Consider the following 57,671-nt stretch of genomic DNA (forward strand, 5'->3'; position numbering starts at 1 on the left):
GGACGCCCCCTGTACGAACGTCTGGGTTTCCGTGCGGTGGGACTGTGCACGTCGTACCAGGGCGAGGCCCAGAACGTGGTCAGGCAGGGAACCTCCGTCCCGGCGGAGGCGACCGACATGGCGCCCGTCCACGCGCTCGACACCGAGGTGTTCGGCGCCGACCGCGCACAACTGATCGAGGGCCTCCCCACCTTCTGCGAAACGTTCCGCGTCGTCCGGGACGGCCCTGAAATCAGGGGCTTCGGAGCCCATTGGCAGAATGACGCCCAAGCCGTCGTCGGCCCGCTCATCGCGCAGGACACCGAAACGGCCCTCACACTCCTGGCCGACATAATCCCGCAGGGCCCGGTCCGACTCGACATCGACCACAGACACCCAGAACTCATAACCTGGGCCGAGTCACACGGCCTACGCCCCGCATTCACCACCACGGTTATGGAACACGGCGCCCCCATAACCGGTGACCTATCCCGCCTCTACCTCCCCGTAGCCCAAGCCCTCGGCTAAGCCCACCCTCTGCACAGCACCTTCGAGACAGGACGACACAGCGAAAACCAACCGCTCAACCCTCGCTTGGCGGCAAACCTACGGTTTTGGAGTAGTACGCCATAACCGGTGACGCCCCGGTTCTGGTCTCCCTCCCGGCCCAGAGCCTTTCGGTCTGAGGCAACCTTCCGCACGGCGCTCTCCGGGCGCATGACGGCATGGCGGACGCCTTCAGGCTCCCGTCACATGCTCGGACACTGCACCTACGGACTGGGCACGGCTCATCGCCGATTGCGTCCAGTCTCCGTATGCCCGAGGCCTGGGGCCTTAGGGACTGAACCGACCTTCCGCCCGACGCCTTCCGAAGGCGGGACGGCCTAGCGGACGCTTCCAGGTGCGCGTCCCGTGCAGGACGCTACACCCACGAAAGTGGGCCACCGGTCGCCATTGCCGGTGATCCGTCCAGTCTCTATGTGCCTGTGGCCGAGCCTCGCGGCCGAGTCCACCTCCTGCGGGCCGCCTTCCGAGAGCAGAACGATGTCGCGGACCCTTTAGGTGAGGTACGGCACAATGGCGGGCGGTCCGTCCCGCCGCTATCTGCCCGTGGCCCAGGCCTTCGGCTGAGTCCGCTTCCTGCGTGGCGCCTTCCTGGGTGGGACGGAGTAGCGGATGATCTTCTTCCAGGTGCTCGTCACCTGCTGGGACAGCGACCCCGTGTGGTAGGGCAGGCCGTATTTCTCGCACAGCGCCCGGATGCGCGGCGCGACCTCGGAGTACCGGTTGCTCGGCATGTCCGGAAAGAGATGATGCTCGATCTGGTGGCTGAGGTTGCCCGTCATCAGGTGGAACAGTTTTCCGCCGGAGATGTTGCCCGAGCCGACGAGTTGCCGGGCGTACCATTCGCCCTTCGTCTCGCCCTCCAGCCGTTCCTCCTCGAACACCTCGATGTCGCCGGGGAAGTGCCCACAGAAGATGACCGTGTGCGCCCACACGTTGCGGATGACGTTGGCGGTGAAGTTCGCGGCCAGCGTCGACAGGAACTGCGGGCCGCTGAGCAGCGGGAACGCCACATAATCCTTACCCCACTGGCGAAGAATCTTTCGTCCGATCGCGCGCTTACCCGCCCTCCTCGCCTCCTCGCGCTCCTCACCCTCCAGTTCATCGTCGACCACCAGGTCATGCCACGCGACCCCGTACTCGAAGAACATCGCGAGCAACACGTTGTAGATCGGCTGTGCGAGGTGTGCGGGCCGCCATTCCTGCTCCGGCGTGACCCGCAGAATGCCGTAACCGACGTCCCTGTCCTTGCCGAGAATGTTGGTGAAGGTGTGGTGAAGGTAGTTGTGATTACGCTTCCACTGGTCGGCGGGCGAGACGTTGTCCCACTCCCAGGTCGTTGAATGGATCTTCGAGTCGCGCATCCAGTCCCACTGGCCGTGCATGACGTTGTGCCCGATCTCCATGTTCTCCAGGATCTTCGCGACGGCCAGCGTCACGGTCCCGGCGATCCATGCGGGCGGCAGTGAGGACGCCATGAGCAGCGCCCGACCGCCCACCTCCAGCCCTCGCTGCCACCGGATGACACGATGGATGTACGACGCGTCGCGCTCACCGAGATCGCTGAAGATCTCGTCGCGGAGCGCGTCCAGTTCCCGGGCGAGGGCATCGTAGTCGTCGACGGTGAGCTGACCGGCGGTCATCTTCTCGTGCTCCTTCAGAGTTCGATCTCCACGGACCCGGCGGCGGTCGACACGCAGGTCTGGACGACCTCGCCCTCCTCGCCGTGCACCTCACCGGTGCGCAGATCCCGGACCTGGCCGGAACGCAACCGGCCGACGCAGCTGTAGCAGATGCCCATCCGGCACCCGCTCGGCAGCAGTGCCCCCGCGTTCTCCCCGGCGACGAGCAGCGGCGTCGCCCCGTCCACGTCGACTTCGACGCCGCTCTTGGCGAACGTGACATGCCCGCCTTCGCCGTCACCACTGTTCAGGACGGTGCGGAAACGTTCGACGCGCAACCTCTTCTCGGCCCCGGCGGCATGCCAGTACCCCGCGAGATCGTCCAGCATCTCCCCGGGTCCGCAGGCCCACGCCTCCCGCTCCGCCCAGTCCGGACAGATACCGGGCAGGTCGGACGGGCTGAGTCTTCCGTCCGGCCCGGTGTGCCTCTCATGCAGCCGCAGCCCGGCCATCGCACGGAGTTCGGCGCCGAAGATGACGTCGCTCTCCGTCCGGTCCGAGTGCACGAGCACGATGTCGGGCGTGCCGCCGAGCTGCCGCAACATGGCCATGACCGGCGTGATTCCACTCCCCGCCGTCACGAACAGCAGCTTCCGGGGAACCCGCGGCGGCAGGACGAACTCACCGTCCGCGAGCCCAAGCCGAACAATCGTGCCGGGCCGCACCACCCTGGCCAGGTGCGCGGAGACGAACCCGTCCGGCGCCGCCTTGACGGTGATGGTGATGCGCCCGTCCCGCCGGGGCGGGGACGACAGCGAGAACGTCCGCCAGTACCGCACCCCATCGATGTCCACGCCGACCTTGACCCACTGGCCCGGCCGGTGCCTCCGCCAGGCCCGCCCCGGCCTGATCACCAGCGTGGCCGCGTCCGACGTCTCCCTCCGGACGGCCTCGACCCGCCCCCGAAGATCCGCGCTGGACCACAGCGGATTCACCAGCCCGAGATAGTCCTCCGGCAGAAGCGGTGTCGTCAGCTGACGTACCGCCGTCTCGATCCGCTTCCTCAAACGAGGCGCACCGTTCGCCGTGGCGCGCGCCGATGCGGTGACCAAGACGCCTCCCTGGTCGGAGAGAAACCTACGTTTGCGTAACTTACGGAGGCGTAAGGAGAGGTTCAACCCCTCCACCGGAAACGCGACAGGCATCACACCCGACACCCACCCGCGCATGACAATGCCCACGAAACCGCCGAAAACACGCCCGCGCTCCCACCCCCGAACACACCGAACGCGCCCTCAACCCGATCCCCCCGTCAGTGGGCCTGACCCCGCCCACGAACCATGACGACCGCGCCTCAGCCTGCTCCCCCGTCAATGGGCCGTGCCCACGTGGCGGGCCATGACGAAAGCGTCCTTGGACTGCTCCCCGTCGAGCGGGCTTGGCAGTGGGGCGCCGTGAACGCGACCTCAGACACCCCCTGGCGCGTAGGTGGGGGCAGCCGTGTGCCTGACGCGTCCAGAAGTCGCCCGGCATGGTGGCCCGTCCACAGGCCGGTCTCCCGTCGTCAATGGGGCGTGGCCGCGTGGCCGCGTGGTGGCGTGGTGGACGTGTCCTTGGGCTGTTCCTCGTCGAGCGGGTGTGGCTGCGGGTTTGGCAGTGGGGCGCCGTGTACGCGGCCTTTGACTCCCCCTGGCGCGTTGGTGGGGGTGGCCGTGTGCCTGGCGCGTCCGGGAGTGGCCCGGCATGGTGGCCCGTCCACGGGCCGATCTCCATCGTCAGTGGGGCGTGGCCGCAGAGCTGGACGCGTCCTGGCCTGATCTTCGTCGTCAGTGGGTGTCGACGCGGGCATGGGTGCGCGCATGGTGCACGCGTTCTTAAGTCTGATCCCGTCATCGTCAGGGCTCGCGGACTTGGTCCCGGCGTGACCAAGTCGCCTTCAGCCACGCGCCAGCGTCCAAACAAAAGGATGGGCGGATATGGGACAGCCCGTAAAGCGAAGTCCACCTCGCTGGCGACCTGGCCACGGTGTGAGTGTTCAGACGAGCGCTCTGACGGCACTTTGAGACGCACCCCAGTTGCTGGGCGTGGCGAATGCGTCCTCGCTCTGATCCTTCGCGTTAGTGGACGTGGATCTGGCCGGGAGCATCGCGCACGTGTCCTCAGGCTTACCCCTTTCCCGCGATCGAAGCCGTCCTGCGCGAACTGGTCCGCGGCCCGCCGTGTGCCCTCTGCGGGTGCCGCGCGAGGCCTGCCCACCGCAGAAGGTCCGTGGCGTGGGCGGGCGCGGTTTCAGGCCCGGTGCTCTCGGTAGAGGGTGTGGATGTGGGGCTGGTGGCGGGCGTGGTGAATGCGTCCTCTGGGCCGGTGTCGTCATGGTCAGAGAGCGTGGGCATGGGCCTCCTTCGATTTGCGAGGGATGGCGAGAATCGGGAGGAGGGAGATGAACAGAATCGCGGCGACCCACCAGAACGTCTCGGTGAAGGCGTTTGTCAGCGCGGGCATGTCGGACGCGTGCCGTCCGGCGGTTTCGCCGAGGTTGCCGGACGCACCGGGGACCTCGTCGCGGATGGCGATCTGCAGGATGACCGCCATGACCGCGGTCCCGAACGAGCTACCCACGCGAACCAAGATGTTCGCGCCGGTCGTCGCCGCGGGCACCGCTGTCCGTGGCAGGCCCTGGTAGGCCATCGACAGGAGGCAGGGAGCGATCAGGCCGTGGCCCAGCCCGACACCGAACATCGCGACCATGATCACCGCGCGGCCGGTGCCGGGACCGATGGTGGTGAGGACCAGTACGCCGACGAGTACGCAGAGGACGCCGCCGACGGCGAACCAGCGTCCGCCGTACCTGTCGCTCAACCGTCCCGACACCGACATGGTGATCATCGCGCCGGCGCCCATCGGGGCCAGTAACCAACCCGCGTCCAAAGCGGACTGTCCACGGACGATGCCGGCGAACAGCGGAACGAGAATCATCACGCCGAACATCGCGCCGCTGTAGAGGAAGAGCCCTCCGGTGGCGGTGGTGAACGCCCGTGTGCCCAGCCGACGCAGGTCGATGAGCGCGCCGTCCCCCATGCGCAACGCGTGCGCGACGAACGCGGCCACCAGGACGGCTCCGGCGCTGACGCTGGCGAGGAAGCGCGTGCCGGTGAGGCTCGTCCCGTTTCCGGCCTCCGACAGCCCGTACACCAGGATCGCCAGACCCGGGCACAGGAGCAGCATGCCGACCGTGTCCAGCCGGGCGTCGCCGCTGCGCTCGATGTCGCGTGGCAACACCCACAGCGCTGCGACCACCGCCAACGCGCAAATTGGGAGATTGACGAAGAACATCCAGCGCCAGTCCAGGCCTTCGAGGATGACGCCGCCGAGAATCGGGCCGAGCAGCGGCGCGAACATGGCCGGGACGGAGACGATGCTCATCACGTGGCCCATCCGTTCTGGCCCGGCTTCCCGGGCGAGCATCATCTGCCCGACAGGCAACAACATTCCGCCGCCGACGCCCTGGAGGACGCGGAACGCGATCAGCGAGGGGAGAGTCCAGGCGAGACCACATAACAGCGACCCGCCGACGAACGCACCGATCGAGACGAGCCACATGGTGCGGGCACCGAACCGTCGCACCGACCAGCCGGACAGAGGGACCGCCATGGACAGGGCGAGGGTGTAGCCGGTCACCACCCAGTGAACGGTCGACAGGGGCGCGCCGAAGTCCCTGCCCAGGGACGCGATCGCGACGTTGACGATCGTGGCGTCGAGAACCGTCATGATCGCGCCGAGCACCACGACGATCGCGAGGTTGCGCAGTTGCGGGTCGATGCCCTCCGCGCTGACATGCGACGCCTTCCGGAAGGTCATCCGGCCACCTCCGTTCCCGTACGCCGTATCGCCACCACCGTACACCGTATCAGCAGATCCGTACACCGTATCGATACGGTGTATCGCGTAAGATCGAGATGTGGCAGGTTCGGCAAGGTCAGGCGATGTTTGGACGCGTCCTCGCGGCGGACGCCGCCCGAAGTTGACGCGTGCGGCGATCGTCGAGGCCGCAATCAAGATCGCCGACGCCGAGGGCCTGAACGCGGTGTCGATTCGCCGTATCGCGAACGAGTTGGGCGTCCGTGCGATGAGCCTGTACACCCACATCGATGCCAAAGAGGACATCTTCGACCTCATGTACGACGAGGTCGCCAAGGAGGTGCTGGTCGAGGGAGAGTTGCCCGACGACTGGCGTGAGGCGATCCTTCAGATCGTCCACAAGGAGCGCGAGGTCGGCCTCAGGCACCCCTGGATGCTCGAACTCGCCCACCGTTCCCCTCGCGTGGGACCCAACGGGCTACGTCATGTCGAGCAGTCCCTGGCCGCGGCCGCACTGCTCACCACCGATCCCGAGGCGATGCTGGCCATCGTCACCACCATCGACCACTACATGCTGGGCTACACGGTGCGGGAGCAACACGTCCACGAGAACGGTCAGGAACGCGTCCACAGCAGCCTCCTGGAGCGGGAGTACGTCCGCTCGCTTCTGGAGAGTGGCGAGTTCCCTCACCTCAAGCCGCTCTTCGAGCAGGGCCTCTACGGTCGGGAGAACTTCACCCAGGGCCTGAACTGGCTACTGGACGGCATCGAACGCGACTACGCAGAGAAGTAGCCCTTACCCATCGTGACGTCGTAGCGTAGGCGCCAGTGTACGTACCGCAATCATGAGACGGGGTTCAGGTGCGGGCAGCGAAGTTCATCAGTGTCGCCGTGGTCTCGACACTCGCCGTGGCCACCGGATGCAACAACAACGACGATGGTGGCACCCAACGGTCAGTGCCGTCCGCGAACGCTCCGGCCGGCCTCGAAGCGTTCTACCAGCAGAAACCTTCCTGGAAGGACTGCCGGGACGGGTTCCAGTGCGCGACCGTCCAGGTACCCCTCGACTACACGGAACCCGCCGGTGCGAAGGTCGGCATCTCCGTCATCCGACTCCCCGCGCAGAACAAATCCGTCCGGATCGGTTCACTCCTCACCAATCCCGGCGGGCCCGGCGGTTCCGGCGTCAACTTCGTCCGTCAGGCGGCCCGCGCGTTCGGAAACGACCTGCGCGACCGCTTCGACATCGTCGGCTTCGACCCTCGAGGCGTCGCGGGCAGCGCCCCCGTCCGCTGCAACACGGGCCCACAACTCGACGACTTCTTCGCCACCGACGCGTCCCCGGACGACAAGAAGGAAACCGACGCGCTCGCCACCGAAGGCCAGGAGTTCGCCCAGAACTGCAAATCAGAGGCATCCGCCGCACTTCCGCACGTCGGGACCGTCAACGCCGCCCGTGACATGGACGTCCTACGCGCCGCCCTCGGCGACCCGAAGCTGACCTACTACGGCGCCTCCTACGGCACCTACCTGGGCGCCTTTTACGCCGAGCAGTTCCCCCGGAACATCCGTGCCTTCGTCCTGGACGGCGCCGTCGACCCCACACTCTCCTCGACCGACGTCCTGATCGAACAGGCCAAGGGCTTCGAAACCGCACTCCGCGCCTTCGCCGACGACTGCGTCCGAGCAGGCTCCTGCCGCTTCGGCAACTCCGTCGACGCGGTCCTCGCCACCATCTCGGCCTTCCTCGCCAAGACGGACAAGACACCCCTCACGAACAGCCGAGACTCGCGAAAGGTCACCGAGTCCCTGGCCGTCATGGGCCTGGCCAGGGCCCTCTACGTGAAGGAGTACTGGCCCGTCCTCCGTCAGGCCCTCACCCAGGCCATACAGAAGTCCGACGGCACGATGCTCCTGACCCTCGCGGACGAGATGGTCGAACGCAAACCAGACGGCTCCTACAGCAACCAGACCGACGCAAACATGGCCGTCAACTGCGTCGACAAGCCCAACCCCCCGGACGCCGCCACCTACGCCAAGGCGGCCGCCGAAGCCGAGAAGGCCGCTCCCCGCTTCGGCCCCTTCGTCGTCTGGGGCGGCATCCCCTGCGTCTACTGGCCCACCCAGACGAAGGACCAACCAAAGCCCATCACCGCCAAGGGAGCCGCCCCCATCCTCGTCATCGGCACCCTCCGCGACCCGGCCACACCGTACAAGTGGTCCCAGAGCCTCGCAGACCAACTCTCCAGCGGCGTCCTCCTCACCTTCGACGGCGACGGCCACACCGCCTACCTCCAGGGTGACCACTGCATCACCCAGGCGACCGACAACTACCTCATCTCCACCGACCCACCGAAGGACGGCACCACCTGCCGCTAGATAACCAGTGCACACTCACCCCCACGGACCCGGTAGACTGCATCGCGCCGTGCCCCACACGGCACGCCGCCTTAGCTCAGTCGGCAGAGCGATTCACTCGTAATGAATAGGTCGTCGGTTCGATTCCGACAGGCGGCTCCAGCGCAAAGCCCCCTTCCGATCTTGGAAGGGGGCTTCTTGCTAACAGCGGCGTCTAGGCCGCCTCGCTCATGACCCGTGCGAACATGTCCGCGGCAGCCACCTCGGCCGACCGGATCACATGCGCATAGACCCGGAGCGTGATCGCCGGATCGGCATGCCCGAGTCGAGCGGCCACCACATGGACGGGGACACCGGCCAGGAGCAGCGTGGTCGCGTGGATATGCCGCAGGTCGTGTACCCGAGCGTGGGGGAGCGGCTCAGCCGGACGCGGCCCCTCCTTCGGCCGGTTGTAGGCCCGGATGGTCTTGGTCATGAGCCAGCCGACCGAGTCCGGGAGAATCGGGTCACCCCATCCAGTCGCGAACACGTAGCCGTCTTCCGGACCACGCCACTTCTCCCCGACGAGGAACTTGTCAGCCGCCTGACTCTTGCTGTGCTCGCGGAGGCCATCGATGACGCTTGTGGACCGGCTGATCGTGATCTATTTTGCGTCGACGTCGATGTTCGACCACCGCAGATTCAGCAACTCCCCACGCCGCGCACCCGTGTAGGCGGCTAGGTGGTAGAAGGCGAATAGCCGATGCCAACGGACGGCTGCCAGGAACGTGTGAAGCTGCGTGGCCATCCGCACCGAGCCCGGTTCGTTCAGCGCCGCTTCTGGCCTGGCCCGCTCGACCTGGTTGGACGGTATGAGTTCGTCGACCAGGACGGCGTCACCGAACGACTTGCGGAGAATTGCGTGCGTCCGTGTGACGGTCGAGATGCCGAGCGGTTTGCCGTCCTCGCCACCGCCCTTCAAGAGGTCGCGGTAGAGCCTCGTGGTTCGGGCCGGGCGTACGGCCTGGAGTCGAAGCTCGCCGATGTGCGGCTTGATGTAGAGCCGGATCATGGTGCGGTAGCTGGCGAGCGTACGCGGTCGAATCTCTCAGAGCGGCGCGGTCGTTCGTGCTCTCTTGGTGGACGTTGCCGGAAGCCTTTCGGTGGATTCCCGTCGTCGTGTTGGTCGATGAGGTCGCCGAGTTGTTCCTGATGGCGGACAAGTCGGAGAAGGATGAGGTGGCCAGGACGGCTACGGCCCTGCTGCGGTTGGCGCAACTGGGGCGGGCGTTCGCGGTCTACCTCGTCGTCTGCGGGCAACGCATCGGCTCTGACCTGGGGCCCGGCGTCACCGCGCTTTCTCTACGTCTTCAAGGGCGCCCGCTCCGCGGCCGCCGGGGGGGCCGGGCGGGGACGACGGGCGTGCGGCCTCTCCGGGCCGGTCCCGCCGTCCCCGCCCGCCCCTACAGGCAGCGAACCCGACCCAAGAGAACACGAAAGCCCGCACCGCTCTGAGATGCTGGCGAGGTGCACGGCACCACCAAGATCAGTCTTGATCGTTTCAGCGACACACCGGGGTCTCACGCACGACCGGAGGTTCGCTGCAAATTCGCGCCCCGTTCGGCCGCCTATGCGGCAGCCAGCCAGCAGCTTTACCCTGGGGTCCTCATCGCCCCTACGAGGGGTCGCAACACCAAGCCGGTCACGATCGTGCTGCATGAGATCCAGTCCTCATCGCCCCTACGAGGGGTCGCAACCGGTTGCCTTCTCGCGCTCGCCGGAGGCCGCGGGCGTCCTCATCGCCCCTACGAGGGGTCGCAACTCCCAGTCCCGCAGCGGGTCCACGCCCAGTGCGTCGTCCTCATCGCCCCTACGAGGGGTCGCAACGTCCACGACGTGTCGCGCGGCTTGGCGCCGCGCGGGTCCTCATCGCCCCTACGAGGAGTCGCAACCCGTGCAGCCCCCGCAGGGCGCCGGCGGCCAGACCGGTCCTCATCGCCCCTACGAGGGGTCGCAACTCCAACGGCCCGGCCGGGTGCTCAACGATAGCCAGCGTCCTCATCGCCCCTACGAGGGGTCGCAACGAGAGGGTGTCCATGCTGATCGACAAGCCGAGCGGCGTCCTCATCGCCCCTACGAGGGGTCGCAACCCGGGGTCAGAGAGTCCGCAGCACATCTTGGCCATCTGGTCCTCATCGCCCCTACGAGGGTTTACGGAACCAGGTCAGGAGCCATCAAAGGTGGCTCCAGCTAAAGGCCCCCTTCCGATCTTGGAAGGGGGCTGTTCGCTAAGCCGCTGTGCCTGGCCACGGTCAAGGCCGCCGCTCGTGCCGAGCGCACCGTCTGCACCGCTTGGCCGCAGGGAAGACCGCATGGCCCCCTCGCAGCGGTCTACGACGCGCTGCCTGCACCGCGCCGTCCGCATGATGTGATTACCGTTCCCGGTCGAGGGGACGACGCCGCCTCCAGGCGCCGGACGCCCCGACCAGGGCCAAAGACGATGCGTTGACGGCGCGTCGCTGTTGTTGCTTCAGGGTGGAGGGAGCCGGCCGGGCTAGGGCAACAGCGACTAGGGCCCGTGATCCTATGGACGGCGGGGAAGGTGTGGGGCACGGACACGGTCAGCCCGCGAGCTTAGTCCTCGGTCTGGAGGCCTTGGGCGGTGAGGCCCGGGTGCTGGTCGCTTACATGTTCGAGCTCGTCGAGGGCGTCTGCAAGGTGGTCGAGTCGGGGAGAGAGTGTCCGGGGCCAGGTAGAGGAACGTGGCAATGTGGTGATTCGAGGTGAGTGTAAACGGCGGTTGCTGGGCGGGGATTGATGGGTCGATAAGGTTGACTGCGGTCGGGTTCGTCGGGATCCTCAAGATCGTGAGCGGTGGGGTGTGGCTTAGTCAAGACCACCAACTGGTGCCGGGCGCCCAGATCTTCCGTAGTGGGCATCGTTTCTTTCTTGAGGCTTACTCTGCTAGTTTCTGCAGACTGCTGCTTCGCAGCATCGAGGGTGATGATGGGCTCGGTAACCACCATACGACCACCATCGACCTGCTGTTCCACCGGACCGAGGCCATCAAGATCGAAACTGATCTGAACGGGCTGACTGTCCGGTGTGCTGGTCCCGGAGAAGCTGAGAAGATCAAGCGGGGTTTGCATGGCCCCTATCGTGACTTGGGAAGCCGGGTTTTCCTGCTGGATAGTCGAGGCGGCACCGGTTACGTTGTCAGCGGGGCGGTTGGTTGGCGGGAGGGTGTTCTCGGCCCCACCCGGCGTAGCTTTTTCAACGAGGTCAACACGCCCAGAGACTATGAGCCAAGATGGCCGGTCCAGCCATTGTTCGGCATCGAGCACGGTCTGAAAAAAGCCTCAGTCCAGGACCTCGTTCAAGCCGTCGTGCAACCGGGGCAGGTACGCCGGGAGCAGTACCGCATGGTCCATGTCCTGATGGCCCGAGTCGACGAGCATGAAGTTTCGGCGGTTGGTGTTTTCCTAACCGAGGAAGACGCTGACGACGCCCGCGAACAGCTATCTCCGACGGTGAGTGCCTGCTGGGTCGAACCTCTGCCCATAGCCCTCTGACCGCTCGGTTGCTGGGTCCCGTCAGCGTGCTGGTCGCCTGTAGCCCTGCATGCTTGCTTAGCGAGTTGATGGGAGGGAGGTTGGATGATCAACGGAGATGACCCGCGGCCTAGGTGGATTGTTCGGCTCATCGCGGAGTTGAGCGCGCTTCTGCAGGAAGAGATTGAGCTTGCTGAGCCTCTAGAGAATTGCTTGATGGGCGACGAGGCGTTCTCCTGCCTTATTCGTAGTTCACCTCCGCAAGGCAACGGCTTCCAATTGTGCTGGGAAGGTGTGCTGGGGATGCAACTCATCGACGGGGAGCCTGACACCAGTGTTTCGCTTTTTTTGTACAGCAGGAATCGGCGACTCGGGGTGATGGACGATAGGGATGGAAGCTTCTTGGAGGTCGTCTACGAGGGTTCGCTGGAACATGGCGGGCAGTGGGGAAATCCCGTATGGATGCGGGACGACCTTGGTGAGTATCGCGCATACGAATCGTACGGCGATCGGTGACAGACCATCACGTCACGGCCGCTGTATGTGGGAGCGTTCGGCCTTTTGGGACTTGGGTGAGCGGCCACATTGGAATGGAGTAGGCGCCTTCTCCGGCCGGTCGGGGTGGTGTTGCCATTCTGGCGGACGGCTGGGACTCGTCGTGTGCGGGCCGGTGCTCTCGTTGAGTGCTGGCCCCCTGTCGGGACGTGATGCCTAGCCGATGGGCTGGGGAGTGGGGGCCAGGTGCTCGGCGAGGATTTTCAGGTGGGTCTCGCGGGCTTCGGTATGACAGCGGCGGCCCGCGTCGGTGATTGCGACGACGACGCCGCGGCGGTCGAACTCGCAGAGGTCGCGTCGGACGTAGTTCTGTTTCTCCAGGCGGGCGACGGTGCGGGAGAGGGCGCTCTGGCTGAGGTACATGGCCGCGGCGATCTCCTGCATGCGGGGCTTGTCACACTGAGCGTCCACGAGGCGGTCGAGCGTTTCGTACTCGCTCATGGTGAGGCCGTGGGCGTCCTGTAGCGCGCGGTCGAGGGCGCACGCGAGCTTGTTGTAGCAGGTCGCGAGCTCACGCCACCGGTCGACGAGTGCAGCCTCCGCCTTCATGGCGCGGATCCTAGCATGCGCGCGCATCTGATGCATCCGAATTAAGTTCCGAGGAATCTAGTGCATGGACATTGAATGCATGTGCATGTAGTGTCCTCCGTCGTGACTATCACTGACACCTCAGCTGCCTCTACCGTCGGCGCGCCGACCAGCAAGAGCGCGCCAGCCGAACAGACCTGGACTCCTCGGCTCTGGGGGGTCCTCGCGGTCCTGTGCGCCGTGTTGTTCCTGGACGGACTCGACGTCTCGATGGTCGGCGTCGCGCTGCCGTCCATCGGCACCGAGTTGGGCCTGTCCACGACGTCGCTGCAGTGGATCGTGAACGGTTACGTCCTCGGTTACGGCGGTCTGCTACTGCTTGGTGGACGCACCGCAGACCTGTTCGGGCGCCGAAAGGTATTCATCATCGCGATCGCTGTGTTCGCCGTGGCGTCGCTGATCGGTGGGCTCGTCAACAACGGTGCCCTGTTGATCGCCACCCGCTTCATCAAGGGCCTTGCCGCCGCGTTCACCGCGCCGACAGCTCTGTCCATCTTGACCACCACGTTCCAGGAGGGACCGGCGCGTAACCGGGCGCTGTCGGTGTTCTCGGTCTTCGGGGCCAGCGGCTACTCGTCCGGTCTGATCCTCGGCGGTCTGCTGACGGGCATCGGATGGCGCTGGACGTTCCTGATGCCGGTGCCTCTCGCCCTCATTGCGCTCGTCGCGGGTCTCGTGTTGATCCCGAAGGACCGGCCTGCGGCTGGTGGCGGCCACGACATCGTCGGAGCCGTGACGCTCACCGGTGGCATGCTGCTCGCTGTCTACGCGGTTGTCTCCGCGCCTGAACGTGGGTGGCTCGACCCCATCACGCTGGGGTTGGTCGCGTCGGCGGTGGTACTGCTGGCCGCCTTCTTCGTGACTGAGAACAAGGTGCGGCACCCGCTGATCCGGCTCGGCATCCTGCGGATCGGGTCGATCGTGCGAGCGAACCTGAGCATCATCGCCCTGTTCGGGTCGTACCTGAGCTTCCAGTTCATGATGACGCTCTACCTGCAGGACGTTCTCCACTGGTCGCCGCTGAAGATGGCGCTGGCGTTGCTGCCGGCCGGGCTCGTCGTGGCCGTCGGGTCCCCGTTCGTCGGGCAGCTGATCAACCGGTTCGGCACGGCCAAACTGATCATCAGCGCTCTGACGTCCCTGAGCCTCGGATATGCGTGGTTCCTGTTGACGGCGGGGAACACACCGAATTACCTGGTTTCGATTCTGCCGACGATGGTGCTGCTGGGCGGCGGCTTCGCGTTCGGGTTCAGCGCGATCATGGCGCAGGCGACGGAAGGGATCGACGACTCGGAACAGGGTCTGGCGTCCGGTCTCGTCCACACGTCGGCCCAGGTCGGTGCCGCCCTGGTCTTGGCGGTGGTTACGGTTCTGGTCGCGGACGGAACCGCGCCCGGTAGCGAGAACTTCGCCGAGTTCCACCCGGGGGCCAACCTGGTCAGCGTTGTTGCCGTGGTCGGCTTGATCCTGAACCTGGTGCCGCTTCTGGGCCGCTACCGTCCAAAGCACGCATAACCGGACCGACTGGCCACACGGGGACGCGCTCACCGCGAGCGCGTCCCCGTCTCATGTTCGGTCTGCCGGTAACTCTGAGGATGTCGTCCGAATCTGCGCCGTCACGTGGGAGGCGGATCCAGGCCTACGGTGTGTCGATGCCGTCGAGCGGCGTCGACGCTCAGCACATTGAAGTGTGGCGGGTCGGCGAGTGGCTGCTCCCTTTCCCACCTTGCGCCAAGCCCGCCGCGCGTATGCGCTTTGCGCCAGGGCGTTGCCCTCGCAGACCAGTGGTGTCGCCCGGTGCCTCGGTCGCCGAGACCATCCCGCCGGGTAGGGCGCCCGCGCTTCACAGATCACGACCATCGTGCAGGACGTTCCATGAAGCTTGAGATATACCGGTGGGATTCAGGCGTCCGAACGCTGTGGTCCGAGACCGACTTCTCGGGCGACGGTGTAAGTGGGCGCGCCGGTCATGCGCGGCTCTGCCTTACCGGACGGGCCTGCCAATGCTTCGTTGCCCCGGCCGTCCAGCAGTGTGTCGTGCAGGCGTACGCCATGCCCTGCCCGCCATTGCGGGGCGAGCGGACGGAATCACGACAGTGTCAGGAGCAGGGCTTGAAACTCGGGGGCGCCTTCCCAGGAGGTCGGAGACGTCCGAGTTCGGTCCATCCCCATCGGGCGTAGCGCCCTCTTGCTTCGGTATTGCCCGGTTCGACGAGCAGGGTCGCCCGTTCCTCGTTGCGCCCGGTGAGCAGCTCGTCGTGGAGGCCGCGCCCGATGCCTCGCCCACGCCACGGGGCGCGCACCATGAGCTCGGACAGCGCGAGCGTTCGGCTCCCCGTTTCCCGTATCGTCTCCTCGGCCAGGGGGGTCAACAGGCCCTGCCACCAGTGTGTGTCGGGTTGAAGTGAAAAGCCGTAGGCGTAGCCCACGATCTCCTCGCCATCGTGGGCCGTCACCAACTCCCAGCCTGGGGGCCGTCATGGGCCCGCTGAGCTGACGCCGATAGCGCTCTTCGCTGTGGAACACCGAGGCCTCTTGAGTGGCGTAGACCTCGCGCTCGATCACAACGAGTGTTTCGACTAGGGGACGTGCCTGCGAGGCCGTGTGGTGCAGAAACTGATCACGGCTGGTGCCTGCTTCCAAAGACCTGGTCGTACCGAGCACTCACCGCTCTGCTTCCTCGGCATTCCCCCCGGACACCTGTCTCACGCGAGCCCACTAGGTACTTGTGCGTTCTGGCTGGATGGACGTCGGCGGTGACCAGAACCACTTCCTGTATTACCAGAAGAAGTTGGGACGGCTGCCGAAGGCAGTACGGGTTTGGGCACGGTGGTGGTAAGTGCGTGACGGAAGTCGCGGACGGTCAGGGGTGCCGCTGTGCATGGAGGACGGCGTTCGGAATTGTGCGGCCGACTTCGGTGATCATTTGGGTTCGAGAGGCGGCGGGAGTCGTCTGGTAGCGGGTTGCCGCAACGATGGGTGTTTGATCAGGGTAGGAGTGGCTTTGATGTATACCGCCCAGTTCACCGGAAAGCGAGGAACCTAGGACGTGCGAAGGCGTTATCTCGTAGCCTGAATGTGCGACGACCAGGAGAGGCACGGCCTACGTCCGAGGATGGTATGCCCGATGCCATTGGTGTCCGGGTGGCACGTGCACGAAAGCGGCGCGGTCTCACACGGCATGGCCTGGCGCAGCGTGCTCGCTACTCCCGGTCCCATATCGCGCAGGTGGAGGCGGGGGCACGGGTTGTGCCCCGCCCGTCTTCGTTGCCGCGCCCTCTTTTGGGGCTGGATGTCTAATTAGGTGGCCGGAGGGAGGGCGGGTTTGGGTGCGGTGGTGGTGAGTACGTGGCGGAATTTGCGGACGGCCGGGTGGTGCCGCTGCTCTTGGGGGGCGGCGTTCAAACCCGTGCGGCCGACGGCGATGATCATTTGGGTTTGGCAGGCGGCAGGAGGTGGTGAGCTGTGTCGACGGGTTTTTGGCCTGGGTGGGTGTCCTGGTGCATATCGCTGGGTTCGCCGGAAGGCGAGGAATCTAGGACGTGCGAAGGCGTTGTCTCGTAGCCTGAATGTGCGACGACCAGGAGAGGCGCGGCCTATGTCTGAGGATGGTGGCTCCGATGCCATTGGTGTTCGGGTGGCACGTGCACGAAAGCGGCGTGGTCTCACCCAGCACGGTCTGGCGCAGCGTGCTCGCTACTCCCGGTCCCATATCGCGCAGGTGGAGGCGGGGGCACGGGTTGTGCCCCGCCCGTATTCGTTGCCGCGCCCTCTTTTGGTGCTGGATGTCTATTAGGTGGCCGGAGGGAGGGCGGGTTTGGGTGCGGTGGTGGTGAGTACGTGGCGGAATTCGCGGACGGCCGGGCGGTGCCGCTGTTCATAAGGGACGGCGTTCAGGACAGTGCGACCGACCTCGGTGATCATTTGGGTTCGGAAGGCGGCGGGGATCGTGTCGAGGATGATCGCGGCCTGCCTTACGCCCCGATCGATTCCGCCCTGTACCACTGTGCACAAAGCCTCGTGCAAGCGGACATTGGCGGCGTATTGGCGGTCGCCGCTGCGGGCCAGCACGAGGTCCCGCGCCCGGTCGGCCGCGGCCTCGTCGCCAGCGCCCGCGTGCACCCAGCTTTGAGCGAAATGGGCTTGGTCGTCGGTCCACAGGGTGGGGAGGATGCTGGTGGGCGCATCGGGTTCGCCGTAACCGACATAGCTGTTGAGCGCTTGAACTGCTTGATCATGCTGGCCGAGCAGGGTGAAAGCCTTGGCCCGGGTCCCGGCAAGGTCTGCCTTCCAGAATGACGCGCCGTCCCCGGCGATACGCTCAGCGGAGTGCGTAAGGGTCAATACCGTCCCGACGTCGCGCTGCCCATACAGCCCGACCCCGGCCTCTTCACAGCGAACCATCAGCCGTAGGTCCAGGTCGCCGCTGGAATCGGAGGCGGCGCGGGCTGTCCGCCACCAGCGAATGGCGGCGCCGTGGTCACCGAGCCGGGACAGCAGGTGGGCGTGCAGCATCGCCAGAGCTCCCTTGACCCTTTGCAACTCGGTCACGTCCCCGGCGGGGGCGGCGTCGAGCTGACGATCGAGGGCGAGGAGATCGATGACCAGGTCTTTGCGGGCCTGTGTGGCTGCTCGGGTCCGGAGCGCGTGGAGATGATCCACGCATGCTAGGTGCCAGTCGTCCAAATCGCGGGGTTCGGCCGTGAGGGCAAGGTCCGCCAGATGGCGAAGCGGCTCGGCGCCGAGAGTCGCCGTGCTCACCCCGAGCGCGGCCAAGAGTTGGAGCGCTGCGCGGCGTTTCACGTCGTCGTCATCTCCTGCGTGCGGGGGTGCCGATGTCTCAACGCTAACGCCGCGAGCGGTGACTGAGCCTAAACGCACGCCCGTGTGGTCCGCCGTCCTAGCGAGGGCCACGAGGTCGCCGTCCGCGTCTAGAAGATCATCGAGCTTGCGGACCAAGCTCTCGGAGGCAACTCTCTTGCCGCTGGCAAGCCGGGAGAGGTAGCCGCTGTTACACGGCACCCGCCGGGCCAGCTCGCGCTGACTGATTCCTCGCTCGGCCATGAGCGCGCGTAGCCGCTCCCCGAATGCCGCCATCGCCTTATCCGTTTCGTCCGGGATGACCCGCTGCCTGGTGGTGCCAGCTCCGCATGGCACCAGGCACCCTCTTCAACGCTAACGCCGGATGCGGTCGAGTGGAGGCCGAACGGTGTCTCCGGACACGCAGAACGACCCCGGGCGGTGTGTCGGCACCGTGCCCGGGGTCTGACCGGAAGTGAGGTCCCGGCTGTGAGAAAGGTAGCGAATTCGGCGCTGCCCGGTGACGCGGAAGTGTCGGTGGCTCTGGCGCGGTTGGGTGCTGCGCACGGGGACTGGGTGTTTCAGCATCTGCCGGTGGTGGAGCTGTCGTGGGAGGCGTTCCGGAAGAGCGATCGGTTCTGTGTCGGTGGGGGTGTGGGGTGGTTGCGTGCCGAGTCGGCGGAGCGGCTCGGCAGGCAGATCAGGGCGGTCGAGCGGGCGGAGGCCGAACTCGACGCCGAGGATGGCCGGTCTGACAAGGCGGGCGCCATGGACCCGGGCGTGCTGGAGGAGTTGACGCGGCTGCGCGCCGCACACCCCGGCTGGCGGATCGAGTACGCCGAAGGCAAGGGTGTCTCGTGGGTCGCCTCGCGTGACCGTGGTGACGAGTGGCTGGGTGGGCACACGGCGGCGGAGGCGCAGGACTCGGCCGGGCTGGCATCCCTCATCACGCAGGCCGTCTCGGTGTCCATCGCGCCCGGCGTGCGTGGTGGGGGGTGCGGTCGGTGAGTGGGACGAGGTACGCGCACGGTCACTGGACCGTTGAACAGTATCGGGCTCAGGCTGCCGCCGAGGTGGCGCGGCGATTCGGCGCGCTGGCGTGGTTCGGGGTCTACACCGGGCTGTGGTGGGCGATGGTCGACGGCCGGTGCCTGGTGCAGGCCACGGATCCGGAGAAGCTCGGCGAGCAGATCATGTCCGCTCGCATGTCCGCCCGGGGGTGGCGGCCGTGATGTCCCGGCAGGAGAAGCTGGAACGGCTGCGCGCGCAGTTCCCGGATTGGGACTTTCGATGGCATGAGGTCGAGCCGTCCTGGCACGCGAAGCGCAAGGTGGCCGACTACGTCGACCGGTCTGCCGTGTGCACCGAGGTTCGTGGGACCGATCCGAGCGAAGTGGCCGTGTTCCTGCTGTACGTCGTGGCCATCGAACCGGTCGAGCAGCCATGGCGGAGGGGAGACCATGACACCTCCGCCATGGCTTCCGCATGAGTAGCAGCGCGAGCATGATCGGACCTGGCCCAGGCATTGGCCACGGTCAGGCGGTTGAGGGGGACGAGATTGTGCCGGAGTCGCGGTATTGGCTGTGTCACCGCCAAGGCCCCGGAGCGGGTCGCTCAGCTCAGCAACATCATCACGAAGGCCGTCGCCCGGCGTCGTGGCGTCTGCGACGGACGAGCGGATCCGAGTGAGCCGGGGGGCGCCGTCGATCCCCGCCTGTCGACCGCGTTGCCCCTTTCAAGGTCACACTCTGAGGTGGCTGGGTGCGTCGTCCGTGATGACAGCACTGAACTGTCGCAGGTGTGGATCACCTGTCGGGAGGCCGGTCGTTGACGGCTGATGGATCAGCACCGCCTATCGACGGCGGAGTGGAAGCGGGCCCCCAAGCCGCTGCGCCGCCTACAAGATCGTCCCGGACCTTTGAGTAGGGGGTTCCTACCGGCAGGTCTCTAAGACATCGTGTGGGTGATTTGGCTGGTCGTGAAGTATCCGCTGCTTTGAAATCGCGTGGGTGTACTTCTGGATGCTGCACTCCCTGCTGCTCTGTTACTCAGCCTCGGCGGTTTTCGGGACGGTTTCTCGGTGGAACGCTGGCCGTTGGTCTCCATGGGCCCCTAGCCCGGATTGGGGCCCATGGAGTTTGGGTCCGTCGTTTGGCGGTGTCCTTCTGGTCGTGTTGAGCGGCTGGTGGGTGCGGCTGGTTGTGGTCGTTGGTTGGTTGTTTGAGGGCGGTTCTGGTGGGCTGGGTCGGTTACTTGGGGCGTTTCCAGAAGGGGCGGCGGGGGGTGCTTTCGCCGGCTTGGGAGGCGAGGAGCTGGAGGGTGCGGGTCCATAGGTCGTTGGTGGTGGCTTGGTCTGAGGTGGGGGTCAGGCGGCGTAGGTCGTCGCGGAGGTCGGTGAGGGGCTTGGCGTTCTGGTGCTGGGCTTCCATGCGTTGGACGATTGATTCGAGGTTGGGGAGAAGTTCGTTTATGAGGTGGTGGATGCGGTGGTCGTGGGTGTTGGGAACCTGGCGTAGGCGGGTGAGGATGTTCTTCAGTTCCTGTTGGAAGGCGGCGATGGGCGTCTGGGGGGTGGCGGACGGCGGTTTCGGCTTTGCGGTTCGTCTGCCGCGGGGTGCGCCGGAGGGGCGGGCGGGGGGTGCGGCGCCGTAGGCCGGTGGTGGGCCGCCGGGGGATGGGGGTGGGGTGGCTGTGAGGGGTGCTGGGGCGGGGGAGAAGGCGGCGGGCATCGCCATGGGGGCGGCCGCTGCCGGGGCGGCCCAGCCTTGGGGCATTTCCACTGGCTGGATGACCTGGTGTGGGGTGTCGCCGGTGGTGACCACGCGGTCGTCTACGGCCACGAATGCGGTGAAGCGGCACAGGACGCCGAAGCGGAGTGAGGTGTCGATGATGCGTTGTTCGAGGGTGTCGGGGCCGCCTGCCGTGTAGCGATCTTCTAGGTCGCGGAGGTGGGCGCGGGCCCAGATGGATCGGGTGGCGGGGGCCTTGGTGACGGTGGGTGTGGCTTGTTGTTCCCAGGTGTGTCCAGTGGATGTGGTGCCTCGGATGGTGAGGGAGCCGGAGGGGGTGCCGCGGTAGCGGCCGGCGATCAGCAGTGGGACGCCGGGGAAGAGGGCGCCGAGCCTGGCGGGGGCCACTGAGTCGGGGATGATTTCCAGGTTTTCGGGGTGGAGGGTGAGGTGCGTGGCGAGGGGTGCGGTGATTCGGTGGTGGATCGACTCCATGGCCTCGTCCAGGCGGTCTTCGGACTCGACGAGTTCACAGCGGCCTTGGCCGATGGTCGCTAGTCGGTTCAGGAAGCCTGCGTTGACGGCTCGATCTATGCCGACCGTGTGGACGCGGACGCCACGGAGTTGAGGTTCCAGGTGGGCGAGGAGTTGGTCTTCGTTGCCGACCTGGCCGTCGGTGATCAGGACCAGTACGCGATCGCTTGTGGAGTCGGCCAGGAGGCGGCAGGCCTCGTCTAGCGGGGACAGCATTTCGGTACCGCCGCGTGCCTCCAGTGTCGCCAGGTGTTCGACCGCGCGGAAGCGGTTGCGGTCGGTGGCGTTCACCAGGCCGGGGGAGAGGTCGCGGGGGCGTTCGATGACAGTGTCGAAGGAGAGGACGGCGAAACGGTCGTCGGTGTGGAGGGTGTCGACGATGCGGGCGGCGGCGCGGCGGGCGGCGACCATCTTCCAGCCGTGCATGCTGCCGGATCGGTCGAGGACGAGCACGACGTCGCGTGGGCTCGGATGAGTCTCGCCGGAGGGGAGCACGGTGAGGTTGAACGTTCCTTCTTGGCCTGAGTCGTCTGGGACGAGGGTGAGGGCCGCGCTCTCCTGTGCGGCGAAGTCGAGGCGGAGGATGAAGTCGCGGTCGAGACGGTCGCCCGGCGCGAGTCGTACGGTCGTGGTTTCGTCGTCCTTGGTCTCGGTCACCACGTGCAGGGCTGAGCGGAGCTGGATCAGTGGGAGCCCGGCTGCGTTGATGTCGACGGTGATGGCCAGCGAGACCGGGTTGGGGAAGCCCGGGAGGAGGACGGGTGGGCTGATTCGGGAGGCGTCCGGGACGGCGTCGGTGTCGTCGGCTACTCCTGAGCCGGTGCGTTCACCCTCCAGGGGGGCTCCGGGGATATAGCGGGGGGCGACGACCAGGGGGAGGCGGAATGTGGCGCTGGTCGTCGACTCGTGGGGGAGGGGCTGGTCGAGATTCAGCCTGACTGTCACGCGTTCGCCCGGCAGGATGTTGCCGACCCGCATGGTGAAGACGTCGGGACGGTCTTCTTCGGCGATGGCGGCGCGCTGCCCGGAGGCGATCGCGGTGTCGTAGTCCTGTCTGGCCTGGGAGCGTTCCTTCAGGGTTCCTTCGATGACGCGGTCGGCGGCCTCCAGGCGTAGTGCGGTGACGGCGCCTCGGTCGGGCAGCGGGAAGACGTAGGTGGCTTCCAGTGGGATGTCGTGGGGGTTGTGGAAGCCCTGGATGATTTCCACTCCGGCGGCCAGGCCGGTGATCGTGGCGTGTATGTCGACGGAGTCGAGCGGCAGGTTGCCCTTTTCGGTGCTGAGCGCGCCCAGACCGTGGTCGGGGTCGGAGGGCTCGGTGTCGGGTAGCGGCAGGATGCGCACGGTCACTGGGACCTCCGGGTGGGACGGGCGGACTGGGACGTGGGGTTTTCCGAGGCACTGATGAGACCGCGCCGCCGCAGTTCTTGGAGAAGCGGGCGCGCGGCGTTCTCGATGGCGGCCAGGTCGTCGCCGTTCAGGACGGGAACGTCCAGAAGGAGGGTGAGGTCGGGGGCGAGCCTTACTCCCTGGACGACCGGTGGGGGCGGCTCGCCGTAGTCGTCGGACAGGGCTGCCTGGCGAAATGACACGTCAGGACGCGCGTTCCAGAAGTTGGGGCGGGAGGGCTTGTCCGTTCGGTCGGACGGTGGGGCTGAGGCGGCGGGTGGCGCTGGGGCGGCGGCGGGTGGGGTTGGGAGGGCGGCGATTCGTTGCAGGGTCTCGTCGGTGGCGGTGGCGAGCTCTACCTGGATCTCGGCTATGGAGCGGCCGGTGGCCTGGCGTCGCTTCACGGCGACCAGTTGCAGGAGGTGGCGACGGCCGTAGAGGGCGGTTCGGCCGCGGCGGCCCAGGGGCGGGTCGATGAGGCCGATGGTGGTGTACCAGCGGATCAGTCGTGCGTTGGGCAGGTCGCGTACCCGGCCGCTGACCTGCGTGGACCCGTCCGCAGAGAGCGCCGCGGCGGCGTGTTCCGCCAGCTCGCCGATCGTCCAGGTGCCGTCCATGAGGAGATGGTGACACTGTCATCGTGACAGTGTCAAGGTGGATTGGAGATCGACTTGGCGATCGGTGGGGTGGGCGGGCGTCGGGGGTGTGTGTCGGTGGCAATTGTGGGGGAATTGTCGGCTAGTGACGTATATAATTGATTGGTTGAGGAGATATTGTCCTGGTTGGTGGAGTGTGGCCGCCTTGTGGGTGGGGCTGTGGCGGTGGCCTTACGTGACATTCTAGGAAAAGGTGTGAGGAAGGGTAAGAATGGGGTTCGGTATCCTGGATCGGTCTCTTGAATTGGTCGGTGAAGAGCGCTCGAAGCCTTTATTTTCTGGGGTATGAGCGACCGTCTTCTGGTCGAGGCGTTGCGTGAGCGCGACCCCGATGCCCCCGCCGCCATGTATGACGCCCATGCCGAACGTCTGTACTCCTACTGCTGGTTTCAGTTGCGTTGCCGGGACGCGGCGCAGGTGGCGTTGCGTGACACGTTCATCGTGGCCGAGGCGCACATCGGCAGACTGCGTGACCCGGAACGGTTCGGCGCATGGCTCTACGCCCTGGCCCGGGTGGAGTGCGCGCGTCGGTTGCCGCCCGAGGGGCAGTCGCCGGACATGCCGGTCGCCAGTCATGACCAGGATGACGTCGATCAACGCGTTGTGGCATGGCAGGCGGTTCGCTCGCTGTCGGCAACCTCACGGGAAATTCTGGATCTGAGGGTCCGGCACAAGCTGTCCATAACTGATCTGGCCGCCGTGTTCGACGTGTCGTCGAAGGATGCTCAGGAAGCGCTCGACAAGGCGCACGCTGAGTTGGAAGAGGCGTTGACGGCGGAGATACTCGCGCACCAGGGTCCTTACGGCTGTGCTGAGCGTGCCCGGTTGCTTCGGGAGCGGAGGGAGGGCTTCGACCGCGAGCTGAACGGTCGGTTGATGCGGCATGCGGGTGAGTGTTCCGTCTGCGGAGCGTTCCGTCCCCGGACGGTTTCGGCCGCCAAGGTGTACGGGCTTCTACCGGAGGCCCGTCCGGCGGCGGAACTGCGGCTTCGGGTCATGAACTGCTTCTTCGACCCGGAACTCGTCGGGTACCAGGTCTTTGTCGCGACACGGCTCACCGCCTTCGCGGCTGATGGCTTCCCGGTCCAGTCCAGGCGACCGGTACGGCCGCTCAGGGCTTCGTGTCCTGTCTGGCTGCGTCTGGTGCGTACGGGAGCCCGGTTGGTGGGGACGTCCTTGGACGAGGACGTTCCCCGACCGACGGGTCTTGGAGCCCAGGCAGTACGGATCGTCGCGGTACTGGTGGTCATGGCCGTCGCCTCTGCGGCGGCGATCGCTTTCATGTTCGGGCTGTCCAGTACGGGTGGGCGCGACGCGGACACACTCGCTGGTCCGCGACCGACCGTGGTTCCCGGAATTTCGCAGCGGCCTGAGACTGCACGACCGTCTCCGGACCATCCGGAAGCAGTCGGGCACCTTGACCTCGCTCCGGTCTCCGCCACGTTCCCGTTGGGGGCGCGGGTGTCGTCCGCGCCGCCTACGGCACTCCAAGAGTCGCCACCACCTTCTGGAGTTGCGGTCGAGCCGTCTGGATCCGTCCAGAAGGGCACGCTGGGGGTTTCTCCGCTCTACGTTGACCTGGCGGGGGAGTCGAGTGGGTCCGTTCAACTGCGAGCTGTGGGTGGAACTGTGTCGTGGGCGGCGAAGAGCCGTGGGCCTCTTCGAGTGGATCCGGCGGCGGGACGACTCTCAGCTGGGAAGGGCGTGACCGTGCGGGTGCAGGTTTCGCGCCGGCCGGACTCTCGTGGGGAGGGAGTCATCACATTCTCCCCGGGCGGGGTCCATGTGCATGTTGCTTGGCGACCCAAGGCGGCGGGGCCGCGGCCGGAGCCGACGCCCTCGCCGACGCCCACGGATTCCGGTTCTGGTGGTTCGCCCACACCGTCCGCCACTCATCGGCCGGGTGAGGCGACGCCCTCCAGTACGGAGCCTCCGTCCTCTCCGGAGCCGCCGCCCGCCGAATCGCCGCTCGCGAGTGACGGACCCGCTCCGCCGCCTTCCAGTCCTTGAGAGGGCGGCGCGGTGTACTTGCCGTTGGTCGAGTCGACTACGTTCCGTAGGTGATCTTTTGCGCTAGGTGGTAGGGGCCGTGGGGAGGACGTGCTCATGGCATCTGGTGCGACAGAGACCGGCCGAGTGTTCTCGACCCTCTTTCGTGGTGCGGCGCTGCGGCGGTTCGCCTTCTCTGTGGGACTTGCCGTGGGTGTGGGCGTGGTGTCACCGGTCACGTGCTCCGGTGCCGCCCTCGCCGATCCGTCGCCCAGTTCTCGCGATGTCGAACGGAGCGAGAACCGCGTCAGGGAGCGGGCTGCCGAGGTCGGTCGGACGAAGGTCCTGCTCGCGCAGGCGGACGGTGAACTGGACCGGCTCACCGTTGCCGCCGAGGCCGCGATAGAGCGCTATCACGGTGAGCGGCTCAAGCTGCAACGTGCCCGAGAGGCATACGCGGAGAACCAGGTGCGGGTGGTGGGCGCCGACCGGAGGATGGAGGAGACGCGAGGGGAGCTTGCGTCCTTCGCGGCACAGGTTTATCAGGGCGGGATCGGCCCCGGGCGGATGCCGTCGGCGCTCGCCGGACACGGTGGCCCGCAGGGTTACATGGATCGTGCCGTGATGGTCGAGATGGTCGCCCGACGTCGGGCGGCTGTGGTGGAGCGTGTGCGGGCGTCCCGGATCGTCGCCGACGTGTTTCGCCGCCAAGCCCAGGTCGCGTTCGTCGAGCAGAGTGCCGCGACGAAGCGCGCGGACGAGGCCAAACGGGCCGCTCAGGACGCGGTGGACAGGCAGCGGGCGGCCGTGCAACGGATCGAGGCGGAGAAACGGCGGCTGGAGGGGCGGCTCGGGCGGGCGCAGGCTCATGCGGCCCGGGTCAAGCGTGCGCGGGAACGGGCGTTGGAGAAGGCGGTAGCTCGTAAGGTGCGTGCGGAGTTCGCTGGTTCAGAGCCGTCCTCCGCGGCGGTGCGCGGTGCGGTCGCGGTGCGGGCGGCACTGGAGTGGCTTGGAACTCCGTACTCGTGGGGTGGCGGAACGATCGACGGTCCGAGTCATGGAGTGGCACAGGGCGCGGGAACAGTGGGCTTCGACTGCTCTGGTCTGGTCATGTACGCGTGGCACAAGGCGGGTGTACGGCTCGACCACTGGACCGGTACTCAGTGGACGTCCGGGCCGCACGTTCCCGTCGACGACTTGCGCCGGGGCGACCTGGTCTTCTTCGCCAAGGACACGTCCGATCCCGGCACGATCCACCATGTGGGCCTCTACCTGGGTAGGGGCCGGATGGTCGAGGCGCCCTTCAGCGGTGGGCGCGTGCGCGTGTCCAGCATCTACCGAGGGGACCTGATCGGTGCGACCCGTCCGGCGGGCTGAAGCGCACCCCGAACATCGGGAAGGGTGCGTGCCCCCAGGACGACGAGAACCCTTCCGCAAGAACGTTCATGCGGAAGGGTTCTGCGTGAGCCCTGTCGCTGTAAGCCGTTTCGCTGCGAGTCGTGTCGCTTGGGCGCGGGAGCGGAGTCAGCGCCGTCCACGGGTCCCGGCTCGTCGCGTCTGTATCGGTCCAGCGGATCGGAGGCGGACCGTCGACCGGGCGCGGCGTCGCCTTGGGTGGGTCGCTTCGGTCACGGTCATCGGTCAGTGGCCGCCCAGGTCCGCCGCGCGCTTGAGGGAACGCTCGATCTCCTGCTCGGCCTCGACGCGTCCCACCCAGCTCGCGCCCTCCACGGACTTGCCCGGCTCCAGGTCCTTGTAGACCTCGAAGAAGTGCTGGATCTCCAGGCGGTCGAACTCGGCGACGTGGTGGATGTCGCGCATGTGCTCCATGCGGGGGTCGGTCGCGGGCACGCAGAGGACCTTGTCGTCACCACCGGCCTCGTCGGTCATCCGGAACATGCCGACCGCCCGGCAGCGGATGAGGCAGCCGGGGAACGTCGGCTCCTGCAGGAGGACCAGCGCGTCCAGGGGGTCGCCGTCCTCCCCGAGGGTGTGTTCGATGAACCCGTAGTCGGCGGGGTACTGCGTCGAGGTGAAGAGCATGCGGTCGAGACGGATGCGACCGGTCTCGTGGTCCACCTCGTACTTGTTCCGCTGGCCCTTCGGGATCTCAATGGTGACGTCGAAATCCAAGATGTCCTCCGCTCCCTGCACGCGGGCAGTGAATAGTCTTTCGGGAGCCCGTGGGCGAGGCCGTCCCCACAGGTGAGTGTTTCCCTTATATAAGGATGTCGCACGTTGGTGAGTGCTGAGTGGGAGAGGGGTGGTCACGTCCCCGGACGGGCCCGTGCCCTCGCGGTCATGTCGCTGTCCCTCCTTAACGTTTTCGCTGTTGCCGCCGGTTTGGCAGTGGTGAAACTCACACCGGATCGACGCCTGTCCCCGCAGCCGCCCGGCGTCGCCGCACGTGACCTCGTTCCGGCCCCGCGGGCGGCGGTGCTCTCGGCGACCGACCCGGCGTCCGGTTCGGCACCGAACGCGGCCACCCTGGGCGGGCGGCTCTCAGCCCTGATCGGTGGTCCGAGCGCGAAGCTCAACGCCGTGGTCATCGATGTGGCCGACCGCCGTCCCCTGTTCGAGTGGCGTGCGGACCGGCCGGCGACCCCCGCCTCGACGACGAAGCTCGTGACCGCGGCGGCGGCGCTGGCGTCGGTCGGCCCCGCCCACAGGATCACCACGCAGGTCGTGCGCGGTGCCGGTGGCGAGATCGTACTGGTCGGGGGCGGGGACCCGACATTGACGGCCCTTCCGACACGCCCCAACGCGGGGCATCCGCCCTACGCGTCGCTTCGGGAGTTGGCCAGGCAGACGGCCACCGCGCTGAAGGGGACGGGTGTGGGACGAGTGCGTGTTGACTTCGACACGTCCGCGTACCAGGGGCCCACCACGGCCGCGGGGTGGAAACCCAACTATCTGCCAGATGGCGAAGTCGCACCTGTCACGGCACTGATGGTCGACAAAGGACGCGCTGCCCCGTTCGACCCGTCCAAGAAGACGCGGGTGCCCGATCCGGCCCTAGTGGCGGCGAGACAGTTCGCGCGGTTGCTGGCCCAGTACGGGGTCGGCGCGAAGGTCGGACGGAGCACGGTCGCGCCGAAGGGAGCCGAGCGTGTCGGCGCCGTCCAGTCACCGCCGATGTCGGCGTTGGTGGAGCACCTGCTGACCGACAGTGACAACGATGTGGCGGAGGCGGTGGCCAGGCAGGTCGCCCTGAAGCAGGGGCGGCCGATGTCGTTCGTTGGTGCCACTCAGGCCGTCCAGCAGGTTCTTGCGCGGCTGGGCGTCACGGCAGGGATCGTCGTGAACGACGGCAGTGGCCTTTCGACGCGCAATCGGATCTCGCCGATCGCGCTGGCCCGTCTCGTGTCGATCGCCGCCGGTCAGGACCGTCCGGAGCTTCGTTCGGTCATCACGGGCATGCCGGTGGCGGGGTTCTCGGGAACGCTCGGACCGCCCCGCTACACCGGTGCGACGAGCCGCGCGGGAGCCGGGGTCGTGCGCGCCAAGACGGGCACCCTGGCGGGGGTCAGCACGCTCGCCGGGCTGGCGCATGACGCGAACGGACGGTTGCTGGCGTTCGCCTTCATGGCGGGAGACGGCAAGGGGCAGGTCGACCCCGGGAAGCTGGACCAGCTCGCGTCCGCACTGGCGACCTGTGGGTGCAACTGACTCAGATCGTTCGCTCGACGGCGTCCACAAGGTACTGGCGTGGAGTGTGGGCAGGCCCGTACGGGAGATAACCAGGACGGTTGTTCGTTGAACGACTGAGCAGGGGCGCTCCGGCGCCGTCTCCGAACGTACGGTGGAGTACATGAGCGCCTCAATGATCGACTGGAACGTGGCAGTTCAGGCCGGAACCCGGCTTGTCAGGCCCGGCCCGCAGGTCAGCCATGCCGAGGCCCGTGAGGTCGTGGCGGAGCTGCGTGAGCTGTCGAAGGTCGCGCACGGGCATGTCCGGGACTTCACCGGCCTGGCATCCGAGCTCGATCCCGCCCCGGCGACGATCGTGGACCGGCCCGGCTGGATCCGCGCGAACGTGGACGGTTTCCGTGTGGTGCTCGAACCGCTCATGGAGCAGATGTCCCAGCGGCGTGGGCCGGGTGCCTTCGGCGGGGCGGGCAACGTCGTCGTCCAGGCTGTGGGCTCGCGCGTCACCGGCATGCAAGTAGGGGCCATCCTCGCCTACATGGCCAGCCGTGTGCTGGGCCAGTACGAGTTGTTCCTGCCGCCGGACCCGTCAGGGCACGCGCCGACCGGACGGCTGACCCTGGTCGCGCCGAACATCGTCCATGTCGAGCAGGAACTCGGCGTGGAGGCGCACGACTTCCGGCTGTGGGTGTGCCTGCATGAGGAGACCCATCGCGCCCAGTTCACCGGTGTCCCCTGGTTGCGCGAGTACGTGCAGGAGCAGATGACCGAGTTCCTTCTCGCGTCCGACCTCGACCCGGGTGTGATGCTGGAGCGCATCCGGGACGCGGCCGAAGCGGTCGCGGACGCCGTACGTGGGGGCGACGCCAACCTCATCGACGCGATCCAGTCGCCGGAACAGCGCGCGATCCTCGATCGCCTCACGGCGGTGATGACCCTCGTCGAGGGGCACGGCGACTACGTCATGGACGCGGTCGGCCCGGAGGTCGTCCCGTCCGTTCAGCAGATTCGCTCACGTTTCCAGGGGCGGCGTGACGGCGGCTCCAAGCTGGACAAGACGATCCGGCGTCTGCTCGGCATCGACCTCAAGATGAAGCAGTACGCGGAAGGATCGCGGTTCGTCCGCAGGGTCGTCGCCGAAGTGGGGATGAGCGGCTTCAACCAGGTGTGGCAGTCCTCGGAGACGCTCCCCACCCATGACGAGATCAAGGAGCCGACCCTCTGGATCGAGCGGGTCGTCGGTCCGCGCGCCATCGATGCGCCCCCCAAGGCCAACGAGGCCTGAGCGGGGGAGCGGGGGAGCGGGAGCAGAATCAGGGCGCCGTGGTGATATGGATTTGCCATGGGGCCTGATCCGGCGGTGGCGGCGGTACGTCTCGCGGTGAGACGCTCTGTCGCCGATCTGCCGCCGGGTGCGGTGGTGGTCGCGGCCTGTAGTGGCGGTGCCGACTCGCTGGCCCTTGCCGGCGCGCTGGCCTTCGAGGCGCCCAGGGCGGGGCTGAGCGCAGCCGGTGTCACGATCGACCACGGGCTCCAGGACGGCTCGGCGGAACGCGCTGACGCGGTGGTGCGGACCCTGGCGGGTCTGGGGCTGGATCCATCCGGGTCGATCGCGGTCACCGTCGACGGGCCGGGTGGTCCGGAGAACGCGGCTCGTGAGGCTCGTTACAACGCGCTCGACGACGCCGCCCGCCGCTTGAGCGCGGTGGCCGTCCTGCTTGGGCACACGCTGAACGATCAGGCCGAAACCGTTCTCCTGGGGTTGGCGCGAGGTTCCGGGGCCCGATCCCTGGCCGGTATGCCGCCGGTGTTTCGCCGCCCGTCCGCCTCAGAGGGGGAGACGCAGGGGGTTCTCTACCAGAGGCCGCTGCTTGAACTCGACCGTGCCACAACGCGCAGAGCCTGTGAGGCGATGGGGCTTGAACCCTGGGACGATCCTCACAACGTTGACCCCGCTTACGCGCGCGTCCGGGTACGGCATGAGGCACTGCCCGCCCTGGAGAAGACCCTCGGCCCCGGAGTGACCGAGGCACTGGCACGGACGGCCAGGATGCTGCGGGACGACGCGGACGCCCTGGACGAACTCGCCGCGCACGCCTACGCAGACCTCGTCGAGGCCTCCGAAGAGGGCTACGGCACGGCCGTCAGCCTGGGAGGACTCGAGGACCTGCCCAGAGCCGTCCGCACACGGGTACTGCGGATGGCGGCGGTCAAGGCGGGAAGCCCACCGGGTACGCTCGCGGCGGTCCACGTCGATGCGGTGGATCGGCTGGTCACGGCCTGGCGGGGCCAGCGGCACGTGGATCTGCCCGGGGGGCTTCGGGCCGTCCGACGGTATGGGAAGCTGCTGTTCGGCCCGGTTTGACATCGCGCCGTGGACGAATCGTTACACGACCGTCTCGCGGCGCGCCCGCCGCGTGAGCCGCGAGAACGGCGCGTGGTGATGTCCGTCCCACCAGGACGGGCGAGGTCTGAGCGATGAGGGTGGGATTGTGGACGAGAAGGACCTGGGCACTGACCTGGCGAAGGTGCTCATATCGGAGGCCGATCTCCAGGCCAAGGTGCAGGAGCTCGCCGGGGAGATCGACGCCGACTACGCGGGTAGGGATCTGCTTCTCGTCGGTGTCCTCAAGGGCGCCGTCATGATCATGGCGGATCTGGCGAGGGCCCTGCATTCGCCCGCCTCGATGGACTGGATGGCGGTGTCGTCCTATGGGTCGGGGACGAAGTCGTCCGGTGTCGTGCGCATCCTGAAGGACCTCGATACGGACATCCTCGACCGGCACGTTCTGATCGTCGAGGACATCGTCGACTCCGGTCTGACCCTGTCGTGGCTGGTGAGCAACCTGCGCTCGCGGGGGCCCGCGTCGTTGGAGGTATGCGCGCTGCTGCGCAAACCGGAAGCGGTGAAGACCGACGTGGACGTCAGGTACATCGGGTTCGACATTCCTAACGAGTTCGTCATCGGCTACGGGCTCGACTATTCAGAGAAGTACCGGAACCTGCCGTTCGTCGGCACGCTCGCCCCACACGTGTACGGCGGCGGAGGCGCGAACGGAGCCTGACCGGGCCGGGGAACGGGCCTGGGAAACGGGCCCGTGGAACGAGGCCAGGGAACAAGCGCCCGTGACGAATCGTTGCAAAGGTCGTTGACGGGTATATGCGTGGGATGCAGGAGAACAGCGCAGGCTGCGTCGTCCGCATCCCGCGGTGTACCGTCGGTGTCCCAGACCCTCGGGTCGGGGAGCCACACGAGGGAAGCCGCCACGGCGGATCCGGCGCCCCGGGCGACGGGCCGACGGTGGGACGCATGGTCGGTCGCCTCGGCGTTCGTCCCCCGGGACGGGCGAGCATCGCACACAGACGTTGGTCAGGAGGGACGGGCCCCGGAGGGGTAACCGGATAAATGGACGTGAAGCGCTATTTTCGCGGGCCGCTGCTGTGGATCCTGCTGTTCGGCCTCTTGATCGCCCTTGTGATGTGGGGCGTCAACCCCGGCCGATCGTTCGAGAAGGTCGACACCTCCAAGGTCGTCCAGGAGATCAACGCGGGTCAGGTCAAGTCCGCGAAGATCATCGACAAGGACCAGCGGATCGAGCTGACGCTCAAGAACGGCAAGCAGCAGCAGGCCTCCTGGGTTGACGGTCAGGGCCTCCGACTTCAGGAGCAGCTCCAGAAGCAGGCCGACGCGGGCAAGATGCCCGGCGGCTACAACGTCGATGTGCCGAAGCAGAGCTTCTTCCTGAACCTGCTGTTCAGCCTGCTCCCCATCGTCGTCATCGTGCTGATCTTCCTGTTCATCATGAACCAGATGCAGGGCGGCGGCTCGCGGGTGATGAACTTCGGCAAGTCCAAGGCCAAGCTCATCACCAAGGACACCCCGAAGACCACCTTCGCCGACGTCGCCGGGGCCGACGAGGCCCTGGAGGAACTCGAAGAGATCAAGGACTTCCTGCAGAACCCGGCGAAGTTCCAGTCGATCGGCGCCAAGATTCCCAAGGGCGTGCTGCTGTACGGCCCGCCCGGTACCGGTAAGACCCTGCTGGCGCGTGCGGTGGCCGGTGAGGCGGGCGTGCCGTTCTACTCGATCTCCGGTTCCGACTTCGTCGAGATGTTCGTCGGTGTGGGCGCGTCCCGCGTACGTGACCTGTTCGAACAGGCCAAGACCAACGCGCCCTCGATCATCTTCATCGACGAGATCGACGCCGTCGGACGGCACCGCGGCGCGGGCCTCGGCGGCGGTCACGACGAGCGCGAGCAGACCCTGAACCAGCTGCTGGTCGAGATGGACGGCTTCGACGTCAAGGGCGGCGTGATCCTGATCGCCGCGACGAACCGTCCCGACATCCTCGACCCGGCGCTGCTGCGTCCCGGCCGGTTCGACCGGCAGGTCACCGTCGACCGTCCCGACCTGGAGGGCCGCAAGGGCATCCTGCGCGTGCACGGGCGCGGCAAGCCGTTCGCCCCGGACGTCGACCTGGACGTGATCGCGCGCCGTACCCCGGGCTTCACCGGCGCCGACCTGGCCAACGTCATCAACGAGGCCGCGCTGCTCACCGCGCGGTTCGACCGCAAGCTGATCGACATGGACACCCTCGAGGAGTCCATCGACCGCGTCATGGCCGGGCCGGAGCGCAAGACCCGCGTGATGTCGGAGAAGGAAAAGAAGATCATCGCCTACCACGAGGGCGGGCACGCTCTGGTGGCGCACGCGCTGCCGAACTCCGACCCCGTGCACAAGGTGACGATCCTGCCGCGCGGCCGGGCCTTGGGTTACACCATGACCCTGCCGATGGAGGACAAGTTCCTGACGACGCGTTCGGAGATGACCGACCAGCTGGCCATGCTGCTCGGTGGGCGCACCGCGGAGGAACTGGTCTTCCACGAGCCGACGACCGGTGCCGCCAACGACATCGAGAAGGCGAGCTCGATCGCCCGCAACATGGTGACCGAGTACGGCATGAGCGAGCGGCTCGGCGCGCGTAAGTTCGGCACCGGCCAGGGCGAGGTGTTCCTGGGACGCGACATGGGCCACGAGCGCGACTACTCGGAGGACATCGCGTCCGCGATCGACGACGAGGTCCGCCGCTACATCGAGGCCGCGCACGACACCGCGTGGGAGATCCTCGTCGAGTACCGGGACGTCCTGGACGAGCTGGTCGTCAACCTGATGGAGAAGGAGACCCTCTCCAAGGAGCAGGTCCTCCAGATCTTCGCGCCGATCCAGAAGCGGCCGCACCAGAACTCCTACACCGGGTACGGGAAGCGTCTGCCGTCCGACCGTCCGCCCATCATGACGCCGAAGGAGTTGGCGCTGCTCGGTCCGCAGGACGTCGCCGATCTGACCAAGAACAACGGTCAGGGCGGGGTCGCCTCGGAGGCCGCCGACCCGGCCCAGGGTGAAAGCTGACCGCGTTGGCCGATTCGCAGCACGAAGCAGACCGGTGGTCCGCGGAGGAGGCCGCCCTCGACGCGGGGCGTGCGTTCGTGGAGGGCGAGGAGCCGATCCTCCAGGAGCCGCCCGGGTTCGACCACGCTCGGATCGAGAAGGCGGTCCGCGAGATCCTGTTCGCGATCGGGGAGGATCCCGACCGTGACGGGCTCCGTGACACCCCGGCCAGGGTGGCCCGCGCGTACGCCGAACAGTTCGCCGGTCTGAGGCAGGCGCCGGAGGACGCGCTGACGACGGTGTTCGACGCCGACCATGAAGAGATGGTCCTGGTGAAGGACATCGAGGTGTACTCCGTCTGCGAGCACCATCTCGTCCCGTTCCACGGGGTGGCCCACGTGGGGTACACGCCGAACAAGAAGGGGCAGATCACCGGGTTGTCGAAGCTGGCCCGGCTGGTGGACGTGTACGCGCGCCGCCCGCAGGTCCAGGAACGGATGACCAGCCAGGTCGCCGACGCCCTGATGAAGGTGCTGGAGCCCCGCGGGGTGATCGTGGTGATCGAGGCGGAGCATCTGTGCATGACGATGCGGGGGGTGCGCAAGCCCGGCGCGAAGACCGTGACGTCCGCGGTGCGCGGCGACTTCCGTGATCATGCCGAGACGCGGGCCGAGGCGATGAGCTTGATTCTCGGGCGCTAGCGACCGTCCGCCCTACCCCAGGGGGCACCGGACGTCTCAACGGGCCTCAGCGTGCCGCTGAGGCCCGTTTCGCTGTCATTGAGCCGCGGGAGCCTCCGCTTCCGGTCGGCCGCGGAGATCCGCCCGCAGAACGGTGATCTTCGCCGGGCTCGGGATCGGCCACGGTGACGTGACCGGGCTGACCGTCCGGGCGACGGAACGCCGCCGCACCGTGTTCGTGGCTGGAGATTTCGGCTGCCCTGGCGGCCTCCTCGGACGCGGTCCGGGGATGCCGTCGCAGGTCGCGGGGCGTGGGCGATGAGGCGGTGAGGGCGTCTCTCCGGCCGGACATGTGCAAGGCATAGGCTTGGGTGTCATGACCATTGCCACCGTTCCGGGGCTGCCTGAGCCAGGGCGTTGCCTTGTCATGGGCGTGGTCAACGTGACCCCTGATTCGTTCTCGGACGGTGGGGCCTGGTTCGACCCTGAGAAGGCCGTCCGGCATGGGCTGGACCTCGTCGCGGAGGGCGCCGACATCGTGGACGTGGGCGGCGAGTCCACGCGCCCCGGTGCCCAGCGTGTGTCGAAGGACGAGGAGCTGCGCCGCGTCGTTCCGGTCATAGAGGCGCTCGTCGAACAGGGCGTCCCGGTCAGTGTCGACACCATGCGCGCGGAGGTGGCGGAGGCCGCCGTCGGTGTGGGCGCCCGGCTGGTGAACGACGTCAGTGGCGGCCTCGCCGATCCGGACATGCCGCGAGTGGTGGCCGCCGCGGGTGTCCCGTACGTCGTCATGCACTGGCGGGGTCACAGTCACGACATGCAGACCCGCGCCATCTACACGGACGTGGTGCGCGAGGTGCGCGACGAGCTTCTCCGCAGGGTCGACGCCGTGCTGGACGAAGGCGTCGACCCGTCGATGGTCGTGCTCGATCCCGGTCTGGGGTTCGCGAAGAACCCCGAGAAATCGCACAACTGGTCGCTGCTGGCGCACCTGGACGCCTTCACCGGCATTGGTTACCCCGTCATCGTCGGTGCGTCCCGTAAGGGGTTCCTCACAAGGCTGCTTGAGGAACCCGACGGGACCCGCCGACCGTTCCTCGAATGCGACGACGCCACCGTCGCCGTCACAGCGCTGGTCGCCGCGGCCGGTGCCTGGTGTGTGCGGGTCCACCGCGTCCGCCCGAACGCGGACGCGGTACGGGTGGCGGCCGCCGTCCGCGCGGCCCGTCCCGTTACCGAGGACGGCCCCGATACCGCCGTGACCCCCGACCACGCCGACCCCGGGAGTCGTCCACGATGAGCCGTGCCGTGAACCGCGCCGACGTGGACGAGGTCCACGCCGAGTTCTACGCGGCGTTCGAGGAAGGCGACCTGGACCGCATGTCCGACGTGTGGGCGGACGGTCCCTACGCCGACGGGGTCTCCTGCGTGCATCCCGGCTGGACGATGCTGCGCGGACGTCAGGAAGTGCTCCGTTCCTGGGCGCTCATCATGGCCAACACGACCTACATCCAGTTCGTGCTGACCGACGTCGAGACCGACGTTTACGGTGATCACGCGGTGGTGACCTGCAAGGAGAACGTCCTCACCGCCGACGAGGACACCGAGGCCGGGTTCCTCGCCGGAGGAAGCATCGTGGCCACCAACGTGTTCGTCCGGGCGGACGGAGAGTGGAGGCTCCTGCTCCATCACGGTTCCCCGGTCCTCAACGTCGCGGATGCGGAGGAAGAATGACGCTCGACCGCATCGAACTGCGCGGCCTGCGGGCCCGGGGGCGGCACGGGTTCCTGCCCGCGGAACGCGAACTGGGGCAGGAGTTCGTGGTGGACGCCGTACTGGGCCTCGACACCCGCCCTGCCGCAGCCGAGGACGACCTCTCGCGTACCGTCGACTACGGAACGCTCGCCGGTCGTCTGGTCGCCGTCATCGAGGGAGAGCCCGTCAACCTCCTCGAAACACTGGCCGACCGGCTGGCGAAGAAGTGTCTGGAGGACAGGGCGGTGTCCGAAGTCGAGATCACCGTCCACAAGCCGAACGCCCCTGTGCCGCACCCCTTCACGGACATCGCCGTGAAGATCAGGAGGAGTCGCCCATGACAGCGTCCGACCGCATGCCCGACCGCACCGCCACCGGTGGACACATGCTGGTCGAGCACCGTGTCGTCTTCTCGATCGGCAGCAACCTCGGAGACCGGCTGGACAACATCCAGGAAGCGGTGGACGCGCTGTTCGACGCTCCCGGGCTGAACTTCGTGGCGTTCTCCCCCGTCTACGAGACCGCGCCCTACGCCCCACCGGGGGAGACCATCCCCGAACAGGGCGACTTCCTCAACATCGTGCTCATCGCCGACACGCGACTGCCACCGGAGAACCTTCTCGAACGCGTCCTGAACATCGAGAACTCGTTGCGGCGGGAACGCCGTGTCCGTTGGGGGCCGCGCACCCTCGACATCGACATCGTCGCCTTCGGGGACATCTCGTCCGACGACCCCGATCTCACGCTTCCGCACCCCCGCGCGCACGAGCGCGCGTTCGTGCTCGTGCCGTGGGCCGACATCGAGCCCGACGTCCTGCTCGCCGGGCACGGCCGTGTCGGTGACCTCGCCCAGGCCAAACAGGCGGAGGGGGGACCGTCGGCCGTGCGTCGCCGGGAGGACCTCGCTCTCCAGCAGCCTGCATGAAACCGTCCCGCCCGCTCTTCCTCATCGCCCTCGTGGTCGTCATCGCGGTGATCACCTGGGCGGTGCTGCGTTCCGCCTACCTGTCACTGCCGCCGCTGCCGTGGACGGCGGTCCCGACGCTGCTGCTGCTGGCGCTCGGTGAGGGCTTCACGGGCCTGAACGTGCTGCGCCGCATCCGCCACAGGCCCGGCCCGGGACGCGCGCGTGACGTGAACCGCAAACCGGCGCCTAAGCCGCTGGATCCGATGGCGGTGGCGCGGCTCGCCGCCCTGGGCAAGGCCAGCGCGCACTCCGCCGCGGTCATCGCGGGCATCTTCGCCGGGTTCGCCGCCAGTCTCGTCTCGTCGCTCGACAAGCCGACGCCCCGCTACGACTTCTTCGTCAGCGGCGGGACGTTCCTGGCCGCCGCCGTCCTGGTCGCCGCCGCGCTGTTCCTGGAATACGCGTGCCGGGTGCCCAAGGGCCCGGACGAGGAGGAACGCGACCGCGGCGCGTCCCGCGCCTGACCCGCACGCGCGTCCCGCGCCTGACCCGCCGGCGTGCGAGCGTCACTTGTCGATGTCGCCGACCACGAAGAACATCGAACCGAGGATGGCGATCATGTCGGCGACCAGGTTGCCGGGGAGCAGTTCCTTCAGTACCTGGATGTTGTTGAAGGACGCGGACCGCAGCTTCATCCGCCACGGAGTCTTCTCACCGCGCGACACCAGGTAGTAGCCGTTGATGCCGAGAGGGTTCTCCGTCCAGGCGTAGGTGTGCCCCTCCGGAACCTTCAGCACCTTCGGGAGCCGCTGGTTGATAGGACCTGGCGGCAGCTCGACCAGACGGTCGAGGCACGCGTCCGCCAAGTCGAGGGACGCGTGCACCTGGTCGAGGAGGCATTCGAACCGGGCCAGACAGTCGCCCTCGGAGCGGGTGACCACACGGACGTCGAGTTCGCCGTAGGCGAGGTACGGCTCGTCACGGCGAAGGTCGAAATCCAGGCCGGACGCGCGTGCGATGGGCCCCGACACCCCGTACTGAAGGATCTGCTCCTGGGTGAGGACCCCGACGCCTCTGGTCCGGGCACGGAAGATCTCGTTGCCCATGATGAGGTCGTCGATGTCGCCCATACGGGCACGGACCTCGGACACGGCCTTGCGCGCACGTCCCGTCCAACCCGCGGGCAATTCCTCCTTCAGCCCACCGACCCGGTTGAACATGTAGTGCATGCGTCCACCGGAGACTTCCTCCATCACCCGCTGCAACGCCTCCCGCTCACGGAACGCGTAGAAGATGGGGGTGATGGCGCCGACCTCCAGCGGATACGAGCCGAGGAACATCAGATGGTTGAGGACGCGGTTGAGTTCGGCCAGTAGCGTCCTCGCCCATACGGCGCGGACCGGAACCTCCATGCCCAGCATCCGTTCGGCGGCGAGAACCACGCCGAGTTCGCTGGAGAACGCCGACAGCCAGTCGTGCCGGTTGGCCAGCACGATGATCTGACGGAAGTCCCGGACCTCGAAGAGCTTCTCCGCTCCTCGGTGCATGTAGCCGATGATGGGTTCCGCCGCCGAGATACGTTCGCCGTCCAACGTCAGCCGCAGTCGCAGCACCCCGTGCGTGGACGGGTGCTGGGGGCCGATGTTCAGGGTCATGTCCTCGGTGGCGAGCTCCTTGGCGCCCGCACCGATTCCGACGATCCGTTCGGTGGTCATGGTCGCGTCTCCACCCGCTCGGGTCAGTACTTCATGGTCCCATGGCGAGCGCCACTCGTTATCCGATTGACTGGTGGGGATGAACGTGAGCCAGGACGGACCGCCCTACGACCCCGCAGCGGGGCATCATGCCCATGGTCACGGGGGTCCACCGCCAGGGTTCTCCGCTCAGGGACCAGGACCGGCACCCTACCCGCCGGACCATCGGCAGCCGCCCGCGCGGCCCCTGTACCAGGCGGACCAGGCGTTCAGGGCCGGTGACGGCCTCGCTTGGTCGCCGATCTCGAAACGCCACACGTGGCACAGGCTGGTCACCGCCGTTCTGTGGGCGATCCCGGTCGGTGGTGTGGGTGCGTTCTTCGTCTGGGTGAACGGTGGCATGGTTCCGACCGTCATGTGGGTCGCCGCCGTGGTGTTGGGTGTCGTCCTCACCGGGTTGATGGCCGGACTCGACCGTCGGGCCTATGGCTACGCGGAGCGGGCGGACGACCTCATCGTCACTCACGGGGTTCTCGTGAAGCGGCTCATCGTCGTCCCCTACGGGCGGATGCAGTTCGTGGACGTGACGGCGGGGCTGCTGGAGCGATGGATGGGCATCGCCACCGTCCGGATGCACACCGCCGCCGCGGCCACGGACGCCACCATTCCCGGTCTACCGGCCGCCGAGGCGTCCCATCTACGCGACCGCCTCGCCCAGAAAGGCGAGGAACGGAGCATGGGACTGTGAGCGGCCCCTACGGCCCGCCAGGACCCCACGGCCCGCCACCCCACGGCCCGCCAGGACCCCACGGCCCGTACGGGCCCTACAGCAGACCCTACGGACCGCACGGACCCCAGGGACTACCGCAGCCACCGCCGTACGGTCAGCCGCCTGCGACGCCTTACCCGCCGCCTTACGGCTACGGGCCGCCAGCGATTCACCGTCCACCGGTCCGGTTCTCGGAGGGCACGCACAGACTTCACTGGGCGACGGCGCCGCTCCGCGCGTTCGTGTTCCTCATCATCTACTTCGTCCTGCTCGGTTTTCCCTTGTTGCTGACCAAGACGGACGACGGTTTCGCCCTGGCGCTCACACCCGAGGTGATAGCCAGGTTCCTTGTGGTCACCGTTCCTATGGGGCTGATCGCCGTGGGCACGGGCCTCTGGACGTGGCTTGCCGTCCGTTTCCGCGTCGACGGGGACGATCTCGTTGTCGAGTCCGGTCTGCTCCGTAAGAACAAGCGCCGTATTCCGCTGTCGCGCGTCCAGGCCATCGATCTCGTCCGTCCCCTGGTGACGCGCGTGTTCGCCCTCGCGGAAGTGCGCGTGGAACTGGCGGGCGGCGGGCAGAGCGAGATCGCGCTGCGCTATCTGGGACGGCGCTCCGCCCTACAACTGCGCGCCGAACTCCTCGCCCGCGCCGCCGGACTTCCGGGCCACACGCCCGAGGCTCCCGAACGGCACGTGTGGCGCGTCCCGTTCGGTGCCCTGCTCGCTTCCCTGATCGTGCGGCTCCCCGTTCTCGGGACGATCCTGCTCCTCATCGCGTCCTTGCTGTTCCTGGTGGTCTACGCGGAGGGCGGCATCCTGGCCGTCACCATTCCCGTCGTACTCGGCCTCATCCGGGCCGTCATAGCGCCGCTGGTGATGTACGCCAATTTCACGGTGGCGATGTCACCCGACGGAATCCGTCTCCGCTACGGGCTCCTGGAGACAAGGATGCAGACGCTTCCCCCAGGACGTGTCCAGGCCGTGAGCATCGTCGAACCGACGCTGTGGCGGTCTCTCGGTTGGGCGCGTGTGGAGGTCACCGTCGCGGGCTATGCGGGCGAGCGCCAGGCACTGTCGTCCACGCTTCTGCCGGTTGCACCCCGCCAAGTCGCGATGCACCTTGTCTCGCAGGTGTTCCCAGGTACGAACGTCGATGCCGTCGCTCTTGTGCCCGCGTCGTCCAAGGCGGTCGCGATCGACCGCGCGGACGGTGCAGGAACAGATGACGTCGTCTTCGTCACCCGGCACGGCTGGCCCTGCCGCCGCACCGATGTGATCGCCCATGCTCGGGCGCAGAGCGTCCGCCTCACCGTGAACCCGTTCCAGCGTCTGTTCGGCCTGGCCACCGTCCATGTCGACGCGCCTCCCGGTCCGGTGCGGGTCGCCGCGACCGACCGTGAACTGGGCGAGGCCCGCGCCATCGTCGAATCGACCGCCCGCCGTGCCCTGGCCGCCCGCCGTGCCGGGGGAGATCCGGCCCGCTGGGCCCGCTGACGATGCCGGTCACGGCATCTCCGAACCCGGTCTGTGAGAGTTGCGAATATCGTCGAAGCATGGCCTCCATGACTTATGACCCCTGGTCTCCCGAATTCGTCGCAGACCCCTACCCGGCGTTCGAGCGCCTCCGCGTGGACAGTCCCGTCTTCTTCCATGAACCCACCCGCCAGTGGGTGATCAGCCGATACGAAGACGTGAACGCGTTATTGCGAGATCGAAGGCTAGGACGGACCTACCTTCACCTCGCGAGCCATGAGGAGTTCGGCCAGGAGCCCGAGGCCGACTTCCTCAAACCGTTCTGGGACCTCATCCGTGCCGGGATGCTCGACATGGAGCCGCCCGTGCACACCCGGTTGCGGCGGCTGGTCTCGAAGGCGTTCACCGCCCCCATGGTGGAGGGGTTGCGCCCGACCATCCGGCGGCTCTCCGAGGAGCTGGCCGTGGGGCTGGCCGAGCGGGGAGGCGGCGATCTGATCGCCGAGGTCGCCGAGCCGCTGCCGGTGAACGTGATCGCCGAGATGCTCGGCGTCCCCGTGGCGGACCGGCCCCTCCTGCGCCCGTGGTCCGCCGACATCTGCGGCATGTACGAGTTGAACCCGCCCGACGACGTCCAGCGGACGGCCGTCCGCGCGGCCGCGGAGTTCTCCGACTACCTGCGCGCCCTGGCCCGCAGCCGTCGCACCGAGCCCCGCGACGACCTCATCACCGCGCTCGCCCATGTGGTGGACGAGGGTGACAGGCTCACCGAGGACGAGCTCATCGGTACCTGCGTGCTGTTGCTCAACGCGGGTCACGAGGCGACGGTCAACTCGACCGGTAACGGCTGGTGGTCGCTGTTCCGCAATCCCGGGGAACTGGAACGGCTTCGGGCGGACCCGTCGCTCGTCCCCACGGCCGTCGAGGAGCTGCTGCGCTACGACACCTCGGCGCCGATGTTCGAGCGTTGGGTCCTGGAGGACATCACGGTCGCGGGTGTCGACATTCCTCGCGGGTCGGAGGTAGCGCTTCAGTTCGCGTCCGCCAACCGCGACCCCGAGGTCTTCACCGACCCCGACCGGCTCGACCTCTCCCGCACACCGAACCCGCACATCACCTTCGGGCTCGGAATCCACTACTGCCTAGGTGCGCCGCTCGCCCGCATCGAACTCGCCGAGTTGTATGGAGCGATCCTACGCCTCATTCCCGACCTTCGCCTCTCCACCGAACCGAAATGGAAGCCCGGCTTCGTCCTGCGCGGGCTCCAGGCCCTCTACGTGGAACGCTGACCGTTTTCGCGTAGCACCGCCGGCCAGGAGGTGAGGACGTCGGGGATCGGCACGTGTACCGCTTGGGCCAGCCATCCGAAACCGCCCAGGCCGGACGGGTCGGTCAGTTCGGCGTCCTCACCGGCGTGGCAGAGCGCCTCGACGTAACCCCGTGGGTCACGGTGCGCCAGCTCGATCGGCGGACGGGAGCCCGACAGGCCGAGGGCGCGCAGGGCGTCGCGCTGGGTCGTCAGAAGGGTGGACGTGGCACCGGCGCGTTCCCCGGCGACGCTGCAGGAGTCCAGGGCGACATGGGCGGTGACGTCGCAGGAGCCGTCCGGGACGGCGGGGACCGTCGACCCGTCGCGGTACCCGGTCAGGGTTCCGCAGACGGGCCGGGATTCGCGGAAGTGCGAGTAGTCCACGGCGAGGGCGACCCCGCGGGAAAGGCGTTCGACGACGGAGGCCCACGCGGCACAGCGCGGATGGCCGATCTCGGCGCGGTCACCGGGTTCGTGCAGCGGCCACCAGCGGTCGAGCCAGTCGTGGTCCTCGTCGGACGGCACGGGCCCGGGACGTTCCGCGCCGGTGGACGGATGCACCAGCACGGTACGGAGACCGTCAGGGGTCTGTTCGACGACGTCCAGGGGCACGTTGTCGAGCCACTCGTTCGCCACGGCGAGCCCGGTGATCTGGTCGGGCAGATCGGGGCGCCAGGTGATCTGGTCGGGCAGGTCGGACGGACGCGGCGCGATCTCCACGGCCACGGGCGCGAGCCGCGCGGCCACGTCGGGCGGGACACAGCCCAGGATGTTGCTCAGCAACCGGCCGGAGCCCGCGCCGACGTCGACGACGTCCAGCCGATCGGGCCGTCCGAGCAGCGCGTCGACCTCGACGAGCAGGCGCGCGATGGCGGCGGCGAACCGCGGTGAGGCGTGCACCGAGGTACGGAAGTGCTCGGCGGGACGTTCCCCCCGCCGGTAGAAGCCGTCTTCCCCGTACAGCGCCCGCTCCATCGCGGTGCGCCATGGCAGCCACTCACCGACCAACGCCTCCACGACAGTGACGTTACCGTGGAGGCCGACTCCATTCGGCCCATCCTTGAGGCGGACGGGGGTACGACCTGCGGCCGATCCAGGGCACACCGTGAGGTACGTACCCTTTCCGCATGGTCGTGCAGGCGTGGGAGTGGCTGCGTCGCCGGAAACCCCTGGTCGACGCGGGCTTCGCGTCACCGTTGATGCTCTTCTCCCTCCCCTGGCTGTATGCGGCGTCCTACGGTGTGACCGAGGTCGCGTACGTGGCGCTCACGGTGGGTCTGATCGGGCCGCTGGTACTGCGTCGCACCTACCCGCGTCTGGTCTTCACCGTCATCGCGGTGGTCTCGGGCATCCAGTGCCTGGTCGGTGTGAACCCTGTACCGGGGAACGTCGCCGTCCTGATGGGTCTCTACACGGTCGCCGCGGGCTATCAGTTCCGCTGGGGGCTGGCCGCGGCGGTGGTCGCGGAGATGGGCGCCGTCATGGCGACCTGGCGCTATCCGAGCGGCGCGGGGGACAAGCGGTACACGTTCTTCATGCTGACCCTGATGGTGGTCGGCGTGTGGGTCCTCGGCCTCCACATGCGGACGCGCCGCGCGTATCTGAGTTCGGTGGAGGAACGCGCCGAACGGCTGGAGCGGGAACGCGACAACGAGGTCAAGGTGGCCATGGCGGCCGAACGCGCGCGTATCGCCCGCGAGTTGCATGATGTCGTGGCGCACAACGTCAGCGTGATCGTGGTGCAGGCCGACGGCGCGTCCTATGCCATCGACACCGATCTGGGACGTGCCAGGCAGGCCCTGGAGACGATCTCCTCGACGGGACGCCAGGCGCTGGCGGAGATGCGGCGGCTCCTCGGGGTCCTGCGCGAGACCGACGACGCGGGCGCGTACGCGCCGCAGCCGGGGGTGGCGCAGCTCGACGACCTCGTGGAGCAGGTCCGCTCGTCCGGGCTCACGGTGACGTTCGAGGTGGACGGAACACCGATGGTCATGTCCGCCGGACGCCAGCTCACGGTCTATCGGATCGTCCAGGAAGCACTGACCAATACGCTGAAACACGGTGGCCCGAAGGTGACCGTGTCCGTACGCCTGTCGTATACCGCGGACCACCTGGAGATCAGCGTGCACGACGACGGGCGGGGCGCCGCGGCCCGCGACGACGGGCGCGGCCACGGTCTCGCCGGTATGAAGGAGCGCGTCGCCGTGTACGGGGGCAGCGTCCACGCGGCGCCACGTCCCGGAGGCGGCTTCGGGGTGGTCGCGCGGATCCCCGTGCGGGAGGAAGTGGGAGCGGCTTGACCGGGCGACACAGTCACAGCATGAGAGGCGCGCATGAGCGAGAGTGAACCGGCGGAGGAGCCCATCAGGGTGGTTCTGGTCGACGACCAGGAGTTGGTGCGCGCCGGGTTCACCATGGTCTTGGACGCTCAGCCGGACATCGAGGTCGTCGGTGAGGCCGGTGACGGTGTGCAGGCCCTCGATCTGCTCGGCCGCACGGAGGCGGACGTGGTCCTCATGGACGTGCGGATGCCGCGCATGGACGGCATCGAGGCCACCCGGCGGGTCGTGGCGCGGTCCGGGCCGAAGGTCGTCATCCTGACCACGTTCGACCTCGACGAGTACGCCTTCGCGGCGATCAAGGCGGGAGCGGGCGGGTTCCTGCTGAAGGACGCCGGACCGGCCCAGCTGATCGAGGCGATCAAGGCGGTGCACTCGGGCGACGCCGTGGTGGCGCCGAGCACGACGAAACGGTTGCTGGACCGGTTCGCGGTGCACCTGCCGGACGCCGAGGAGAGGGCGCACCGGACCCTGGAGAACCTCACGTTCCGGGAGGGCGAGGTGCTGAAGCTCGTCGCGCGGGGCATGTCGAACGCGGAGATCGCGGGGCAGTTGTACGTCTCGGAGGCGACCGTCAAAACGCATATGGGCAGGATCCTGATGAAACTCGGCCTGCGTGACCGGGTTCAGGCGGTCGTTTTCGCCTACGAGACGGGTCTGGTCAAGAGCGGTCAGCGAAGCGATCCCTGATGGCTTCGCAGCTCCCCTGGATGCGCTGATCGTCGAAGCGCCGGAACCCGATCGGGTCTCCGGCGCTTTCCGTAGGGGCTTTGTCGGTGGCAGGCGGTACGACTCAGGTCGTACGAACCGCCGTCGGATAGCCGCGAGGTGGACGGGAAGCGTCGCCGCCGGGCTGATGGCGGGAGCGGCACGGATTCCTAGCGTGGTCTGACCAGGCACGCGAGGAACGAACCGTGAAGAGGTCACCGTGATCAACACGTACGCCGGTCCGTCCGGAGAGACTCCGGTCGCCGGGTGGATTCCGGCCGTCACCGCCGAGGGCGTCTCGAAGGTCTACGGGACGGGTGACGCCGCCGTGCACGCGCTGCGCGGGGTCGATGTCACGTTCGCCACCGGCGCGTTCACCGCGATCATGGGGCCGTCCGGGTCCGGAAAGTCCACGCTGATGCACTGCCTCGCCGGGCTGGACACCGTCACGTCCGGACGGATCGTCCTCGGCGACGCCGAGATCACGGGGATGGGCGACCGGCGGTTGACGATGCTGCGCCGCGACCGCGTCGGGTTCGTCTTCCAGGCGTTCAACCTGCTGCCGACGCTGACCGCCGAGCAGAACATCCTGCTGCCGTTGGAACTCGCCGGGCACCGGCCCGACCGGGCGTGGTTCGCCCACGTCGTCGACGTGCTCGGGCTCGGTGACCGGCTCCGGCACCGGCCGAACGAGCTGTCGGGCGGCCAGCAGCAGCGGGTGGCGTGCGCCCGCGCGATCGTCGCCCGCCCGAAGGTGATCTTCGCGGACGAGCCGACCGGCAATCTCGACTCCCGGGCGGGCGCGGAGGTCCTCGGGTTCCTGCGGTCCTCGGTCCGGGAGATGGGGCAGACGATCGTGATGGTCACCCATGATCCGGTGGCCGCCTCCTACGCCGACCGGGTGGTGTTCCTCCGCGACGGCGAGATCGTGTCGGAGATCGTCCAGCCGACGGCGGAGTCGGTGCTCGACCGGCTCAAGGCCCTGGGGGCGTGATGCTGCGGACCACCCTGGCGGGTCTGCGCGCCCGCAAGCTGCGACTGCTGCTGACGGCGGTGGCCATCACCCTCGGCGTCGGGTTCATCTCCGGAACGTTCGTCCTCACCGACACGATGGACAGGGGCGTCGCGAAGACGTTCGAACGCTCGGCCGACAAGGTCGATTTCGCGGTGTTCGTCGGTCGCGGCTCCTCCGAGAAGGGGGTCGGTACCGAGACTCTCAACCGGCTCAAGGCGGTGCCCGGCGTCACGGACGTGCACGGCCTGGTCCGCGGGGAAGCCGCCCTTGTCGGCAAGGACGGTAAGCCGGTCGGCGACATCTCCACACTCGGCATGTCGGTGCCCACCGGACGGCTGTTGCGGTACGACGTCGACAAGGGACGTTCTCCGTCCAGTGGCAGCGAAACCGTCCTGGACACCGATCTGGCCAAGCGGGTGGGCTTCACCGTCGGTGACACGGTCTCGATCCTGGATGACAAGAACCGACCGCACCGGTTCATCGTGGTCGGTCTGGTCGACTTCGGTATCGACCAGGATGCGAGCTACCGCGGCGCCGTCGGGTTCGACCCCGCGACCGCGATGGCGATGACCGGGCGGAAGACCTACGAGGAGATCGACGTCGCGGGCGGCTCGCGGGCGGCGGTCGACACGGCGGCGGGCCCGTCCAACCGCGTCATCACGGGCGCGGAACTGGCCGCGAAGATGGCGCGCGAGTCGGGCACCGACACCAAGGTCATCCGCACCGGGCTGCTGCTGTTCGGGCTGGTGGCGATGCTGGTGTCCGCCCTGGTCATCTACAACACGTTCTCGATCCTGATCGCGCAGCGGATGCGGGACATGGCGCTGCTGCGCTGTGTCGGCGCGACCCGGCGGCAGATCTTCGGCGGGGTCCTGCTGGAGTCCGCGGTGGTCGGCCTGGTCGGTTCGCTGCTCGGTCTCGCGGCCGGAGTCGGCCTCGGGACGGGCGCGTTCGCCGGGGTGAGGGCGCTGGACGACTCGCTCACGGGAGCGGGGTCGGCCGGTGCGTCCCTCACCGTCCGGACGATCGTGGTCGGGTTGGTGATCGGTGTCGTCGTGACCGTCCTGTCCGCGCTGCTGCCCGCACGTGGGGCGACGCGGGTCGCGCCGGTCGCGGCGCTGCGCTCGGAGCCGGAGCCGGGTTCCGGACGGTTCCGGCTCGGCCTGCCGCGCACAGTGATCGCGACCGTGCTCGGCGTCGCCGGCCTCGCCGTCGGGGGGCTCGGTTCGCTCGTGATGGCCAAGGGCCAGGCCGCGATGTTCGTCGTCGCGTTCGCGGGCGGCGTGTTCTTCCTCGCGGTGGTCGCGATGATGCCCGCGCTCGTCCGGCCGCTCGGCCGGCTCGCGGGCGCGATCCCGGCCCGGTTCGGCGGGGTGCCGGGCCGGCTGGCGGTCGCGAACGCGCAGCGTGCCCCGCGCCGCACCGCGACCACGACGATCGCGCTGACCATCGGCGTCGGGCTGATGAGCCTGTTCGCGGTCGTCGCGGCGAGCGGCAAGGCGACCGCCACGTACAAGCTGGAGGAGCAGTTCCCCGTCGACTTCCAGATCGCCATGCGGAACGAGAACGGGACCGTCCCGCGCGCGCTCGCCGCGACACTGGACCGGCGCCCCGAGTTCAGCCACGTCATCCAGCTGCGCTCGCACGAGGCGAAGGTCGCCGGTCGGAACGCCGACCTCGCCACGGTCACCGCGTCCGCCCTTGGCACGATCATGAAACCGGAGCTGAGGGAGGGGACGCTGGACGCGGCGCGCCGGCCGGGAGCCGCGATGGTGGACGTGGGGACCGCCAGATCGTTCGACCTGGCGGCGGGGAAGACCGTCCAGGTGACGGCGGCGCACCGCACCGTTCCGGTGAAGATCGCCGGGGTGTACGAGCCGGGGGCCGGGCTGCACGGGATCGTCGTCCCAGAGGCAGACTTCACCCGTTATTTCGGCGTCCGAGACCCGGCGACCATCTATGTCAAGACCCGAGACGGCGTGGCCGCGACCGACGCCCGCAGGGTCGTGGAGGACGCCGCGAGCCCCTACATGGCCGCGAAGGTCGACTCCACCGCCGAGTTCAAGGAATCGATGACCAAGGCGGTCGACATGATCCTGATGATCTTCGGTGGGCTGCTCGGCCTGGCGATCGTCATCGCGCTGTTCGGCATCGCCAACACGCTGACCCTGTCGGTCGTGGAACGCACCCGCGAGTCGGCGCTGCTGCGGGCCCTCGGCCTCACCAAACGCCAGCTCCGCCGGATGCTGTCCGTCGAGGCGCTGGTCATGGCCGTGATCGGCGCGCTCACCGGGGTGGTGCTCGGGGTGGCGTTCGGCTGGGCCGCGACGAACGCGATGTCGTCCGACGCGCAGTTCTCGCTGCCCTACCTCCAGGTCGTCGCGTTCGTCGCCCTTGCCGGGCTCGCCGGGACGGGCGCCGCCGTGCCGCCCGCGCGGCGCGCCGCGAGAACGTCCGTCGTGGAGTCCCTCGCGCATGACTGAATGGGGGGCCGGGGTGGCGACCGTCACCCACCGGACGGCGTGACCCTGCCGGTACCCTGGTGCGCGTCCGGTACCTACCGAGGACTGGAACGACCGATGGACCCACACGACACGCCTTCCGCCGCCACGCCCGGAAACGGGCCGGCCTCCGGCGCGGGGACGCCCCGTCCCGCCCCCCGGAACGCGCAGGAGGCCCCGGAGGACAGGCCCGCCCGGCTCGCGGTCGGCATCGTCGGCGCCGGCCGTGTCGGCACGGCGCTCGGCGCCGCGCTGTCCCAGGCGGGCCACCGCGTGATCGCAGCGACCGCCGTGTCCGAGCGGTCGCGGGCGCGCGTCGCCGAACGCCTGCCCGGCGCGGACATCGCGCCGCCGCCCGAGGTCGTCGCGGCCGCCGACCTGGTGTTGCTGACCGTCCCGGACGACGAACTGCCGGAACTGGCGGCCGGGCTGGTCGCGGCGGGTGTGCCCGTCACCGGCAAGCTCGTCCTGCACACCAGCGGCCGCTACGGAACGACCGTCCTCGACCCGCTCACCCGCGCCGGCGCGCTCCCGCTCGCGCTGCACCCGGTCATGACGTTCACCGGACGTCCGGACGACGTGAACCGTCTCGCGGGCATCTCCTTCGGCGTCACCTCGCCCGACCCGCTGCGCCCGGTCGCGGAGGCGCTCGTCGTGGAGATGGGCGGCGAACCCGTCTGGATCACCGAGGAGACGCGTCCGCTGTACCACGCGGCCCTCGCCGGAGGCGCGAACCATCTGGTGACCCTCGTCGTCGAGTCCATGGACCTGCTGCGCATCGCCGGCGTCGCCGAACCCGGTCGGATGCTCGGCCCCCTCCTCGGCGCCGCCCTCGACAACGGCCTGCGCCTCGGCATCGACGGCCTCACCGGCCCGGTCGCCCGCGGCGACGCCGGAACCGTCTCCGACCACGTCGGCGAACTCGCCAAGATCTCACCCGAGAGCCGCCGCGCCTATATCGCGCTGGCCCGCCTCACCGCCGACCGCGCCCTCTCCGCCGGAATGCTCAAACCCGAGGACGCCGCCCGCCTCCTCGAAGCCCTGGCCGACTGACCGGTCATCTCCAGAAAGGCAGGACGCGTCGTGACCCCGATCATCGTCCGGACACGGGAGGAACTGGCCGAGGTCCGCTCCGAGGTCAAGGGAACGTTGGCCTTCGTCCCGACCATGGGAGCGTTGCACGAGGGCCACCGCTCCCTGATCCGCCAGGCCCGCCAGACCGCCGACACGGTGGTGGTCAGCATCTTCGTCAACCCCCTCCAGTTCGGACCGAACGAGGACCTCGACCGCTACCCCCGGACGCTCCCCGCCGACCTGGAGATGTGCGCCGCCGAAGGAACCGACATCGTCTTCGCGCCCCCGCGCTCGGAGATCTACCCGGACGAGCCGCAGGTCACGGTGAACTCGGGCCCGATGGGCGAGATCGTGGAGGGCGCCGCCCGGCCCGGCCACTTCGACGGGATGCTCACCGTCGTGCTGAAGCTGCTCAACCTCGTCCGCCCCGATGTGGCGATCTTCGGCGAGAAGGACGCGCAGCAGCTCGCGATGATCCGCCGAATGGTCTCCGACCTGAACGTCCCCGTCGAGATCGCCGCCGCCCCGACCGTCCGCGAACCGGACGGCCTCGCCCTCTCCAGCCGGAACCGGTACCTCACCGACCGGGAACGCCGGACCGCCCTCGCCCTCTCACGCGCCCTCACCGCCGGCGCGGACGCGACGGCCAAGGGCCCGGAGGCGGTTCTGGTCGCGGCGAGCGCGGTCCTCGACGAGGCCACCGCCGCCGACCCGCCGCTGCACCTCGACTACCTCGTGCTGGTCGACCCGGCGACCTTCACCCCGATCACCCCGTCCCACACGGGACGCGCCGTGCTGGCCGTCGCCGGTCGCGTCGGCGCCACCCACCTCATCGACAACGTCCCCCTCCACTTCTCCGAGGAGTCCTGATGTTCCGGACGATGTTCAAGTCGAAGATCCACCGCGCCACCGTGACGCAGGCGGACCTGCACTACGTCGGTTCGCTGACCATCGACCAGGACCTGATGGACGCCGCGGACCTCCTGCCCGGCGAGCAGGTCTCCGTCGTCGACATCGACAACGGCGCCCGCCTGGAGACCTACCTGATCGCGGGCGAGCGCGGCTCGGGCGTCATCGGCATCAACGGCGCCGCCGCCCGTCTCGTCCAGCCCGGCGACCTCGTCATCATCATCAGCTACGCCCAGCTCACCGACGCCGAGGCCCGCGAGTTCGTCCCCCGCGTCGTCCACGTGGACCGCACCAACAAAATCATCGCCACCGACTCCGACCCCGCCGCCCCCGTCCCCGACACCCCCACCCTCCGCGGCGACCTGACCCACCCCTAACGAAGCCGGGCGGCGCGGCGACGCGGCGACCGCCTCCCTCGGGCGCGGCGGTTCCGTGGCGGATGTCCGGGGGCGGTTGTTCGGGTGGTTCGGGGTTAGGGTCATAATGACGAGAACCGATCCTCCCTGGAGGGCCCATGATCCCTTCCGTGCTCGCCGCCCCCGAACCCGGCTGGACCACCGAGACCGATGTCGTCGTCATCGGGTCCGGGATCGCCGGTCTCGTCACCGCGTTGCGCTGCCTGCCGCGGGGACGGGTGCTGCTCGTCACCAAGGCCCTCCTGGACGCCGGATCCACCCGCTGGGCGCAGGGCGGAATCGCCGCGGCGCTCGCCCCGGACGACACGCCTGAGGAGCACCTGGCCGACACGCTCACCGCCGGTGTCGGCCTGTGCGACGAGGACGCCGTCCGAACCCTCGTCACCGAAGGACCGGACGCGATCCGCGGCCTCGTCGAGCTCGGCACCGCTTTCGATCGTTCCAACGATGGGGACATCGCGCTGACCCGCGAGGGCGGCCACCGCAGGCGCCGCATCGCGCACGCGGGCGGGGACGCGACCGGCGCGGAGATCAGCCGCGCCCTCGTCGCCGCACTCAAGGACTCCGGCGTCGAGGTCATCGAGCACGCCCTGGTCCTCGACCTGCTGAAGGACGGTGCCGGACGTGCCGCCGGAATCACCCTGCACGTCATGGGCGAGGGGCAGCCCGGCGGCGTCGGCGCCGTCCGCGCCCGTGCCGTCGTCCTCGCCGCGGGCGGCCTCGGCCAGGTGTTCTCGGCCACCACCAACCCCGAGGTCTCCACGGGCGACGGCGTCGCCCTGGCGCTGCGCGCCGGAGCCGAGGTCGCCGACCTCGAGTTCGTCCAGTTCCACCCCACCGTGCTGTGGCTCGGCGACGGAGCGCGCGGCCAGCAGCCGCTGATCTCCGAGGCCGTCCGGGGAGAGGGCGCGCACCTGGTCGACCACACCGGCCACAGGTTCATGGTCGGACGCCATGAGCTCGCCGAACTCGCCCCCCGCGACGTCGTCGCCAAGGGCATCATGAACCGGATGCGCGAGACCGGCGCGTCCCACATGCTGCTGGACGGGCGGCACCTCGGCGCGGAGATGTGGGAGAACCGGTTCCCGACCATCCTCGCCGCCTGCCGCCACCATGGCATCGACCCGATCACAGAGCCGATTCCGATCGTCCCCGCCGCCCACTACGCCAGCGGAGGCGTCCGCACGGACCTGCACGGCCGGACGTCCGTCCCCGGCCTCTACGCCTGCGGCGAGGTCGCCTGCACCGGCGTGCACGGCGCCAACCGCCTGGCGTCCAACTCCCTCCTCGAAGGCGTCGTCTTCGCCGAACGCATAGCCGCCACCCTCGAACACGACCTCCCTGCAAGCGGATCCGTTGGCGAAGAGCACTCGAACGGCCCCCTCTCCACCGGAGTGCCGGCCAAGCGCGGTGGTGGGCGGTTGCTTGGGGTCGGGGTGCGGGGGGAGATTCAGCGGATTATGACGTCTTATGTGGGGGTGTTGCGGAGGGCGGAGGGGTTGCGGACGGCGGCGCGGGAGTTGGCGGAGATGGGCGGGGGTGAGGTGGAGCCCGGAGTGGAGGCTTGGGAGGTCACCAACGTGCACACCGTCGCGTCGGCGATCGTGGCGGCGGCGTTGCGGCGGGAGGAGACGCGGGGGAGTCACTGGCGGGAGGACTTCCCCGAGCGGTGTGACGAGGCGTGGCGCGGCCATCTCGTCACCCGGCTGGTGGGGAACGAGCTGACCACCACCTACGAACCTCTGGAAGGAAAGCGCTCATGACACCGGAATCGTCGCAGCGGTTGGCCGCCGTCGGGCTCGATCCACAAACTGTGGAAAACCTCGTCCGGACGGCGCTGGCCGAGGACGGGGAGGTCGACGTCACCAGCATGCCGATCTTCGCGCCGGAGGACACCGCCGCCGGGGATCTGACCGCTCGTGAGGAGGGAGTGGTCGCCGGTATCCCTGTGGCCTCGGTCGTCTTGGAGGAACTGGACGTGGCCTATGAGGCCAGGGTCGAGGACGGCGAGCGAATTGTTCCGGGGCAGGTGCTGATGTCGGTGAGCGGGCAGACCCGTGCCGTGTTGCGTGCCGAGAGGACGGCCCTGAACCTGTTGACGCACCTGTCCGGGATCGCGACGGCCACCCGGGCGTGGATGGACGCCATGTCCGGAACCAAGGCCAAGGTCCGCGACACCCGCAAGACCCTGCCCGGCCTGCGCGCCCTCCAGAAGTACGCCGTGCAGTGCGGCGGCGGCGTCAACCATCGCATGGGCCTGTACGACGCCGCGCTCATCAAGGACAACCACATCGCGGCGGCCGGAAGCGTCACCAAGGCCTACGAGGCGATCCGCGCGGTGTACCCGTCCCTGCACATTCAGGTGGAATGTGACACTCTCCGACAGGTCGAGGAAGCCCTTTCCGTGGGCGCGACGAGCATTCTTCTGGATAACATGACCGACGCCGAAATGACCGAGGCGGTGCGTCTCGTGGCGGGGCGGGCGGAGCTTGAGGCCAGCGGTGGGCTTACCCTGGACCGGGCCCGAGACGTCGCCGTGACCGGGGTGGACTACCTTGCGGTCGGTGCGCTGACGCACTCGGCGCGCGTGTTCGACATCGGCCTTGACTTCACCCGATCAGCGGGGACCTGATGCTGCTCACCATCGACGTCGGTAACACCCAGACCGTCCTCGGCCTGTTCGAGGGCGACGAGGTGATCGAACATTGGAGGATCAACACCGATCCGCGGCGTACCGCCGACGAGATCGCGGTGGTCCTCCAAGGGCTCGTCCAGCAGAGCCCGCTGCTCGCCGACACCGACATCAGCGGTATCGCTTTGTGTTCCACGGTTCCGTCCGTCCTGCACGAGATGCGGGAGATGTGCCGCCGCTACTACGGTGACGTGCCCGCGGTGATCGTGGAGCCCGGTGTGAAGACCGGCGTCCCCGTCCGGATGGACAATCCGAAAGAGGTCGGCGCCGACCGCATCGTGAACGCGCTCGCCGCCGTACATACGCATGGCGGTCCGGCGATCGTGGTCGACTTCGGCACCGCCACCACGTTCGACGCGGTGTCCGCCAAGGGCGAGTACGTGGGCGGTGCGATCGCGCCCGGCATCGAGACGTCCATCGACGCGCTGTCGACACGTGGCGCGCAGCTCTACAAGATCGAGCTGGTCAGGCCGCGGAACGTGATCGGGAAGAACACCGTCGAGGCGCTCCAGTCCGGGATCATCTTCGGTTTCGCCGGGCAGGTGGACGGCATCGTCGAGCGGATGTCGGAGGAACTCGCCGGCGACCCCGACGAGGTCACGGTCATCGCGACCGGCGGCCTCGCGCCCCTCGTCCTGGAGGAGTCCCGCAGCATCGACGTGTTCGAGCCGTGGCTCACCCTCATCGGCCTGCGCCTGATCTACGAGCGCAACACCGTGTAGGGCGGCGTCGGGAGGAACGCGTTCGCGACGCGTCCGGCGGGCTGGATAGCCTTTGGGGCGTGAGTGACGACACCTTCGACGAACTCCCGGAGCAGATGCGCGTGCGCCGGGAGAAGCTCGACCGGCTCCGTGCGAGCGGGATCGACCCCTACCCGGTGACCTTTCCGCGGACGGCGACGATCGCCGACGTCCGCGCGAAACACCCGGACCTCGAACCGGGCACCGAGACGGGTGAGAAGGTCGGCGTCACCGGTCGCGTCATGCTGGTCCGCAACACCGGGAAGCTGTGCTTCGCGACGATCAAGGACGGCACCGGAGAGCTCCAGATCATGCTGTCGCTCGCCAAGGTCGGGCAGGAGCAGCTGGACGCCTGGAAGCGGGACGTCGACCTCGGCGACCATGTCGGGGTCGAGGGCGAGGTCATCACGTCCCGCCGCGGTGAGCTGTCGGTCATGGCGGACCGGTTCGCGATCACGTCCAAGTGCCTGCGCCCGCTGCCGGAGAAGCACGCCGGGCTGACCGACCCGGAGGCGCGGGTCCGACAGCGCTATGTCGACCTGATCGTGAACGACGAGGCCCGGAAGATGGCCCGGCTGCGGAGCGACACCGTCCGCGCCGTCCGGGACTTCTGGCACGACCAGGGATACCTCGAGGTCGAGACGCCGATGTTGCAGCCGATCCACGGCGGCGCGGCGGCACGGCCGTTCCAGACGCACATCAACGCCTACGACATGGACCTCTACCTGCGCATCGCGATCGAGCTGTACCTGAAGCGGCTCGTCGTGGGCGGGATCGAGAAGGTCTTCGAGATCAACCGGAACTTCCGGAACGAGGGCGCGGACTCCACGCACAACCCCGAGTTCACGATGCTGGAGGCCTACGGCACGTACCTCGACTACAACGACATGGCCGACCTGACGCAGCGGATGTACCAGCAGGCGGTCGTCGCGGCTCTGGGCACGACCGTGGTGGTCCATGACGGCGTCGAGGTCGACCTGGGCGGGGAGAAGTGGCCGCGGGTCACGCTGTACGGGTCGGTGTCGGACGCGTTGGGCGAGCAGATCACTCCGCACACGCCGATCGAGGACGTCCGTAAGCTCGCCGACGCCCGTGGCGTGTCGTGGGATCCGAAGTGGGGGCAGGGCAAACTCGTCCAGGAACTGTTCGAGGAACTGGTCGAGCACACCCTCGTCCAGCCCACGTTCGTCATGGACTATCCGGTCGAGACGTCCCCGCTGACCCGCCAGCACCGTGAGGAGCCGCTCCTCACGGAGAAGTGGGACCTCATCGGGTTCGGGACGGAGCTGGGCACCGCCTACTCCGAACTCGTCGATCCGATCGAGCAGCGCCGCCGCCTCACCGAACAGTCGCTGCTCGCCGCGGGCGGCGACCCGGAGGCCATGCAGCTGGACGAGGACTTCCTGCGCGCCCTGGAGTACGCGATGCCGCCCACGGGTGGCATGGGCGCCGGCATCGACCGGATGATCATGGCCTTCACCGGTAAGGGCATCCGCGAGACGATCCTGTTCCCGCTGGTCAAGCCCGAGCGCTGAGAGGCCTGGTCAGGCGCTTTCGCGGATCACCAGATCGGGGCGCAGGACCACCTGCCGGTGCAGGTGCGACTTGCCCTCGCCGACCTCGGCCAGCGCCAGTTCGGCGGCCTCCCAGCCCAGCTCGCGGCGGGGCTGCCGGATCGTGGTGAGCGGCACGGCGGCGCTCGCGGCGAGTTCGATGTCGTCGTAGCCGATCACGGCGATGTCCTCCGGGACGCGGGCGCCGAGCCGGATCAGCTCGTTGATCAGGCCGATGGCGAGCAGATCGTTGGCGCAGAACACGCCGCCGGGTGGCGGAGACATCGCCAGGATCTCGTGCGCCGCGGCCTGGCCCGCGGTGGGGCTCAGCGCGTCCTGAACGAGCGTCACGGGCTTGGCGAAGCCCGCCTCGACAAGAGTGCGGGCGGCGCCGTCGCGGCGTTCGACGCACGGCTGAGGCTCGGGCGCCCCGGTGACGAACGCGATCCGCTCCCGGCCGATGCCGAGCAGGTGCGCGGCGGCGATCTCGCCTCCGGCGACATGGTCGACCCGGGCGGTGCACGCGTCGGAGACGTCCCGGTCGATCAGCACCACGCTCATGCCCGCGGCACGCAGCCGAGAAATGTCCTGATAGCCGAAATCAACCGGAATGATGAGAACTCCGGCGGCGTTCTGCTCTTCCAACAGTTCCACCGAACGCCGTTCTTTTGCGGTGGAGTGGTCACTGGAGAGCCAGAGCGCGTCATGGCCCGCGGCGTTCAGCGCGGCCTCCGCGCCGCTGACGACGGCGGTCGCGTACGGGTTGGTGAGGTCCTCGACGACGACGCCGAACGCGCGGCGCGGCTCGTCGCCGAACTCGCCCGCGGTGCGTTCGGGACGTCTCCGGAGCCGTCGGGCGGACTCGTTTCTGACGAATCCGAGTTCCTCGATAGCTGCACGAACGCGATTACGGGTAGCTTCGGCCACGAGGTCTGGCCGGTTTAGGA

Annotated in this window: 52 protein-coding genes, 1 tRNA gene, 1 pseudogene and 1 CRISPR repeat array (2 of these 55 cut by a window edge); of the genes and pseudogenes, 40 read left to right on the forward strand and 14 right to left on the reverse strand. The window is 68.1% G+C overall.

The window, feature by feature from the left end; translation table 11 throughout:
- Positions 1-507 carry the 3' portion of a GNAT family N-acetyltransferase gene (locus BZB76_RS25495; RefSeq protein ID WP_170180747.1) on the forward strand. It extends 330 nt beyond the left edge of the window, so the window shows 507 of its 837 coding nt (coding positions 331-837); the start codon falls outside the window, past its left edge; the stop codon is at positions 505-507.
- Between the two features lie 572 nt (positions 508-1,079).
- On the opposite strand, the gene BZB76_RS25500 is transcribed toward BZB76_RS25495, so the two are convergent.
- The 3 genes from BZB76_RS25500 to BZB76_RS25510 all read right to left on the reverse strand — a co-directional run bounded on the left by BZB76_RS25500 (position 1,080) and on the right by BZB76_RS25510 (position 6,023).
- Positions 1,080-2,186, reverse strand: coding sequence for a fatty acid desaturase family protein (locus tag BZB76_RS25500; protein WP_121436987.1), 1,107 nt, complete (start codon positions 2,184-2,186; stop codon positions 1,080-1,082).
- Positions 2,187-2,200: 14 nt separating this feature from the next.
- Positions 2,201-3,232 carry a ferredoxin reductase gene (locus BZB76_RS25505; protein ID WP_246007206.1) on the reverse strand — a complete coding sequence of 344 codons (1,032 nt, stop codon included), beginning with the start codon at positions 3,230-3,232 and terminating at the stop codon, positions 2,201-2,203.
- 1,309 nt (positions 3,233-4,541) lie between these two features.
- Positions 4,542-6,023, reverse strand: a complete 1,482-nt coding sequence (locus BZB76_RS25510; protein ID WP_170180748.1) for a DHA2 family efflux MFS transporter permease subunit — start codon at positions 6,021-6,023, stop codon at positions 4,542-4,544.
- Between the two features lie 163 nt (positions 6,024-6,186).
- Here BZB76_RS25510 and BZB76_RS25515 point away from each other — a divergent pair, with 163 nt between their 5' ends.
- The 3 genes from BZB76_RS25515 to BZB76_RS25525 all read left to right on the forward strand — a co-directional run bounded on the left by BZB76_RS25515 (position 6,187) and on the right by BZB76_RS25525 (position 8,543).
- On the forward strand, positions 6,187-6,816 hold the full coding sequence (locus tag BZB76_RS25515; protein ID WP_170180749.1) for a TetR/AcrR family transcriptional regulator: 630 nt from the start codon (positions 6,187-6,189) through the stop codon (positions 6,814-6,816).
- A 68-nt stretch (positions 6,817-6,884) separates the two neighbouring features.
- Positions 6,885-8,402 (forward strand): alpha/beta hydrolase, encoded by a 1,518-nt coding sequence (locus tag BZB76_RS25520; protein WP_246007207.1) that lies wholly within the window; start codon positions 6,885-6,887, stop codon positions 8,400-8,402.
- A 65-nt stretch (positions 8,403-8,467) separates the two neighbouring features.
- Positions 8,468-8,543: transfer RNA gene (locus BZB76_RS25525), tRNA-Thr, on the forward strand.
- A gap of 52 nt (positions 8,544-8,595) precedes the next feature.
- Here BZB76_RS25525 and BZB76_RS36060 read toward each other — a convergent pair.
- Both BZB76_RS36060 and BZB76_RS36065 read right to left on the reverse strand, forming a co-directional pair.
- A complete protein-coding gene (locus BZB76_RS36060) occupies positions 8,596-9,024 on the reverse strand; it encodes a tyrosine-type recombinase/integrase (protein ID WP_121436989.1) in 429 nt (142 codons plus the stop codon).
- Positions 9,025-9,465 carry a tyrosine-type recombinase/integrase gene (locus BZB76_RS36065; RefSeq protein ID WP_281273920.1) on the reverse strand — a complete coding sequence of 147 codons (441 nt, stop codon included), beginning with the start codon at positions 9,463-9,465 and terminating at the stop codon, positions 9,025-9,027.
- 35 nt (positions 9,466-9,500) lie between these two features.
- Between BZB76_RS36065 and BZB76_RS36070 the strand changes: the two are divergent.
- The 3 genes and pseudogenes from BZB76_RS36070 to BZB76_RS25545 all read left to right on the forward strand — a co-directional run.
- Positions 9,501-9,740: pseudogene (locus tag BZB76_RS36070) on the forward strand (FtsK/SpoIIIE domain-containing protein); the annotation flags it as partial.
- Positions 9,741-10,022: 282 nt separating this feature from the next.
- Positions 10,023-10,578: direct repeats of the CRISPR family, unit length 30 nt; unit sequence GTCCTCATCGCCCCTACGAGGGGTCGCAAC.
- Positions 10,579-11,143: 565 nt separating this feature from the next.
- Complete coding sequence (locus tag BZB76_RS34315; protein WP_147449541.1) at positions 11,144-11,932, forward strand: hypothetical protein; 789 nt, start codon at positions 11,144-11,146, stop codon at positions 11,930-11,932.
- Between the two features lie 84 nt (positions 11,933-12,016).
- Positions 12,017-12,427: a hypothetical protein gene (locus BZB76_RS25545; RefSeq protein WP_121436991.1), complete on the forward strand. Its 411-nt coding sequence runs from the start codon at positions 12,017-12,019 to the stop codon at positions 12,425-12,427.
- A 195-nt stretch (positions 12,428-12,622) separates the two neighbouring features.
- Here BZB76_RS25545 and BZB76_RS25550 read toward each other — a convergent pair whose 3' ends face one another.
- Positions 12,623-13,015 (reverse strand): MarR family winged helix-turn-helix transcriptional regulator, encoded by a 393-nt coding sequence (locus tag BZB76_RS25550; RefSeq protein WP_121437439.1) that lies wholly within the window; start codon positions 13,013-13,015, stop codon positions 12,623-12,625.
- A 90-nt stretch (positions 13,016-13,105) separates the two neighbouring features.
- Between BZB76_RS25550 and BZB76_RS25555 the strand changes: the two genes are divergently transcribed.
- A complete protein-coding gene (locus BZB76_RS25555) occupies positions 13,106-14,569 on the forward strand; it encodes an MFS transporter (protein ID WP_246007208.1) in 1,464 nt (487 codons plus the stop codon).
- Positions 14,570-15,153: 584 nt separating this feature from the next.
- On the opposite strand, the gene BZB76_RS25565 is transcribed toward BZB76_RS25555, so the two are convergent.
- Entirely contained in the window at positions 15,154-15,510 is a 357-nt protein-coding gene (locus BZB76_RS25565; protein ID WP_170180751.1) for a GNAT family N-acetyltransferase, read from the reverse strand.
- Between the two features lie 664 nt (positions 15,511-16,174).
- Between BZB76_RS25565 and BZB76_RS25570 the strand changes: the two genes are divergently transcribed.
- On the forward strand, positions 16,175-16,354 hold the full coding sequence (locus BZB76_RS25570; protein ID WP_121436993.1) for a helix-turn-helix domain-containing protein: 180 nt from the start codon (positions 16,175-16,177) through the stop codon (positions 16,352-16,354).
- Between the two features lie 298 nt (positions 16,355-16,652).
- Complete coding sequence (locus tag BZB76_RS25575; protein WP_121436994.1) at positions 16,653-16,850, forward strand: helix-turn-helix domain-containing protein; 198 nt, start codon at positions 16,653-16,655, stop codon at positions 16,848-16,850.
- On the opposite strand, the gene BZB76_RS25580 is transcribed toward BZB76_RS25575, so the two are convergent.
- Positions 16,847-18,151 (reverse strand): helix-turn-helix domain-containing protein, encoded by a 1,305-nt coding sequence (locus BZB76_RS25580; RefSeq protein ID WP_121436995.1) that lies wholly within the window; start codon positions 18,149-18,151, stop codon positions 16,847-16,849. The genes BZB76_RS25575 and BZB76_RS25580 overlap by 4 nt on opposite strands.
- A 279-nt stretch (positions 18,152-18,430) precedes the next feature.
- Here BZB76_RS25580 and BZB76_RS25585 point away from each other — a divergent pair, with 279 nt between their 5' ends.
- The 3 genes from BZB76_RS25585 (at position 18,431) to BZB76_RS25590 (ending at position 19,343) form a co-directional block, all read left to right on the forward strand.
- Positions 18,431-18,862, forward strand: a complete 432-nt coding sequence (locus BZB76_RS25585; protein WP_147449542.1) for a hypothetical protein — start codon at positions 18,431-18,433, stop codon at positions 18,860-18,862.
- A 65-nt stretch (positions 18,863-18,927) separates the two neighbouring features.
- Positions 18,928-19,086 (forward strand): hypothetical protein, encoded by a 159-nt coding sequence (locus BZB76_RS34945; RefSeq protein WP_170180752.1) that lies wholly within the window; start codon positions 18,928-18,930, stop codon positions 19,084-19,086.
- Entirely contained in the window at positions 19,086-19,343 is a 258-nt protein-coding gene (locus BZB76_RS25590; protein WP_147449543.1) for a hypothetical protein, read from the forward strand. The genes BZB76_RS34945 and BZB76_RS25590 overlap by 1 nt, the downstream gene beginning before the upstream one ends.
- Positions 19,344-20,103: 760 nt before the next feature.
- On the opposite strand, the gene BZB76_RS25595 is transcribed toward BZB76_RS25590, so the two are convergent.
- Together BZB76_RS25595 and BZB76_RS25600 are read right to left on the reverse strand one after the other, a co-directional pair.
- Positions 20,104-22,467, reverse strand: a complete 2,364-nt coding sequence (locus BZB76_RS25595; protein ID WP_121436998.1) for a VIT domain-containing protein — start codon at positions 22,465-22,467, stop codon at positions 20,104-20,106.
- Entirely contained in the window at positions 22,464-23,123 is a 660-nt protein-coding gene (locus BZB76_RS25600) for a MerR family transcriptional regulator (RefSeq protein ID WP_121436999.1), read from the reverse strand. The genes BZB76_RS25595 and BZB76_RS25600 overlap by 4 nt, the downstream gene beginning before the upstream one ends.
- Before the next feature lie 324 nt (positions 23,124-23,447).
- On the opposite strand from BZB76_RS25600, the gene BZB76_RS34320 reads away from it, so the two are divergent.
- Positions 23,448-25,172: an RNA polymerase sigma factor gene (locus BZB76_RS34320; RefSeq protein ID WP_147449544.1), complete on the forward strand. Its 1,725-nt coding sequence runs from the start codon at positions 23,448-23,450 to the stop codon at positions 25,170-25,172.
- A gap of 204 nt (positions 25,173-25,376) precedes the next feature.
- On the forward strand, positions 25,377-26,528 hold the full coding sequence (locus tag BZB76_RS25610; RefSeq protein WP_246007209.1) for a C40 family peptidase: 1,152 nt from the start codon (positions 25,377-25,379) through the stop codon (positions 26,526-26,528).
- A gap of 264 nt (positions 26,529-26,792) precedes the next feature.
- Here BZB76_RS25610 and BZB76_RS25615 read toward each other — a convergent pair whose 3' ends face one another.
- Positions 26,793-27,284, reverse strand: a complete 492-nt coding sequence (locus BZB76_RS25615) for an inorganic diphosphatase (protein WP_117404483.1) — start codon at positions 27,282-27,284, stop codon at positions 26,793-26,795.
- A gap of 219 nt (positions 27,285-27,503) precedes the next feature.
- Here BZB76_RS25615 and dacB point away from each other — a divergent pair, with 219 nt between their 5' ends.
- From dacB to BZB76_RS25670, 11 genes are all read left to right on the forward strand, one after another.
- Positions 27,504-28,820: a D-alanyl-D-alanine carboxypeptidase/D-alanyl-D-alanine endopeptidase gene (gene dacB, locus BZB76_RS25620; RefSeq protein ID WP_246007210.1), complete on the forward strand. Its 1,317-nt coding sequence runs from the start codon at positions 27,504-27,506 to the stop codon at positions 28,818-28,820.
- Between the two features lie 154 nt (positions 28,821-28,974).
- On the forward strand, positions 28,975-30,084 hold the full coding sequence (locus tag BZB76_RS25625) for a zinc-dependent metalloprotease (RefSeq protein ID WP_121437002.1): 1,110 nt from the start codon (positions 28,975-28,977) through the stop codon (positions 30,082-30,084).
- A gap of 57 nt (positions 30,085-30,141) precedes the next feature.
- Positions 30,142-31,164 (forward strand): tRNA lysidine(34) synthetase TilS, encoded by a 1,023-nt coding sequence (gene tilS / locus BZB76_RS25630; protein WP_121437003.1) that lies wholly within the window; start codon positions 30,142-30,144, stop codon positions 31,162-31,164.
- A gap of 127 nt (positions 31,165-31,291) precedes the next feature.
- Entirely contained in the window at positions 31,292-31,864 is a 573-nt protein-coding gene (gene hpt, locus BZB76_RS25635) for a hypoxanthine phosphoribosyltransferase (protein WP_121437004.1), read from the forward strand.
- Between the two features lie 341 nt (positions 31,865-32,205).
- Positions 32,206-34,209 (forward strand): ATP-dependent zinc metalloprotease FtsH, encoded by a 2,004-nt coding sequence (ftsH, locus tag BZB76_RS25640; RefSeq protein WP_121437005.1) that lies wholly within the window; start codon positions 32,206-32,208, stop codon positions 34,207-34,209.
- Between the two features lie 77 nt (positions 34,210-34,286).
- Positions 34,287-34,889 carry a GTP cyclohydrolase I FolE gene (gene folE, locus BZB76_RS25645; protein WP_121437442.1) on the forward strand — a complete coding sequence of 201 codons (603 nt, stop codon included), beginning with the start codon at positions 34,287-34,289 and terminating at the stop codon, positions 34,887-34,889.
- 355 nt (positions 34,890-35,244) lie between these two features.
- Positions 35,245-36,168, forward strand: a complete 924-nt coding sequence (gene folP / locus BZB76_RS25650) for a dihydropteroate synthase (protein ID WP_121437006.1) — start codon at positions 35,245-35,247, stop codon at positions 36,166-36,168.
- Complete coding sequence (locus BZB76_RS25655; protein WP_117404419.1) at positions 36,165-36,602, forward strand: nuclear transport factor 2 family protein; 438 nt, start codon at positions 36,165-36,167, stop codon at positions 36,600-36,602. Before folP ends, BZB76_RS25655 begins: the two co-directional genes overlap by 4 nt.
- Positions 36,599-36,964, forward strand: coding sequence for a dihydroneopterin aldolase (folB, locus tag BZB76_RS25660; protein ID WP_121437007.1), 366 nt, complete (start codon positions 36,599-36,601; stop codon positions 36,962-36,964). Before BZB76_RS25655 ends, folB begins: the two co-directional genes overlap by 4 nt.
- Entirely contained in the window at positions 36,961-37,548 is a 588-nt protein-coding gene (gene folK / locus BZB76_RS25665; RefSeq protein ID WP_121437008.1) for a 2-amino-4-hydroxy-6-hydroxymethyldihydropteridine diphosphokinase, read from the forward strand. Before folB ends, folK begins: the two co-directional genes overlap by 4 nt.
- Positions 37,545-38,054, forward strand: coding sequence for a DUF3180 domain-containing protein (locus tag BZB76_RS25670; RefSeq protein WP_121437009.1), 510 nt, complete (start codon positions 37,545-37,547; stop codon positions 38,052-38,054). Before folK ends, BZB76_RS25670 begins: the two co-directional genes overlap by 4 nt.
- Before the next feature lie 42 nt (positions 38,055-38,096).
- On the opposite strand, the gene BZB76_RS25675 is transcribed toward BZB76_RS25670, so the two are convergent.
- Positions 38,097-39,245 (reverse strand): NADH-quinone oxidoreductase subunit D, encoded by a 1,149-nt coding sequence (locus tag BZB76_RS25675; protein ID WP_121437010.1) that lies wholly within the window; start codon positions 39,243-39,245, stop codon positions 38,097-38,099.
- A gap of 379 nt (positions 39,246-39,624) precedes the next feature.
- Between BZB76_RS25675 and BZB76_RS36075 the strand changes: the two genes are divergently transcribed.
- The 3 genes from BZB76_RS36075 (at position 39,625) to BZB76_RS25690 (ending at position 42,757) form a co-directional block, all read left to right on the forward strand.
- Positions 39,625-39,972, forward strand: coding sequence for a PH domain-containing protein (locus tag BZB76_RS36075; protein ID WP_246007211.1), 348 nt, complete (start codon positions 39,625-39,627; stop codon positions 39,970-39,972).
- A gap of 263 nt (positions 39,973-40,235) precedes the next feature.
- Entirely contained in the window at positions 40,236-41,489 is a 1,254-nt protein-coding gene (locus BZB76_RS25685) for a PH domain-containing protein (RefSeq protein ID WP_246007212.1), read from the forward strand.
- Between the two features lie 59 nt (positions 41,490-41,548).
- A complete protein-coding gene (locus tag BZB76_RS25690; RefSeq protein ID WP_246007213.1) occupies positions 41,549-42,757 on the forward strand; it encodes a cytochrome P450 in 1,209 nt (402 codons plus the stop codon).
- On the opposite strand, the gene BZB76_RS25695 is transcribed toward BZB76_RS25690, so the two are convergent.
- A complete protein-coding gene (locus BZB76_RS25695) occupies positions 42,742-43,794 on the reverse strand; it encodes an SAM-dependent methyltransferase (RefSeq protein ID WP_337959772.1) in 1,053 nt (350 codons plus the stop codon). The genes BZB76_RS25690 and BZB76_RS25695 overlap by 16 nt on opposite strands.
- A 110-nt stretch (positions 43,795-43,904) precedes the next feature.
- Between BZB76_RS25695 and BZB76_RS25700 the strand changes: the two genes are divergently transcribed.
- The 11 genes from BZB76_RS25700 (at position 43,905) to lysX (ending at position 56,706) form a co-directional block, all read left to right on the forward strand.
- Positions 43,905-45,077 (forward strand): sensor histidine kinase, encoded by a 1,173-nt coding sequence (locus tag BZB76_RS25700; protein ID WP_121437013.1) that lies wholly within the window; start codon positions 43,905-43,907, stop codon positions 45,075-45,077.
- Positions 45,078-45,110: 33 nt separating this feature from the next.
- A complete protein-coding gene (locus tag BZB76_RS25705) occupies positions 45,111-45,806 on the forward strand; it encodes a response regulator (RefSeq protein WP_121437014.1) in 696 nt (231 codons plus the stop codon).
- Between the two features lie 241 nt (positions 45,807-46,047).
- Positions 46,048-46,818: an ABC transporter ATP-binding protein gene (locus tag BZB76_RS25710; RefSeq protein WP_170180788.1), complete on the forward strand. Its 771-nt coding sequence runs from the start codon at positions 46,048-46,050 to the stop codon at positions 46,816-46,818.
- Complete coding sequence (locus BZB76_RS25715) at positions 46,818-49,322, forward strand: FtsX-like permease family protein (RefSeq protein WP_121437446.1); 2,505 nt, start codon at positions 46,818-46,820, stop codon at positions 49,320-49,322. The genes BZB76_RS25710 and BZB76_RS25715 overlap by 1 nt, the downstream gene beginning before the upstream one ends.
- Before the next feature lie 96 nt (positions 49,323-49,418).
- Complete coding sequence (locus BZB76_RS25720; RefSeq protein WP_121437015.1) at positions 49,419-50,393, forward strand: Rossmann-like and DUF2520 domain-containing protein; 975 nt, start codon at positions 49,419-49,421, stop codon at positions 50,391-50,393.
- Positions 50,394-50,423: 30 nt separating this feature from the next.
- Entirely contained in the window at positions 50,424-51,284 is an 861-nt protein-coding gene (panC, locus tag BZB76_RS25725; RefSeq protein ID WP_121437016.1) for a pantoate--beta-alanine ligase, read from the forward strand.
- Complete coding sequence (gene panD, locus BZB76_RS25730) at positions 51,284-51,700, forward strand: aspartate 1-decarboxylase (RefSeq protein WP_121437017.1); 417 nt, start codon at positions 51,284-51,286, stop codon at positions 51,698-51,700. Before panC ends, panD begins: the two co-directional genes overlap by 1 nt.
- A gap of 137 nt (positions 51,701-51,837) precedes the next feature.
- A complete protein-coding gene (locus BZB76_RS25735; RefSeq protein WP_121437018.1) occupies positions 51,838-53,502 on the forward strand; it encodes an L-aspartate oxidase in 1,665 nt (554 codons plus the stop codon).
- Entirely contained in the window at positions 53,499-54,371 is an 873-nt protein-coding gene (gene nadC, locus BZB76_RS36545) for a carboxylating nicotinate-nucleotide diphosphorylase (protein WP_121437019.1), read from the forward strand. The genes BZB76_RS25735 and nadC overlap by 4 nt, the downstream gene beginning before the upstream one ends.
- Positions 54,371-55,153, forward strand: coding sequence for a type III pantothenate kinase (locus tag BZB76_RS25745; protein ID WP_121437020.1), 783 nt, complete (start codon positions 54,371-54,373; stop codon positions 55,151-55,153). Before nadC ends, BZB76_RS25745 begins: the two co-directional genes overlap by 1 nt.
- Before the next feature lie 59 nt (positions 55,154-55,212).
- Positions 55,213-56,706, forward strand: a complete 1,494-nt coding sequence (gene lysX / locus BZB76_RS25750; protein WP_121437021.1) for a bifunctional lysylphosphatidylglycerol synthetase/lysine--tRNA ligase LysX — start codon at positions 55,213-55,215, stop codon at positions 56,704-56,706.
- Between the two features lie 9 nt (positions 56,707-56,715).
- On the opposite strand, the gene BZB76_RS25755 is transcribed toward lysX, so the two are convergent.
- Positions 56,716-57,671: the 3' portion of a LacI family DNA-binding transcriptional regulator gene (locus tag BZB76_RS25755; RefSeq protein WP_420534820.1), read on the reverse strand. It continues 67 nt past the right edge of the window; 956 of the gene's 1,023 nt are visible here — the last part of the coding sequence; its start codon lies off the right edge, out of view — the gene reads right to left on this strand; its stop codon occupies positions 56,716-56,718.

The sequence above is a fragment of the Actinomadura pelletieri DSM 43383 genome (assembly GCF_003634705.1).
Classification (GTDB): domain Bacteria; phylum Actinomycetota; class Actinomycetes; order Streptosporangiales; family Streptosporangiaceae; genus Spirillospora; species Spirillospora pelletieri.

Bases quoted from the DNA above. Each gene is read 5' to 3' on its own strand.
- BZB76_RS25500 (WP_121436987.1), bottom strand. From the start codon at position 2,186: ATGACCGCCGGTCAGCTCACCGTCGACGACTACGATGCCCTCGCCCGG.
- BZB76_RS25510 (WP_170180748.1), bottom strand. From the start codon at position 6,023: ATGACCTTCCGGAAGGCGTCGCATGTCAGCGCGGAGGGCATCGACCCG.
- BZB76_RS25545 (WP_121436991.1), top strand. From the start codon at position 12,017: ATGATCAACGGAGATGACCCGCGGCCTAGGTGGATTGTTCGGCTCATC.
- BZB76_RS25550 (WP_121437439.1), bottom strand. From the start codon at position 13,015: ATGAAGGCGGAGGCTGCACTCGTCGACCGGTGGCGTGAGCTCGCGACC.
- BZB76_RS25570 (WP_121436993.1), top strand. From the start codon at position 16,175: ATGCCCGATGCCATTGGTGTCCGGGTGGCACGTGCACGAAAGCGGCGC.
- BZB76_RS25575 (WP_121436994.1), top strand. From the start codon at position 16,653: ATGTCTGAGGATGGTGGCTCCGATGCCATTGGTGTTCGGGTGGCACGT.
- BZB76_RS25580 (WP_121436995.1), bottom strand. From the start codon at position 18,151: ATGGCGGCATTCGGGGAGCGGCTACGCGCGCTCATGGCCGAGCGAGGA.
- BZB76_RS25590 (WP_147449543.1), top strand. From the start codon at position 19,086: ATGTCCCGGCAGGAGAAGCTGGAACGGCTGCGCGCGCAGTTCCCGGAT.
- BZB76_RS25600 (WP_121436999.1), bottom strand. From the start codon at position 23,123: ATGGACGGCACCTGGACGATCGGCGAGCTGGCGGAACACGCCGCCGCG.
- BZB76_RS34320 (WP_147449544.1), top strand. From the start codon at position 23,448: ATGAGCGACCGTCTTCTGGTCGAGGCGTTGCGTGAGCGCGACCCCGAT.
- BZB76_RS25625 (WP_121437002.1), top strand. From the start codon at position 28,975: ATGATCGACTGGAACGTGGCAGTTCAGGCCGGAACCCGGCTTGTCAGG.
- tilS (WP_121437003.1), top strand. From the start codon at position 30,142: ATGGGGCCTGATCCGGCGGTGGCGGCGGTACGTCTCGCGGTGAGACGC.
- ftsH (WP_121437005.1), top strand. From the start codon at position 32,206: ATGGACGTGAAGCGCTATTTTCGCGGGCCGCTGCTGTGGATCCTGCTG.
- folP (WP_121437006.1), top strand. From the start codon at position 35,245: ATGACCATTGCCACCGTTCCGGGGCTGCCTGAGCCAGGGCGTTGCCTT.
- BZB76_RS25655 (WP_117404419.1), top strand. From the start codon at position 36,165: ATGAGCCGTGCCGTGAACCGCGCCGACGTGGACGAGGTCCACGCCGAG.
- folB (WP_121437007.1), top strand. From the start codon at position 36,599: ATGACGCTCGACCGCATCGAACTGCGCGGCCTGCGGGCCCGGGGGCGG.
- folK (WP_121437008.1), top strand. From the start codon at position 36,961: ATGACAGCGTCCGACCGCATGCCCGACCGCACCGCCACCGGTGGACAC.
- BZB76_RS25670 (WP_121437009.1), top strand. From the start codon at position 37,545: ATGAAACCGTCCCGCCCGCTCTTCCTCATCGCCCTCGTGGTCGTCATC.
- BZB76_RS25675 (WP_121437010.1), bottom strand. From the start codon at position 39,245: ATGACCACCGAACGGATCGTCGGAATCGGTGCGGGCGCCAAGGAGCTC.
- BZB76_RS36075 (WP_246007211.1), top strand. From the start codon at position 39,625: ATGGTTCCGACCGTCATGTGGGTCGCCGCCGTGGTGTTGGGTGTCGTC.
- BZB76_RS25690 (WP_246007213.1), top strand. From the start codon at position 41,549: ATGGCCTCCATGACTTATGACCCCTGGTCTCCCGAATTCGTCGCAGAC.
- BZB76_RS25700 (WP_121437013.1), top strand. From the start codon at position 43,905: ATGGTCGTGCAGGCGTGGGAGTGGCTGCGTCGCCGGAAACCCCTGGTC.
- BZB76_RS25705 (WP_121437014.1), top strand. From the start codon at position 45,111: ATGAGCGAGAGTGAACCGGCGGAGGAGCCCATCAGGGTGGTTCTGGTC.
- BZB76_RS25715 (WP_121437446.1), top strand. From the start codon at position 46,818: ATGCTGCGGACCACCCTGGCGGGTCTGCGCGCCCGCAAGCTGCGACTG.
- BZB76_RS25720 (WP_121437015.1), top strand. From the start codon at position 49,419: ATGGACCCACACGACACGCCTTCCGCCGCCACGCCCGGAAACGGGCCG.
- panD (WP_121437017.1), top strand. From the start codon at position 51,284: ATGTTCCGGACGATGTTCAAGTCGAAGATCCACCGCGCCACCGTGACG.
- BZB76_RS25735 (WP_121437018.1), top strand. From the start codon at position 51,838: ATGATCCCTTCCGTGCTCGCCGCCCCCGAACCCGGCTGGACCACCGAG.
- nadC (WP_121437019.1), top strand. From the start codon at position 53,499: ATGACACCGGAATCGTCGCAGCGGTTGGCCGCCGTCGGGCTCGATCCA.
- BZB76_RS25745 (WP_121437020.1), top strand. From the start codon at position 54,371: ATGCTGCTCACCATCGACGTCGGTAACACCCAGACCGTCCTCGGCCTG.